General features: G+C 71.3%; 53 protein-coding genes (2 of these 53 only partly in view). 22 read left to right on the top strand and 31 right to left on the bottom strand.

Going from position 1 to position 56438, the window contains the following annotated elements:
- The 4 genes from mce to Acy02nite_RS29475 form a co-directional block, all read left to right on the top strand.
- On the top strand, window positions 1–107 hold the final stretch of the coding sequence (gene mce, locus Acy02nite_RS29490) for a methylmalonyl-CoA epimerase (protein ID WP_203746666.1). Its footprint begins 391 nt before the window's first position; only the last 107 of its 498 coding nucleotides appear in the window; the start codon falls outside the window, past its left edge; its stop codon occupies window positions 105–107.
- Between the two features lie 249 nt (window positions 108–356).
- A complete protein-coding gene (locus Acy02nite_RS29485; RefSeq protein WP_203746657.1) occupies window positions 357–1670 on the top strand; it encodes a coiled-coil domain-containing protein in 1314 nt (437 codons plus the stop codon).
- A 241-nt stretch (window positions 1671–1911) separates the two neighbouring features.
- The gene (locus tag Acy02nite_RS29480) at window positions 1912–3375 is read left to right on the top strand and encodes a Laminin subunit beta-1 (RefSeq protein WP_203746655.1); all 1464 of its coding nucleotides are present in this window, start codon (window positions 1912–1914) and stop codon (window positions 3373–3375) included.
- A 69-nt stretch (window positions 3376–3444) separates the two neighbouring features.
- Window positions 3445–4596 (top strand): AI-2E family transporter, encoded by a 1152-nt coding sequence (locus Acy02nite_RS29475; protein WP_203746653.1) that lies wholly within the window; start codon window positions 3445–3447, stop codon window positions 4594–4596.
- Between the two features lie 454 nt (window positions 4597–5050).
- Here the strand turns inward: Acy02nite_RS29475 and Acy02nite_RS29470 are convergent, their stop codons facing one another.
- Together Acy02nite_RS29470 and Acy02nite_RS29465 are read right to left on the bottom strand one after the other, a co-directional pair.
- Window positions 5051–5851: an alpha/beta hydrolase gene (locus Acy02nite_RS29470; RefSeq protein ID WP_203746651.1), complete on the bottom strand. Its 801-nt coding sequence runs from the start codon at window positions 5849–5851 to the stop codon at window positions 5051–5053.
- A 10-nt stretch (window positions 5852–5861) separates the two neighbouring features.
- Complete coding sequence (locus tag Acy02nite_RS29465) at window positions 5862–6188, bottom strand: Rv1322 family protein (protein WP_203746649.1); 327 nt, start codon at window positions 6186–6188, stop codon at window positions 5862–5864.
- Between the two features lie 53 nt (window positions 6189–6241).
- On the opposite strand from Acy02nite_RS29465, the gene Acy02nite_RS29460 reads away from it, so the two are divergent.
- From Acy02nite_RS29460 to Acy02nite_RS29445, 4 genes are read left to right on the top strand one after another with little or no spacing between them, the layout of a single operon-like run.
- Entirely contained in the window at window positions 6242–7735 is a 1494-nt protein-coding gene (locus Acy02nite_RS29460; protein WP_203746647.1) for an aldehyde dehydrogenase family protein, read from the top strand.
- Window positions 7736–7744: 9 nt separating this feature from the next.
- Window positions 7745–8383, top strand: coding sequence for an ABC transporter ATP-binding protein (locus Acy02nite_RS29455; protein WP_203746645.1), 639 nt, complete (start codon window positions 7745–7747; stop codon window positions 8381–8383).
- Complete coding sequence (locus tag Acy02nite_RS29450) at window positions 8380–9870, top strand: DUF6297 family protein (protein ID WP_203746637.1); 1491 nt, start codon at window positions 8380–8382, stop codon at window positions 9868–9870. The genes Acy02nite_RS29455 and Acy02nite_RS29450 overlap by 4 nt, the downstream gene beginning before the upstream one ends.
- A 24-nt stretch (window positions 9871–9894) precedes the next feature.
- Window positions 9895–10296, top strand: a complete 402-nt coding sequence (locus Acy02nite_RS29445) for a hypothetical protein (protein WP_203746635.1) — start codon at window positions 9895–9897, stop codon at window positions 10294–10296.
- Between the two features lie 28 nt (window positions 10297–10324).
- Here Acy02nite_RS29445 and nucS read toward each other — a convergent pair whose 3' ends face one another.
- Window positions 10325–10984 (bottom strand): endonuclease NucS, encoded by a 660-nt coding sequence (gene nucS, locus Acy02nite_RS29440; protein ID WP_203746633.1) that lies wholly within the window; start codon window positions 10982–10984, stop codon window positions 10325–10327.
- A 61-nt stretch (window positions 10985–11045) separates the two neighbouring features.
- Between nucS and Acy02nite_RS29435 the strand changes: the two genes are divergently transcribed.
- The 4 genes from Acy02nite_RS29435 to Acy02nite_RS29420 are packed head-to-tail and all read left to right on the top strand — an operon-like array spanning window position 11046 to window position 16393.
- On the top strand, window positions 11046–11666 hold the full coding sequence (locus Acy02nite_RS29435) for a DUF4126 domain-containing protein (protein WP_203746631.1): 621 nt from the start codon (window positions 11046–11048) through the stop codon (window positions 11664–11666).
- Window positions 11663–13000, top strand: coding sequence for a hypothetical protein (locus tag Acy02nite_RS29430; protein WP_203746629.1), 1338 nt, complete (start codon window positions 11663–11665; stop codon window positions 12998–13000). Before Acy02nite_RS29435 ends, Acy02nite_RS29430 begins: the two co-directional genes overlap by 4 nt.
- A 47-nt stretch (window positions 13001–13047) precedes the next feature.
- Window positions 13048–15651 carry an FtsK/SpoIIIE domain-containing protein gene (locus Acy02nite_RS29425; protein ID WP_203746627.1) on the top strand — a complete coding sequence of 868 codons (2604 nt, stop codon included), beginning with the start codon at window positions 13048–13050 and terminating at the stop codon, window positions 15649–15651.
- Window positions 15638–16393 (top strand): hypothetical protein, encoded by a 756-nt coding sequence (locus Acy02nite_RS29420; RefSeq protein WP_203746625.1) that lies wholly within the window; start codon window positions 15638–15640, stop codon window positions 16391–16393. The genes Acy02nite_RS29425 and Acy02nite_RS29420 overlap by 14 nt, the downstream gene beginning before the upstream one ends.
- Window positions 16394–16894: 501 nt before the next feature.
- On the opposite strand, the gene Acy02nite_RS29415 is transcribed toward Acy02nite_RS29420, so the two are convergent.
- A complete protein-coding gene (locus Acy02nite_RS29415; protein ID WP_203746623.1) occupies window positions 16895–17743 on the bottom strand; it encodes a 3-hydroxyacyl-CoA dehydrogenase family protein in 849 nt (282 codons plus the stop codon).
- 136 nt (window positions 17744–17879) lie between these two features.
- Here Acy02nite_RS29415 and Acy02nite_RS29410 point away from each other — a divergent pair, with 136 nt between their 5' ends.
- On the top strand, window positions 17880–18224 hold the full coding sequence (locus Acy02nite_RS29410) for a hypothetical protein (protein ID WP_203746621.1): 345 nt from the start codon (window positions 17880–17882) through the stop codon (window positions 18222–18224).
- A gap of 19 nt (window positions 18225–18243) precedes the next feature.
- Here the strand turns inward: Acy02nite_RS29410 and murA are convergent, their stop codons facing one another.
- Window positions 18244–19533: a UDP-N-acetylglucosamine 1-carboxyvinyltransferase gene (gene murA / locus Acy02nite_RS29405; RefSeq protein ID WP_203746619.1), complete on the bottom strand. Its 1290-nt coding sequence runs from the start codon at window positions 19531–19533 to the stop codon at window positions 18244–18246.
- A 41-nt stretch (window positions 19534–19574) separates the two neighbouring features.
- On the opposite strand from murA, the gene Acy02nite_RS29400 reads away from it, so the two are divergent.
- The gene (locus Acy02nite_RS29400) at window positions 19575–20147 is read left to right on the top strand and encodes a cob(I)yrinic acid a,c-diamide adenosyltransferase (protein ID WP_203746611.1); all 573 of its coding nucleotides are present in this window, start codon (window positions 19575–19577) and stop codon (window positions 20145–20147) included.
- A 9-nt stretch (window positions 20148–20156) separates the two neighbouring features.
- Here the strand turns inward: Acy02nite_RS29400 and Acy02nite_RS29395 are convergent, their stop codons facing one another.
- The 14 genes from Acy02nite_RS29395 to glyA form a co-directional block, all read right to left on the bottom strand.
- Window positions 20157–20984 carry a PhzF family phenazine biosynthesis protein gene (locus Acy02nite_RS29395; protein ID WP_203746604.1) on the bottom strand — a complete coding sequence of 276 codons (828 nt, stop codon included), beginning with the start codon at window positions 20982–20984 and terminating at the stop codon, window positions 20157–20159.
- Between the two features lie 149 nt (window positions 20985–21133).
- Window positions 21134–21601 carry a DUF2550 domain-containing protein gene (locus tag Acy02nite_RS29390; protein ID WP_203746603.1) on the bottom strand — a complete coding sequence of 156 codons (468 nt, stop codon included), beginning with the start codon at window positions 21599–21601 and terminating at the stop codon, window positions 21134–21136.
- A gap of 8 nt (window positions 21602–21609) precedes the next feature.
- Window positions 21610–21891, bottom strand: coding sequence for a F0F1 ATP synthase subunit epsilon (locus Acy02nite_RS29385; protein ID WP_203746602.1), 282 nt, complete (start codon window positions 21889–21891; stop codon window positions 21610–21612).
- A gap of 74 nt (window positions 21892–21965) precedes the next feature.
- Window positions 21966–23093 (bottom strand): LCP family protein, encoded by a 1128-nt coding sequence (locus tag Acy02nite_RS29380; protein WP_438820870.1) that lies wholly within the window; start codon window positions 23091–23093, stop codon window positions 21966–21968.
- A gap of 122 nt (window positions 23094–23215) precedes the next feature.
- The gene (atpD, locus tag Acy02nite_RS29375; RefSeq protein WP_239175335.1) at window positions 23216–24658 is read right to left on the bottom strand and encodes a F0F1 ATP synthase subunit beta; all 1443 of its coding nucleotides are present in this window, start codon (window positions 24656–24658) and stop codon (window positions 23216–23218) included.
- A complete protein-coding gene (locus Acy02nite_RS29370) occupies window positions 24658–25590 on the bottom strand; it encodes a F0F1 ATP synthase subunit gamma (RefSeq protein WP_203746600.1) in 933 nt (310 codons plus the stop codon). The genes atpD and Acy02nite_RS29370 overlap by 1 nt, the downstream gene beginning before the upstream one ends.
- A 2-nt stretch (window positions 25591–25592) precedes the next feature.
- Window positions 25593–27158, bottom strand: a complete 1566-nt coding sequence (gene atpA / locus Acy02nite_RS29365; protein ID WP_203746599.1) for a F0F1 ATP synthase subunit alpha — start codon at window positions 27156–27158, stop codon at window positions 25593–25595.
- A 76-nt stretch (window positions 27159–27234) separates the two neighbouring features.
- Window positions 27235–28056, bottom strand: coding sequence for a F0F1 ATP synthase subunit delta (locus Acy02nite_RS29360; RefSeq protein WP_203746597.1), 822 nt, complete (start codon window positions 28054–28056; stop codon window positions 27235–27237).
- Window positions 28056–28607, bottom strand: coding sequence for a F0F1 ATP synthase subunit B (locus Acy02nite_RS29355; protein ID WP_203746596.1), 552 nt, complete (start codon window positions 28605–28607; stop codon window positions 28056–28058). The genes Acy02nite_RS29360 and Acy02nite_RS29355 overlap by 1 nt, the downstream gene beginning before the upstream one ends.
- Window positions 28608–28638: 31 nt before the next feature.
- Window positions 28639–28863 carry an ATP synthase F0 subunit C gene (locus tag Acy02nite_RS29350; RefSeq protein WP_203676809.1) on the bottom strand — a complete coding sequence of 75 codons (225 nt, stop codon included), beginning with the start codon at window positions 28861–28863 and terminating at the stop codon, window positions 28639–28641.
- An 80-nt stretch (window positions 28864–28943) separates the two neighbouring features.
- Complete coding sequence (gene atpB, locus Acy02nite_RS29345) at window positions 28944–29735, bottom strand: F0F1 ATP synthase subunit A (protein ID WP_425548231.1); 792 nt, start codon at window positions 29733–29735, stop codon at window positions 28944–28946.
- Between the two features lie 12 nt (window positions 29736–29747).
- Window positions 29748–29909 (bottom strand): AtpZ/AtpI family protein, encoded by a 162-nt coding sequence (locus Acy02nite_RS29340; RefSeq protein WP_239175333.1) that lies wholly within the window; start codon window positions 29907–29909, stop codon window positions 29748–29750.
- Window positions 29910–30191: 282 nt separating this feature from the next.
- Complete coding sequence (locus Acy02nite_RS29335; protein WP_239175331.1) at window positions 30192–30692, bottom strand: hypothetical protein; 501 nt, start codon at window positions 30690–30692, stop codon at window positions 30192–30194.
- Window positions 30689–31978 (bottom strand): serine hydroxymethyltransferase, encoded by a 1290-nt coding sequence (gene glyA, locus Acy02nite_RS29330; RefSeq protein ID WP_203746593.1) that lies wholly within the window; start codon window positions 31976–31978, stop codon window positions 30689–30691. The genes Acy02nite_RS29335 and glyA overlap by 4 nt, the downstream gene beginning before the upstream one ends.
- Before the next feature lie 122 nt (window positions 31979–32100).
- On the opposite strand from glyA, the gene Acy02nite_RS29325 reads away from it, so the two are divergent.
- Window positions 32101–33549 (top strand): SDR family oxidoreductase, encoded by a 1449-nt coding sequence (locus Acy02nite_RS29325; RefSeq protein ID WP_203746592.1) that lies wholly within the window; start codon window positions 32101–32103, stop codon window positions 33547–33549.
- Between the two features lie 640 nt (window positions 33550–34189).
- Here Acy02nite_RS29325 and Acy02nite_RS29320 read toward each other — a convergent pair.
- From Acy02nite_RS29320 to prmC, 4 genes are read right to left on the bottom strand one after another with little or no spacing between them, the layout of a single operon-like run.
- Window positions 34190–35212, bottom strand: coding sequence for an L-threonylcarbamoyladenylate synthase (locus Acy02nite_RS29320; RefSeq protein WP_239175330.1), 1023 nt, complete (start codon window positions 35210–35212; stop codon window positions 34190–34192).
- Window positions 35209–35799, bottom strand: a complete 591-nt coding sequence (locus tag Acy02nite_RS29315) for an arsenate reductase/protein-tyrosine-phosphatase family protein (RefSeq protein ID WP_203746591.1) — start codon at window positions 35797–35799, stop codon at window positions 35209–35211. The genes Acy02nite_RS29320 and Acy02nite_RS29315 overlap by 4 nt, the downstream gene beginning before the upstream one ends.
- Before the next feature lies 1 nt (window position 35800).
- On the bottom strand, window positions 35801–36445 hold the full coding sequence (locus Acy02nite_RS29310) for an L-threonylcarbamoyladenylate synthase (protein WP_203746723.1): 645 nt from the start codon (window positions 36443–36445) through the stop codon (window positions 35801–35803).
- A gap of 24 nt (window positions 36446–36469) precedes the next feature.
- Window positions 36470–37333, bottom strand: coding sequence for a peptide chain release factor N(5)-glutamine methyltransferase (gene prmC, locus Acy02nite_RS29305; RefSeq protein WP_203746590.1), 864 nt, complete (start codon window positions 37331–37333; stop codon window positions 36470–36472).
- A gap of 79 nt (window positions 37334–37412) precedes the next feature.
- Here prmC and Acy02nite_RS29300 point away from each other — a divergent pair, with 79 nt between their 5' ends.
- From Acy02nite_RS29300 to Acy02nite_RS29290, 3 genes are all read left to right on the top strand, one after another.
- Window positions 37413–38909, top strand: a complete 1497-nt coding sequence (locus tag Acy02nite_RS29300; RefSeq protein WP_203746588.1) for a GGDEF domain-containing protein — start codon at window positions 37413–37415, stop codon at window positions 38907–38909.
- A gap of 1 nt (window position 38910) precedes the next feature.
- Window positions 38911–40194, top strand: coding sequence for an outer membrane protein assembly factor BamB family protein (locus Acy02nite_RS29295; RefSeq protein WP_203746586.1), 1284 nt, complete (start codon window positions 38911–38913; stop codon window positions 40192–40194).
- A gap of 80 nt (window positions 40195–40274) precedes the next feature.
- On the top strand, window positions 40275–41591 hold the full coding sequence (locus tag Acy02nite_RS29290) for a PQQ-binding-like beta-propeller repeat protein (protein WP_203746583.1): 1317 nt from the start codon (window positions 40275–40277) through the stop codon (window positions 41589–41591).
- A gap of 13 nt (window positions 41592–41604) precedes the next feature.
- Here the strand turns inward: Acy02nite_RS29290 and prfA are convergent, their stop codons facing one another.
- A complete protein-coding gene (gene prfA, locus Acy02nite_RS29285) occupies window positions 41605–42696 on the bottom strand; it encodes a peptide chain release factor 1 (protein WP_203746581.1) in 1092 nt (363 codons plus the stop codon).
- An 86-nt stretch (window positions 42697–42782) separates the two neighbouring features.
- On the bottom strand, window positions 42783–43007 hold the full coding sequence (gene rpmE / locus Acy02nite_RS29280; protein WP_014694406.1) for a 50S ribosomal protein L31: 225 nt from the start codon (window positions 43005–43007) through the stop codon (window positions 42783–42785).
- 197 nt (window positions 43008–43204) lie between these two features.
- Here rpmE and Acy02nite_RS29275 point away from each other — a divergent pair, with 197 nt between their 5' ends.
- From Acy02nite_RS29275 to Acy02nite_RS29265, 3 genes are read left to right on the top strand one after another with little or no spacing between them, the layout of a single operon-like run.
- Window positions 43205–44275: an RNA ligase gene (locus tag Acy02nite_RS29275; RefSeq protein ID WP_203746579.1), complete on the top strand. Its 1071-nt coding sequence runs from the start codon at window positions 43205–43207 to the stop codon at window positions 44273–44275.
- Window positions 44272–45168: a phosphatase domain-containing protein gene (locus tag Acy02nite_RS29270; protein WP_203746577.1), complete on the top strand. Its 897-nt coding sequence runs from the start codon at window positions 44272–44274 to the stop codon at window positions 45166–45168. Before Acy02nite_RS29275 ends, Acy02nite_RS29270 begins: the two co-directional genes overlap by 4 nt.
- 1 nt (window position 45169) lies before the next feature.
- Complete coding sequence (locus tag Acy02nite_RS29265; RefSeq protein WP_203746575.1) at window positions 45170–45790, top strand: RNA ligase family protein; 621 nt, start codon at window positions 45170–45172, stop codon at window positions 45788–45790.
- 396 nt (window positions 45791–46186) lie between these two features.
- On the opposite strand, the gene Acy02nite_RS29260 is transcribed toward Acy02nite_RS29265, so the two are convergent.
- From Acy02nite_RS29260 to Acy02nite_RS29240, 5 genes are all read right to left on the bottom strand, one after another.
- Entirely contained in the window at window positions 46187–47356 is a 1170-nt protein-coding gene (locus Acy02nite_RS29260) for a nitric oxide synthase oxygenase (protein WP_203746572.1), read from the bottom strand.
- A gap of 133 nt (window positions 47357–47489) precedes the next feature.
- On the bottom strand, window positions 47490–49649 hold the full coding sequence (rho, locus tag Acy02nite_RS29255; RefSeq protein WP_203746570.1) for a transcription termination factor Rho: 2160 nt from the start codon (window positions 49647–49649) through the stop codon (window positions 47490–47492).
- 296 nt (window positions 49650–49945) lie between these two features.
- Complete coding sequence (gene thrB, locus Acy02nite_RS29250) at window positions 49946–50890, bottom strand: homoserine kinase (RefSeq protein WP_203746568.1); 945 nt, start codon at window positions 50888–50890, stop codon at window positions 49946–49948.
- A gap of 9 nt (window positions 50891–50899) precedes the next feature.
- Window positions 50900–52144, bottom strand: a complete 1245-nt coding sequence (locus Acy02nite_RS29245; RefSeq protein WP_203746566.1) for an MFS transporter — start codon at window positions 52142–52144, stop codon at window positions 50900–50902.
- A gap of 77 nt (window positions 52145–52221) precedes the next feature.
- Window positions 52222–55485 carry an efflux RND transporter permease subunit gene (locus Acy02nite_RS29240; RefSeq protein WP_203746564.1) on the bottom strand — a complete coding sequence of 1088 codons (3264 nt, stop codon included), beginning with the start codon at window positions 55483–55485 and terminating at the stop codon, window positions 52222–52224.
- A gap of 174 nt (window positions 55486–55659) precedes the next feature.
- Here Acy02nite_RS29240 and Acy02nite_RS29235 point away from each other — a divergent pair, with 174 nt between their 5' ends.
- Window positions 55660–56094, top strand: coding sequence for a MarR family transcriptional regulator (locus Acy02nite_RS29235; RefSeq protein WP_203746562.1), 435 nt, complete (start codon window positions 55660–55662; stop codon window positions 56092–56094).
- A gap of 35 nt (window positions 56095–56129) precedes the next feature.
- On the opposite strand, the gene thrC is transcribed toward Acy02nite_RS29235, so the two are convergent.
- Window positions 56130–56438 carry the end of a threonine synthase gene (gene thrC, locus Acy02nite_RS29230; RefSeq protein ID WP_203746559.1) on the bottom strand. The gene runs 741 nt beyond the window's last position, so only the last 309 of its 1050 coding nucleotides appear in the window; its start codon lies off the right edge, out of view; the stop codon is at window positions 56130–56132.

Below are 56438 nucleotides of genomic sequence, written 5' to 3'. Positions count from 1 at the left end.
CGGCCGGGTCGAGGATCAACTTCGTCCACCCCAAGGACGCCGGCGGGGTGCTGGTCGAGCTCGTCGAGCCGGCCAGGGCCGTACCCCCGGCGGGTGAATCGGCCTGACGTGAGCCCGGCCGGCTGGCAGGATCGGTGCCATTGAGCAGGTCCGACGACCCCATCGGCCGGGTGCCGATCACCCGGAGCCCCGAGTCAGCAGCTAGCGACGGGGCGAGGCGGGACACCCCGGTGAGTGACGGTCGTCCCCCGAACGGCCCCGCACCCGCCCGCGCACCAGCTCAAAGCTGATCTACATTGGGGTTCCAGGGACAGTTCGCCCTTGCATGTCCGCCCCCTTCTCGCCAGGATGGCGCAATGCCCCAGCAGCAGGATCAGCACGTTGACTTCTTCGAAACCGCGAATACCCAGCACGACTTCACTGTCGTCCTGCGTGGTTACGACCGGCAGCAGGTCGACGGCCACATCGGCCGGCTGCTGGCCGCGCTGAACCAGGCCTATCAGGCCCGCGGCGAGGCCGAGCAGCGGATGAACGACGCCCAGCGCCGGCTCCGTCAGGCCGAGCAGCGACTGAACGTGCTGGAGCAGAAACTCGCCGACAGCAACAAGTTGCTGGAGGAGAACAACCGTCCGACGCTCTCCGGGCTGGGCACCCGGGTCGAGCAGATCCTCCGGCTCGCCGAGGAGCAGGCCAACGACCACCGCAGCGAGGCCAAGCGGGAGAGTGAGGGCATCCTCTCCGCCGCGCGCCTCGAGGCACGGGAGATCACCGACAAGGCCCGCGCCGAGGCCGCCGCCATGAAGGCGACCGCCGAGCGCGAGGCCGGCCAGGTGCGCACCCACGCCGAGCGGGAGGCCGCGGAGACCCGGGTCCAGGCCCGGCGCGAGGCCGACACCCTCCGGTCGGACGCGGACCGTGAGACCAAGCAGCTGCGCACGGTCACCGCGCACGAGGTCGCCGAGCTCAAGTCGACGGTCGAGCGCGAGGTCTCCTCGCTGCGCGCGACCGCCGAGCGGGAGATCACCCAGGCCCGGGCGAAGGCCGGCCGCGAGGCCGAGGAGAAGCGCGCCGAGGCCACCAAGATGCTCGCCGACGCCCGTGACAAGCGCGACAAGGACCTGCAGGCCCTCGCGCTGGAGATCGCCGAGCGCCGGGAGAAGGCCGAGACCGAGGAGTCGCAGCGGCACGCCGCCCAGCTCCAGGCCACCCAGAAGATGGTGTCCGAGGGTGAGGAGCGGGCCCGCGCCGCGGAGGATCGCGCGAAGGAGATCGAGCAGCGCGCCGAGAGCCGCCGCATCGAGTCCGAGCGCAGCGCCGCCGAGGCCGTGGAGAAGGCCCGCGCCCTCGCCGAGAAGACCGTCTCGGAGGCGCGCTCCGAGGCCAACCGTCTGCTGAGCGAGGCCCGCACCGAGGCCGAGCTGACCACCCAGGCCGCCCGCCGCGAGGTCGAGGACCTCACCCGCCAGAAGGACGCGGTGACCAACCAGTTGGGTCAGATGCTGTCCGGCCTCTCCGGGCTGGTGCCCGGTGTGGGTGGCGCTCCGGCCGCCGCCGCGGTGGCCGCCGCCGCCGCTCCGAAGCAGGCCGAGGCCCCTGAGCCCGCCCAGCCGGCCGCGCAGGCCGAGGCCGAGTCGGACGACGAGCCGGTGGCCGCGAAGACGAATTCGTAACGATTCCGTCCCGGTCTCCCCGCTTGCGTACTCCCCGGGAGTGCGCAACGGTGGGACCGGTCGGCGGCTTTTGTGACGCAGGCCGTACCGGAGTTTCTCCGGCACGGCCTGACTCGTTTTGGCGCGTAGCCTGGGTTCCGCACGGCACCCGGTCGGACAATTCGCAACTACCCGCATAGTCCCGCTCAAGCCGGTGTGTAACGACATGCCGCAGGACTAGGCGTATGTGAGGATGGAAAGCATGTCGCACGGCGGTGAAATCTTCGGCCTTGGCGGAGACTCGGCCACCGAGCCGAGCTTCGAGACCGCTCTGCGAGGTTACGAGCGGAAGCAGGTCGAGAGATACGTCGCCCGTGCCGAGAACGAGATCGCCGCGCTGGCCGCCGAGCGCGAGCAGGCGTATTCGCAGATCCAGGCGATGGCCGCGCAGATCGAGCGGCTCCAGCAAGAGATCACCGCGGCTCGGCGGAACAACGGCATGAGCGGCGAGGTCTCCTTCCGGCACCTCGGTCCCCGGGTCGAGCAGATCCTCGCGCTCGCCGAGGAGCAGGCCGAGGTGATCAAGGCCTCGGCCACCGACGACATCGCCGGCCGGCTCGCCGAGGCGGAACGCATCCGGGCCGAGGCCGAGGCGCACGCGCACGACGCGGTCCGCGACTTCGAGGTCGCGCTGGCCGCCCGCCGCGCCGAGGAGGAGAAGGCGGACGCCGCCAAGCGCGCGGCGGCCGAGAAGGCGGTCGCCACCGCCCGGCAGACCGCCGAGCAGATCCGCACCGAGAGCGAGGCGCTGCTGGCCCGCGCCCGCGCCGAGGCACAGCACCTGGGCGACAAGGCCGCGCAGGAGGCCCAGCGGGCCCGCGCCGAGGTGGACGGTTACGTGCAGTCCACCCGGTTGCAGGCCGAGCAGGAGCTCAAGGCGCTGCGCGAGAAGACGAACCAGGAGATCACCACCCGGCGGGCGGACGCGGAGCGCGAGCAGGCCGACCTGAAGGCGGCCGTCGAGCACGAGCTGGCGCTGCGCCGGCATGCGGTGATCGAGGAGCTCGGGCAGATGCGCGCCGGTGTCGAGAAGCAGTGCGCCGACCTGCGCAGCGAGGCCGACAAGTACGCGGAGGAGGTGCTGCGCCGCTCCGACGAGCAGGCCACCGCCACCCGCAAGGAGCTCACCGCCCAGCAGGAGAAGATCGCCCAGGCCGGCCGCGACCTGGAAACCGCCCAGGCCGAGATCGTCGCCGCCGGGCAGCGCCTGACCACCGCGCAGGAGCAGGCCCTGGCCGCGGAGAAGGAGACCGAGCGCGTCGAGCGGGAGCTGGCCGAGACGACCTCGCGGCTGGAGGCCGAGCTCAAGCGGGTGGAGGAGGCGAAGCGGGCCGGTGAGGCCGCCGAGCGGCACGCCGCCGAGGTGCGGGCCCAGGTGCAGCGGGAGGCCAAGCGGGTGGCCGAGCTGGCCGCCGCCGCGGTGCTGGCCGCCGCCGCCTCCCCGGAGGAGCCCGAGCCGGAGCCGGAACCCGAGCCGGCCAAGGCCACCGGTCATGCCGCGGTCGAACCGGCCAAGGCCACCGGTCATGCCGCGGTCGAGCCGGGCAAGGCCACCGGCCACGCCGCGGTCGAGTTGAACGAGAAGCCGGCCCAGCCCGCCAAGGTGACCGCCTCGGCCAAGGTGACGGTGCCGCAGGCGAGCCGGGTGCCTGCCGACGCGGAGTGACAGCGGCTGGCGGTCGTCGCGGCACAGCGATAACGTCCGGGTCTTCACGTTCCGCTGTGGAGGTCCCGCATGTCATCCGAGCCCGCGCAGGCATCGGCCGCCGAGCCTGAGCCGGCGCCACCCGAGCCGGACCGGAAGCCCGAGCCGGACGGGACGCCCGAGGTGCACAAGGGCCGGTTCGGCGCTCCCGGCCAGCCACTGAACCGGCGCAGCCCATTCCTGTTCGGCTTCATGTTCGGGCTGGGCGTCCTGGTGGCGTACGCGCTGTTCCTGGGTGTCCGGAACGCCGCCTCGATCCTGGTGCTGATCTTCATCGCGCTGTTCCTGGCGATCGGCCTGAACCCCGCGGTGGTCCGGCTGCACCGCTGGGGTCTGCCCCGCGGGGTGGCCGTCGCGATCGTGGCGCTGCTGGTGGTGGCGCTGCTGGCGGGCGGCATCGTCGCGCTGATCCCGCCGCTGGTGACGCAGACCACCGAGCTGGTCAACAACGCGCCCGGCACGATCGAGAACCTGCGCCGCAGCGAGACCGTCAACGAGCTGGTCCAGCGCTACGACATCGTGAACAAGGTGCAGAGCGCGGTGAACGCCGGCACGATCGGCAACGCGCTGGGCGGGGTGGTCGGCGGCGCCAAGCTGATCTTCGGGACGATCTTCAACGTCCTGACGGTCCTGGTGCTGACGATCTACTTCATGGCGTCCTTCGAGCGGATCAAGAAGGCCGGCTACTCGCTGGTCCCCTCCACTCGGCGCGATCGGGTGCGGCTGCTCACCGACGAGATCCTGACCAAGGTCGGCGCGTACATGGTCGGGGCCATCTCGATCGCGGTGCTGGCCGGCCTGAGCACGTTCGTGGCGGCGATGCTGCTCGGCCTGCCGTACCCGTTCGCGCTGGCGGTGGTCGTCGCCGTCTGCGACCTGATCCCGCAGATCGGCGCCACGATCGGCGCTGTCGTCGTCAGCCTCGTCGGGTTCGCCTCGTCCCCCACCGACGGCATCGTCTGCATCGTGTTCTTCATCGTCTACCAGCAGATCGAGAACTACCTGATCTACCCCGGCGTGATGCGCCGCTCGGTCAAGGTCAGCGACGTGGCGGCGGTCGTGGCGGCACTGCTCGGCGTGGCCCTCTTCGGCGTGGTGGGCGCCCTCGTCGCGATCCCGATGGTCGCCGCCATCCAGCTGCTCATGCGCGAGGTCATGGTCCCCAGCATGGATCAGAGATAGATCAACCCCATCTTCCCGTACGACGATGGGACTGCCCGTCCGCAGGCGACGCGCCAAGTCCCGCCCGTGCACACGCGAGGCCGTGGCCACCCCCGGCCTTGCCGCGACTCACGGTTCCGGCTGGTTCTCATGGGCGTTATTCGTGCCTCATAACGCCCATGAGAACCAGCCGGGACAGGGCGGCGCGCCACGGCCCGGTGTGGCCACGGCCTCGCGGCGCGGGGACGCAGTCCCTCGCGCGACGCCGGACTCCCGCGCGGCACGGCCTCGCGGCGCGGGGACGCAGTCCCTCGCGCAACCCCGACTCCCGCGCGGCGCGGCACCGTCCGCTGCTGCCGCCTAGTGGCTGGCTCTCAGGGGTGTTTCGCGCGCTTGAAGCACCCCTGAGAGCCAGCCGGGACCGTGGGTCGCGGCCGGGCCTGGTGTGGCTACGGGCTCGCGGGCGTACGGGCAATCAGTCCTTGAGGGGTTTGGGCACGTCGACGTCGGCGAAGGCGGCCACCGTGCGATCCGCGTAGGCGTTCATGTCGCCGGTCTCCATCGGGCCGTCCCACGTGCGCGGCAGCGGCGTCGGCACCGACGGCGCGACCCGCTTCACGATCTCATCGAGCACCTTCTCCGCGTCGCCGACCCAGAGGTGCTTGGCGCCGGGCATCGGGACGACCTCGGCCTGCGGGATCGCGGCGAACCGGGAGGCGGCCTCCTCGGGGCGCAGGTAGTCGTCGAACTCGGGGATGAGTGCGGTCAGCGGTTTCCCGTCGGCGGCCCACGCGGCCAGGTGCGACGGCTGGGAGAAGCGCAGCGGCGGGGAGATCAGGACCGCGCCGGCGACCGCGGGCTCCAGCCCGTACATCAGGGTGAGGTCGGTGCCGAAGGACCAGCCGACGAGCCAGAGGTGCGGCAGGTCGGCGAACTCCGCGTACTCGATGGCGGCGGCGACGTCGAACCGCTCGTCGACGCCGGAGGCGAACGTGCCGCCGCTGGTGCCGCGGACGCTGCTGGTGCCGCGGGTGTTGAAGCGCAGCACGGCGAGCCCGGCCAGGGCGGGGAGCCGCCAGGCTGCCTTGCGGAAGACGTGGCTGTCCATCATCCCGCCGTGGGTGGGCAGCGGGTGCAGGCAGACGAGGGTCGCCACCGGCGCGCGGTCCAGCGGCACGGCAAGCTCGCCGACGAGGGTGACGCCGTCGGCGGTGTGCAGCTCGATGTCCTCGCGCTTGGCGGGCAGGATCGAGTTGGCACGGATGTGGTTGCTCATAGGACGAGTTTCACCCATAGCGGGGGGCGTTGCGCGAGCGCTCCACTCCCGGGCCGCGGCGGTCCCGGGCTCGCCAGCAGCCGGTGTGCCAGTGCCGCCGGTCCGCGCCGTCGCCGAGGTCGTCGGCCGGCCACGCCACGACGTGCGCGACGCCGGGCCGGATGTCCTGCATGCAGCCCGGGCACAGGTACGTCTTCACGGCCGCGGCCCCGAAGATGTTGCGCACCATCCACTCGCCGTCCCGCCATTGCTGGACGCGCTGCTCGGTGATGCCGGGACGGTCCCGGTCCGGCTCTTCGGCCGGGGGCCGGCGGGGGCGGTTACGGCGGGGGCTCACAAGGTTAAGAGTACGTAGTGACTCATCGGTAACATTCGGCCTAGACTCCCGGCATGACGGCGACTCACGTTCCCGGCCTGCCCGTGATCGAGGACGGCCAGCTGATCTCCACGAATCCGGCGAGCGGCGCGGAGGCCGGTCGCGTGCCGGCCGCCGACGAGAAAGCGGTGGTCGCCGCCGTCGAGCGCGCCAAGGTGGCCGCCGCCTGGTGGCAGGGCCTGGGCTGGGAGGGCCGCAAGACGCGGCTGTTGCGCTGGCGCACCCTGCTCGTCGAGCGGATCGAGGAGCTGGCCGAGCTCACCAAGCTGGAGACCGGCAAGCCGATCAACGACGGGATCATCGAGGTGACCGCCGCCGTCGAGCACCTGGACTGGGCCGCCCGGCACGCCAAGCGGGTGCTCGGCCCGCGCCGGATGCGCACCCGCCTGCTGCTCGCCGAGCACGTCGGTCACCTGGAGTACCAGCCGTTCGGCGTGGTCGGCGTGATAGGCCCGTGGAACTATCCGATCGTCACCCCGATCGGCCCGATCTCGGGCGCGCTGGCGGCCGGCAACGCTGTCGTCTTCAAGCCCAGTGAGTACACGCCGGTCGTCGGTCAGTGGCTCGTCGACTCGTTCGCCCAGGTCGTCCCGGAGCAGCCGGTGCTGCAGGCGGTGCACGGGCTCGGTGACGTCGGCGGCGCGCTGTGCCGTTCCGGGGTGGGCAAGGTGAGCTTCACCGGCTCGACCGCGACCGGCAAGAAGGTGATGGCCGCCTGCGCGGAGAACCTGGTGCCCGTCGTGATCGAGGCCGGCGGCAAGGACGCGCTGATCGTGGACGCCGACGCGGACGTGCGCGCGGCGGCCGAGGCCGCGGTCTGGGGCGCGATGACCAATGCCGGTCAGACCTGCATCGGGATCGAGCGGGTCTACGCGGTCGAGCCGGTCTACGACCGGTTCGTCGAGGCCGTCGTGGAGAAGGCCGGCAAGCTGCGCACGGGCGAGGAGATCGGCCCGATCACCATGCCGAAGCAGCTCGACATCATCCGCGACCACATCGAGGACGCGCTGGCCAAGGGCGGTCGTGCGGTGCTGGGCGGCGCCGGGGCGGTGCAGGCTCCCTACGTCGCGCCGACGGTGCTGGTCGACGTCCCGGAGGACTCGTCGGAGATCCGTGAGGAGACGTTTGGGCCGACGCTGACGATCACCAGGGTCCGCGACGCCGACGAGGCCATCCAGAAGGCCAACGATTCGCCGTACGGCCTGGGTGGCTCGGTCTTCGGCAAGAAGAACGCGATCCGCATCGCGCGGCGGCTGCGCTCCGGCATGGTCGCCGTCAACGGGACCCTGACGTTCGTCGGGATGGGCAACCTGCCGTTCGGTGGGGTGGGCGAGTCCGGGTTCGGGCGCATCCACGGCGAGGACGGGCTGCGCGAGTTCGCCCGGGCCAAGGCGATCACGGTACGCCGGGCGAAGTCCCTGCTCCCCGCGATGACCTTCGAGCGCACGCCGGCCCAGGTGAAGCAGATCGTCAAGGCCCTGCGGTTGCTGTACGGCCGTAAACCGTAGGCTGTGCGGGTGGCTGACCACCCCGCGGTTGAGGTAAGCGATCTCTCGGTGAGCTACGGCTCCGTCCCGGTCCTGGCCGGGGTGGCGCTGACCGTCCCGGCCGGCACCGGCGTCTGTGTGACCGGGGAGAACGGCATCGGCAAGTCCACCCTGCTGCGCTGTGTCAGCGGCCTGCAGCGCCCGGACGACGGCCGGATCCGGGTCTTCGGCGCGAACCCCGGCTCGAGTCCCGAGTTCTGGGCCGCTGTCGTCACCACCGTCGAGCCGCCGACCTGGTACCCGGGGCTGACCACCCGCGAGCACGCCGAGCTGATCTGCCGCGCGCACGGGCAGGACCCGGACGAGGCCGGCGTCGACGAGGCGCTCGACCGGTTCGGGCTGACCGGGCACGCCGACGCGATCCCGCCGTCGCTCTCGTCGGGGCAGAAGCAGCGGCTCACGCTGGCGCTGGCCCTGATCCGGCCCAGTTCGCTGCTCATCCTCGACGAGCCGGAGCAGCGCCTCGACCCGGAGGGCCGGGCCTCGGTCGCCGCGATGCTGGTGGACTACCTGGCGGGCGGCGGGTCGCTGCTGATGGCCAGCCACGACGACAAGTTCTCGGTGGCCTCCGGCGCGGAGCTCACGACGATGGAGTCCCTGGTCCCGTGACCGTCATCGTGCCGCTGCGGCCGGTCCGCCGCTGGATCCACCAGCGCCAGGTGTCCCACCGGGAACGCGCCGCGACGCTGGGCAACCTCTACGTCGCGGCGCTGCTGATCGCGGTGGTCGGCGCGATGACGCACGAGCAGCTCGCCAAGATCTTCTGGCCGTCCAGGCCCGACCTCGGCGCGCTGCCGGCCCTCGCGCTGAGCCTGCTCGGCGCCGGTTTCCTGCTCCGGACGATGCGGGCGGTCGGGCCGGTCACGCTGGGGCGGCCCGCGGCGTACTTCCTGCTCACCGCCCCGGTCAGCCGTCGCCGTCTGCTGCTGCCGTCACTGCGGCTGGCCGCGCTGGCGGCCGCGTCCGTCGCCGCGCTGATCGCCACCGCGATCGCCGGGCACGCCGCCCCGCACGCTCTCGCCGGGCCGCTGATCGCCGCCGGGACGCTGCTCGGGGCCGGGCTGCTGCTGGTCGCCGTCGTCGCGCAGCGGGTGCGCGTCTGGGCCACGGTCACCGATCGGCTGGCGACCCTGGTCGCGGCCGCCGGCCTGATCCTGCTGGTCGTCGACAACCTTGCGATCGGCGACCCGCCCGCGATCGACGGGTGGCCGTCCCGGTCCGCTCTGCTCAGCGTGGTCCTGGCCCTCGCGGTCGCCGTCGGTGCCGGGACTGCTCTGGTCGTACGGGATCTGGCCCGCACCCCGGACGACCGCATCCTGGAGGCCGCGAAGACCACCGGCACCATCTTCGACACCGCGTTCGGGATGGAGCCCTCGTTCGTCACCGACATGGTGGCCCGGCGTTACTGGACCAGCCGGCGGCTGACCAGCGCCCGCCCGCCGGCCCGGCTCCCCGTCCTGACCGGCCAGGACTTCCTGATGGTGCGCCGCCGGCTCCCCCGGCTCCTGTGGCTGCTGGCGGCCACCCCGATCCCGCTGCTGCTCACCGCCGCGCCGCCGTGGGCCGCCGCGCTCGCGGTCCTGGCCGGCGCGATGATCGCCGGCGGCACCACGACCAGGACCGTCAACACCGACGCCGGGAACCCGGTCCTGCTGCGCCTGCTCGCGATCAGCTCCCGGCAGGCCCTCCTGCAGCGGCTGTGGATCCCCGGCGCGCTGGCCTTCGCCTGGTCCCTGATCGCGCTGCTCCTGATGCAGCTCGCCGGTGACCTGCCGGCCGGCCCGTGGCCGCTGCTCAGCGTCCCGGTCGGCGTGGTGGGCGGGCTGGCCGCGGTTCGCCGGGCCCGGGCCGGTTTCGTCCGCAACGACCTGCTGCCGCTGGACACCCCGATGGGGACCGTCTCGACCGGTCCGCTGGTCTACGCGTTCGCCGGCCCGGACGCCCTGATCCTGGGCATCCCGGCGCTGATCGCGATCAGTCAGGGCACCGCGCTGACGTGGACGTTGCTGCTCTTCCAGACGGCGCTGGCCCTGATCGGCGCCCGCGCCTACCTGGCCGGCACCACCGACCCCGAACGCGTCGAGCTTCAGTCCTGACCCGACCACCTCAGGGAGCCTGCCATGGCACCGGAACCGACTCCGGAGGAGAACGCGCTGCTCGTCCACGGCTTGGGCCAGGTCGGCGCGACGGCCGGCCACGGCAGCGGCTGGGGCGCCCGGCTGGCCGCCAAGCTGCTGCCGGCCGACGTCTTCGAGACCGAGGTGACCTTGCCGTTGTCCGCAGCCGAGGCCGAGGCGCTGGTGCGGGCGTTGCTCGGCGTTCCGGCCGGGCCGTTGCGCACCATGGTCGCCGCCGGCGCGATGGGCCTCAACCCGGCCGTCGTCACGGCGACGCTCGCCGCGGCCGGGCCGGCCTCGACCACCGTCCACCTTCGCGGGGTGGCCAAGGAGGGCCTGATCAAGCAGCGCGCCGGGCGGGAGGCCGCACAGCGTGTCGCCGACCAGCTCGCCGCCGTGATCTGAGCGGCTCGCGGCCGGCGCCGCGGAGGTCCTAGAAGAGGGTGAGCTCGTCGCGCTCCATGCCGCGGAGCTTGTCGTAGTCGACGACCACGCAGCGGATGCCGCGGTCGGTGGCGAGCACGCGCGCCTGCGGCTTGATCTCCTGGGCCGCGAACACGCCCTTGACCGGGGACAGCAGCGGGTCGCGATTCATCAGTTCGAGGTAGCGGGTGAGCTGCTCGACGCCGTCGATCTCGCCGCGGCGTTTGACCTCGACGGCGACCGAGGCGCCGGTCGCGTCCTTCAGGAGCAGGTCGACCGGGCCGATCGCGGTCATGAACTCGCGGCGGACCAGGGTGTACCCCTCGCCGAAGGTCTCCGGGTGCTCCGCGAGCAACTCCTGCAGATGTGCCTCGACACCGTCCTTGACCAGGCCGGGGTCCACTCCCAACTCGTACGAGTAATCCTGGAAGATCTCCTCGAGAGTGATCCGCAGCTCCTCGCCGGCCTTGTTCACCACCTTCCACACGCCCGGCGCCTCCTGCAGCTTGCAGGGCGGGCTCATCCAGTTCAGCGGCTTGTAGGCACGGTCGTCGGCGTGGATCGACACCGAGCCGTCGGCTTTCACCATGAGCAGCCGGGTGGCGAGCGGAAGATGAGCGGAGAGCCGTCCGACGTAGTCGACGGAGCATTTCGCGATGACCAGACGCACCGGACGACACTATCCGACGGCCCGGAACGAAAATGTCGCACGCCGGTGCCATGCTGACTTCGTGTTAGAAGCATTGACCGGCACCGGTCTCGCGGCATCCGCCGGACTGAATGCCTACATCCCCCTGCTGACCATGGCGCTGCTGGCCCGTTACACCGATGCCATCGACCTGCCGCAGAGCTGGTCCTGGGTCACCAACGGCTGGACCATCCTGATCCTGGCCGTCCTGCTGGCGATCGAGGTGGTGGCCGACAAGGTGCCGGTGGTCGACCATGTCAACGACGTGGTCCAGACCTTCGTCCGGCCGACCGCCGGTGGCCTGGTGTTCGGCGCCGGCTCCGCCTCGCAGACGGTGACCGTCTCCGACCCGGGCACGTTCTTCAGCTCGCACCAGTGGGTCCCGGTCGTGACCGGGACGCTGATCGCCCTCTGTGTCCACGGGGTGAAAGCCGCGTCCCGCCCGGTGGTCAATGTCACCACCGCCGGTTTCGGGGCCCCGGTGGCGAGCACGGTCGAGGACATCAGCAGTGTGCTCCTCTCCGTGCTGGCGATTCTTCTTCCGATTCTGGTTCTCGTCGGGCTGGTTCTGCTGGTCTGGGCCTCGGTCTGGGTCTTCCAGCGCCGCCGGCGCCGCAAGGAGGCGAAGCCGGCGGGTGTCGAAACGCGTCGACTGTTTGGTTGACTCTGCGGGTGCTCGCGATCGCCGTCCCCGCCTTCACCCTCACCTGGTGGCTCGCCGGGTATCTGATCGGCCGTGATCCGGGGCGGCCGGCGTTGCGCTGGGCGAGCGCAGGCCTGGTGGCGTACGCGTTCGCGGTGGCCGCCTGGACCACGGCGCCCGGCTCCCGGACAGCGGAGATCCTGATCTGCCTCCCGGCCCTGGCCTGGGCCGGGAGCGTGGTCGCGCTCCTGCCGCTGACGCCGCCGGAGCGCCGCCCGATCGACATCGGCGCCGTGGTGCTCGGGGTCAGCTTCCAGCTGATGGTGGTGGCGCTTCCCGGCGCCGGGAAGCTGGTCGTGCTCACCCCGTTGGTCGGCGCGCTGATCCTGCTCTGGAGAAGCCATGACCAGGTGGTTCCGCGGAGTCTGCCGCTCGCGCTGAGTCTCATCGCCGCGCTGTACGCCGCGAGCCTCGCCCTCGTCCTGGTCCCGCTCGACACCGGCGGCCCGGCTCCGGCGCTCGCCGCGAACGGGCTCGACCTGCTGGTCTTCGGCTATCTGATCGCGGTCGCGCACGCCATGGCCGCCGGCGAGCGGCTCCGGCCGGACCTGCGGCGCTCGCTGGTCGCCGCGCTCGGCGTGCTGGTGCTCCTCGGCGCCCCGGCCGTGCTCACCCTCTACGAGATCCGTGGCAACGACTTGGTGACCACGCTGCAGTTCGTCCCGCTGGCGGTGGTGGCGACCGCGGCCGGCCTGACCGGGCGGCTGAGCCGGCTGATCGACGGGATCGCGCTGGCCGGTGAGACCCGGCTGCGCCACGAGCGGGCCACCCTGTTCCTGAACGCGGACGCGCTGCTGCGCCTGCGGGAGCGCCGCCGGCTGGCCGAGGTGGGCGAGCCGGAGTTCCTGCGGCTGACGCGGCGGGCGCTGGACGACTTCAACGATCTGAACCGGCTGTCGCGCAGCCCGCTGACCGATCTGCCGATGGTGGCGCGCCGGGTCGCGGGCCGTGGCGACGACCAGCCGCGGGCCCGGGCCCGGGAGTTGCGGGCGGTGCTGCGCGAGGCGGTGTCGGGGTTGCGGCCGGCCGGCCCGTTCGGCACCACCGAGGACTGGCGGTACTACAGCACGCTGCAGTTCTGCGGGGTGCTCGGGCTCAATCCGTACTCGCGCCGGCAGCGGCTGGACGGGTTGAGCCGGGAGGCGCGGATGGCCGTCGACTGGTTCCGGCGCAACGTTCCGCGCGACACCATGCGGCAGTGGCATCGGGAGGCCGCGATGGTCGTGGCAGGCCGCCTGTGGGCAGAGGCCTTTTCGAGCGACAGATCCCGACACGCAACGTCTAATCCGTCATAATGGTGGAAAATCGCTAAAATCCCCCCACATGGATTCCGGGGGGTCGCGTGGTCAGTAACCGCAACGCGCTGGTCGCCGTGGTCCGGCAGGAACTTGCCGAGGCCCGCGGCTCCGCGCGGGCGTTGCTGGCCGCCGCCGAGTCGGCCCGGGGCGAGGCACAGAACCGGCGCCGCCTGGTCCGGGACGCGTACGCCACCTGCCTGAGCCAGCTCACCGCCGCCCGCGAGGCCGCCCGCAACGACGTGCAGCGGCGCTTCCAGAGCGAGGCCACCCGGCTCGCCGGGCACCTGCGCGGCCTGGCCACCTCCAGCGCCACCGGCGCGGCCGGCGCCCCCTGGCGGCTGTGGTCGCCGAGCGAGCCGGACCCGGGCACCCGCCCCGGCCTGCTGCGGATCGGTTCGATCACGTTCGAGGAGACCGCCGCGCTGCCGGCGCTGATCCCCCTGCTGGACGCCGTGCACCTGCACGTCTCCGGGCCGTCCCCGCAGGTCGACGACCTGATCACCGGGGTGCTGCTGCGGGCGCTGGGCAGCATCCGGGCCGCCGACGTGCACCTGACCGTCTACGACCCGGAGAACCTGGGCGGGACGCTCGCGCCGTTCGCGCCGCTGAACCCGACGTTCGTCGGGCCGGGCGGGCTCGGGTCGCTCCTCGACGACCTGGCCGACCACATCTGCCGGGTCAACGAGTCGCTGGGCGGGCAGTACCCGTCGATCGCCGAGCTGGCCGCCGCCCGCCCCGGCCCCCGGCCCGAGCCGTGGAAGCTGGTCGTGCTGCTCGCCGACCGGGCCACCTCGGTGGAGATGACGACCGCTCAGCGGGCGCAGCTGGACCGGATCGTGCGTACCGGGGTGGCCTGCGGGGTGCACCTGGTCGTGCGCGGGCTGGCGCTGGAGGACGACCCGACCGTCGAGCGGATCGTGGTCCGCGACCAGACCGCCACCTGTGACTCGCTCGGCACGCTGGAGATCAAGCTCGACCCGCCGCCCCCGCCGGAGCGGATCGCCGCGTTCTGCCGGACCACCGCCGAGCGGCTGCAGGCCGGCCCGGACCCGGCCCGGCTCGCCGACCTCGAGCCGGCCGAGTACTGGTCGGAGTCCTCGATCCACGGCCTGGTCGCGCCGATCGGCGACAGCACCGACGGCTCGCTGGTCGAGGTGCCGCTCGGCGACGACCCGCCGCACGCGCTGATCGGCGGGCCGTCCGGCTCCGGCAAGACCAACCTGATCTACACCTGGCTCGGCTCGCTGGCCACCCGGTACGGCCCCGAGGAGCTGGCGCTCTACCTGCTGGACTTCAAGGAGGGCGTGTCCTTCGCCCGCTACGTCCCCGGCCCGCGCGACCCCGGCTGGCTCCCGCAGGTGCGGCTGGCCGGCATCAACGTCAACGGCGACCGCGAGTTCGGCCTGGCCATGCTCCGGCACCTCGGCGAGGAGCTGCGGCTGCGGGCGCAGGCGGCGAAACGCTACGACGCCGGCAAGCTCGCCGAGCTGCGCGCCGAGGACCCGGGCGGGCACTGGCCGCGGATCGTCGCGGTGATCGACGAGTTCCAGGTGCTGCTGGACGGGCGGGACGCGGTCGCCGACGAGGCCGTCACGCTGCTCGAGGACCTCGCCCGGCGGGGCCGCTCCCAGGGCATCCACCTGATCCTGGCCTCCCAGGACGTGGCCGGCATCCAGGCCCTGTGGGGTCGCGCCGGGCTGATCGCGCAGTTCACCCTCCGGATCGCCCTCCCCAAGGCGCGCCGGATCCTCGCCGACGACAACCTGGCCGCCGCGGTCATCCCGCGCTTTCACGCGGTGGTCAACACCGAGTCCGGGATGTCCGGGGCGAACCGGATCGTGCGCCTGCCCGACGCCGGCGACCGGAACGTGTGGCGCGGGGTGCAGCGCCGGCTGTGGCGGGACCGGCCGGCCGGCTGCGAGCCACCCCGGCTCTTCGACGGCGACGCGGTGCCCCGGCTGCCGGAGTCGCTGCGCCCGTCCGGACGGCTGCCGTCCACCGTCGACGAGGTCGGGTCCTCCCCCGGCGCGGTCCTCGGCGAGCGCATCGACGTGGCCGCCCAGCCCGCCCGGCTGCGGCTCGGACGGATGCCGGGGCGCAATCTCGCGGTGCTCGGAACCCGTACCGGGGAAGCCTGTGATGTCCTCTCGGCCGCGGCGTTGAGCCTGGCCGCGCAGGGACCGGCGCACTTCAGCGTGCTGTGCCTGGACGCCGCGGCGGGACCGGCCGCCGCCCGGCTCTTCGCCGAGCTGCCGTCGGCGGACTGGTACGACGCCGGGGACGTCCGCTTCGACCTGGGTCCTCGCGACGTCCCGCACTACGTCATCGGCTTCGCCCTGGACGCCGCCCGGGATCCCGGCCTCAAGAAGCTGTTGTCCGACGGGCCGGAGCAGCGGACCCACGTGCTCGGCTGGTGGCGTTCCGTGCCGCGGCTGCGCGACGACCTGGGCGGCATCGGCGCCCGGTTCGACACCATCGGCGCGTGGGTGGCGCTCGACGTGCAGGGCGCCGACCTGGCCCCGCTCCACCCCCGGCCCGGGGGTCCGGTCTGGTATCCGCGGCCCCGGCGAGCGTTGTTCTTCGATCGCTCGGTGCACCGCACACCCGAGATCATCATCCCGTACGAGGTGAACAGTGACCACACGTGACCGGCAGCCACCCTCCCGCGACTACCAGTTGATGGTGAGCGCCCTGGCCGAGGTGACCCGGCGGCGCGACGCCGAGCTCGACGACGCGGAACAGGCCTACCAGGACAATGCCGCCCGGGCCGCCGGTGAGCTGGCCCGCGCGGAGAACGACGCGCTCGCCGCGGACCGCTGGGCCGGTGCCGCCGCCGCGCAGGTCCTCGACGTGGACCGGGAGGCCGCGCGGCTCTGGGACCAGCTGCGGCGCGCCCGCGGGCTGCGGATGCGGGCGCTGGGCGAGATGCCCGACCCCGCGCCGATCGAGGCGTTGCCACGGGTCGCGCTGCAACGCGGGCCCACCTCCGACGAGCTGGTCGTGACCGGACACGGCCGGCAGTCGCCGCGCGCGCTGCTGGCCCGCGCCGCCGATCGGATCGACGACCGGGTCCGGCCCGGTGGCCGTCGCCTCCTGCCACGCTGGGCCCTCGCGCTGCTCCCGCTGATCGGCGCGCTCGCGTCGACCCTGGCCGGCCTGGTCGCGGCGGGGCTGGTCACTTTCGGTCACACGGCCGTGTTCGGGGGCCTGCTGATCCGCGGCATCGGGTGGCTCACGTTCATCATCGCGCCGTCCGCCGGCGTTCCGGCCGCGGCGTACCTCGCCCACCGGCGCCTGCACGCCCGCCTCGACGTCGGCGGGATCGGTCTCACGCTGCTGGGCGGGATGGTCGCGGCCACCTTCCTCTCGCTCTCCTTCGCCACCCGGTGACCCTTCGCGCGTACGTCGTGAGCCCGGTCCCGTGACGCTCCCGCGCGACCTCCGCCGTGCCGGGGCCGGCGGCGCGCTCCCGCACCGGGCTGGTTCTGGTGGGCGTTATTCGTGCCTCATAACGCCCACCAGAACCAGCCGGACAGCCCGCGCCGCCCGCGCTCACGCCCGCAGCGCCCACGCCAGACCCGCACGCGCTCACGCCGGCAGGATCGCGCGCTCACACCGGTCGCGCCCACGCCAGCCCCGCTCGCTCACGCCAGCCCCGCGCGCGCTCACGCCCGCAGCGCGCGTCCAGGTGCCAGCTGGTCCTCATGGGCGTTATGAGGCACGAATAACGCCCATGACAACCAGCCGGGAAGCGGGAGGCGCGCGGCGGGCTCGAGCGGCGGCGAGCTGGCGTGGGGTGCCACGGGACCGGGCTCACGGCGTACCGGATCAGGGTCGTGAAAAACGAGAGCCCCGGCAGCGGGCCGGGGCACTCAAGATGATCGGGAGCGGTCAGTAGCTGTAGAAGCCCTTGCCGGTCTTGCGGCCGAGGTCGCCGGCGGTGACCATGCGCTGCAGCAGCTCCGGCGGGAAGAACTTCTCGTCCTGGGTGTCGCGGTAGATGTTCCCCGCGGCGTTGAGCATGACGTCGAGACCGGTCAGGTCGACAGTGGCGAGCGGGCCCATGGCGTGCCCGAAGCCCAGCTTCATGACCGTGTCCAGGTCGGCGGCGGAGACGACGCCGGACTCGACGAGCTTGATCGCCTCGACGAGCAGCGCCGAGAAGAGCCGGTTGGAGACGAAGCCGGCGACGTCGCGCTTGACCTCGACGCAGGTCTTGCCGACCTCCTCGGCGAAGTTGCGTGCCGCGGCGACGGTCTCGTCCGACGTCTGGTAGCCGCGGACGAGCTCGACCAGCTTCATCATCGGGACGGGCGAGAAGAAGTGGATGCCGACCACCGACTCGGGCCGCGAGGTGATCGCGGCGATCTGGGTGATCGGGATGGCCGACGTGTTCGTGCCGAGGATCGCGCCGGCCTTGCAGATCTTGTCGAGCTGCTTGAAGACGTCGTGCTTCGCCTCGACCTTCTCGAAGATCGCCTCGACGACGACGTCGGCCTCGGCCACCGCGTCCAGGTCGGTGGTCGGGGTGATCCGCTGCAGGGTCGCCTCGACGTCCCCCTCGGCGATCTTGCCCTTGGCGGCGAACCGGGCCAGCGAGTCGCGGATCGCGCCGAGACCGCGCTTGAGCGAGGCGTCGTCGACGTCCCGCATCGTGACCTGCCACCCGGCCTGCGCCGACACCTGTGCGATGCCGGAGCCCATCAGTCCGGACCCGATGACCGCGAGACGACCCGCCATGCTCACTCCTTTGTCAGATGGGGCCACAGTGTAGCGGGGTTACTTAACGGAAACTTAGGCCCCCGGTGCGGACTTCGATGTTCCCGTTCGGGGCAATTCGCCAAAAACCCGCTCAGTGCGGTGCCAGACTGTGCGCATGGCCACGAGCGACGGCTGGTACCTCATCGGACCATTGATCGCCGTCGGTCTGGTCGGCTTTCTGGGCGCCGTCTTCTGGCGCATGGGCCTGCAACCCACCGGCCCCGTCGACGGTTACGCGGACGGCCTCGCGATCTTCGGGGAGCGAGGCGAGCAGGAGGACTACGGGCTCCTGTCGCCGGCCGCGGTCACCGACGAGCCGGAGGTCGCCGACGAGATCCGGCGGTTGCTCTCGTCCGCCGGCATCCGTGCCACGAGCGCGATCCGCCGGGACGGGCGGGTCTGCGTGCTGGTCTTCGCCGAGGAGGTGGAGGAGGCGCGACGCCTGGTCGGCTCCTCCTAGACGGTGCCCTGCCGAGAACCTAGAAGTCGAAGGTCGGCTCCGGCACGTCGGTCCGCTCCACCTCGACACCCAGGCGCGCCAGGTCGGCGACGAAGTCCGGGTAGCCCCGATCGATGTGGTGCACCTCGCCGACCTCGGTCACCCCGTCCGCGCACAGCCCGGCGATGACCAGGCCCGCCCCGGCCCGGATGTCGGTGGCCCGCACCGGGGCGCCGGACAACCTGTCCCGCCCGTTGACGACAGCGTGGTGACCGTCGGTGCGGATGTCCGCGCCGAGCCGGACCATCTCGTTCACGAACATGAACCGGCCGTCGAAGATGTTCTCGGTGATCAGCGACGGGCCCTCGGCCACCGAGGCGAGACCGATCGCCATCGGCAGCAGGTCGGTGGCGAAACCCGGGTACGGCAGGGTGACGATGTCGACGTGCTTGGGCCGCTCGGTCATCCGCACCCGGAACCGGTTGTCGCCCGGCTCGATCGTCGCGCCCGCCGACACCAGCTTGTCCAGCGCGATGTCGAGGAACTCGGGACGTACGCCGTGGATCGTGACGTCACCACGGGTCATCGCGGCACCGTACGCCCAGGTGCCACCGACGATCCGGTCACCGATCGTGGTGTGCCGCACCGGCTTGAGCGGCCCGTCCACCCCCTCGATGATCAGCGTCGACGTGCCGGCGCCCTCGATCCGCGCGCCCATCGCCGTGAGCATCTCGCAGATGTCGACGATCTCCGGCTCGCGGGCGGCGTTGTCGATCTCCGTGATCCCCTTGGCCAGGACGGCCGCCATCAGCAGGTTCTCGGTGGCGCCGACGCTCGGGAAGTCCAGCCAGATCTTGGAGCCGCGCAGACCGGCCGGCGCCGAGGCGATCACGAAGCCGTGCTCGTTGGAGATCTCCGCGCCCATCCGGGCCAGGCCGGAGACGTGCATGTCCAGGCCCCGGGAGCCGATCATGTCGCCGCCGGGGAGCGCCACCCGCACGTAACCGCGGCGGGCCAGCAGCGGCCCGAGCACGCAGATCGACGCGCGCAGCCGCCGGACCAGGTCGTAATCCGCCTCGGCGCCCGGCTCCAGCGGCACGTCGATGATCGCCTCGGTGCCGTCCAGCACGACGTCGCAGCCCAGCCGGCGCAGCACCTCGGCCATGATCGCGATGTCGGTGATCCGCGGGACGTTGGAGACCACGCTGCGGCCCTCGCCGAGCAGCGCGACCGCCATCAGCTTGAGCGCCGAGTTCTTCGCGCCACCGACCGCGACGTCACCGGTGAGCGGAGCCCCGCCCTTGACCCTGATCACATCCACGCGGGCCATCGTATGGTCCGGATCCCACCGCGACTGCATAGGGTGGCTGCATGGCTGTTCATCTCACCCGTATCTACACCCGGACCGGCGACGCCGGGCAGACCCGCCTGGTCAACAACGAGGTGGCGGCGAAGACCGATCCCCGCATCGCGGCCTACGCCGACGCCGACGAATGCAACGCGGCTCTGGGCGTCGCTCTGGCTCTCGGTTCACTTCCCGATGACGTACGGGCGGTGCTGGGCCGCATCCAGAACGACCTCTTCGACCTCGGGGCGGATCTCGGGAACCCGCTCGACGAGAACCCGCCGTACCCGCCGCTGCGGATCACCGAGGAGTATGTGACCCGTCTCGAGGGCTGGTGCGACGAGTTCAACGAGCGCCTGGCCGCGCTGGACAGTTTCATCCTGCCGGGTGGCACCCCGGGGGCGGCGCTGCTGCACGTCGCGCGGACCGTCGCGCGGCGGGCCGAGCGGTCGGCGTGGGCGCTGATCGAGGCCGACCCGGAGCGCACGCCCGTGCTCCCGGCGAAGTACCTGAACCGGCTCTCCGACCTGCTCTTCATCCTGTCCCGGGTGGCGAACCCGGACGGCGACGTGAAGTGGGTGCCCGGCGGGTCCCGCTGACCGCCGCGCCTACCCGGGAGGGACCTGGAGCTCTCCGTCGATCGTGGTGACCGCGTAACCGCCGAGCAGGGTGCGGTCACCCCGGAGGGCGACCTTGACCAGGCCCCCGCGGGCCGACGCCTGATATCCCGTCAGTTCGTTCCGGCCCAGCCGCGCGGTCCAGAAGGGCGTCAGCGCGGTGTGGGCGGAACCGGTCACCGGATCCTCGGCCACCCCGACCGCCGGGGCGAAGAACCGGGAGACGAAGTCGTATCCGGCCGCCGGGTCACCGGCCGCGGCGGTGACGAGCACGCCGCGCCGGGTCAGCTCGGCGAGCGCGCCCAGGTCCGGGGTCAGCCCGCGGACCGTCTTCTCGTCCGCGGCCTCGACCAGCACGTCGTCGGTGATCGGCCCGGTCCAGTGGGTGGCCACCACGTCGGTGCCCAGGGCCACGACCAGCGCCGGGTCCACGTCGAGCGGGCTCAGCGGCGAGGCCGGGAAGTCGAGCGTGATCAGCCCGTCCTCGCCCACCTCCGCGGTGAGGATGCCACTGCGGACGGTCCGGAACCGGACGCGGCCGGAGATCAGGCCGGCCCGGTGCAGCACGTGCGCGCTGGCGAGAGTGGCGTGGCCGCAGAGGGCGACCTCGGCCGCCGGGGTGAACCAGCGCAGCGCCCAGTCCGCGTCGCCGCCGGCGGGCAGGCGGTGCAGGAAGGCGGTCTCGGAGTGGTTGACCTCGACGGCGATCCGCTGCATCCAGTCGTCGGCCGGGAACGTGTCCCCGTCGAGGATCAGGACGCCGGCCGGGTTCCCGGCGAAGGGGCGGTCGGTGAAGGCGTCGACGATTCGAATCCGCATGACCCCGACGCTAGGCGGCCGTGCGGTCACGTGCGACGGCCAATCCCGAACAGGTGGTGCGGCTCGCGCACGAGGGCGACGCGCACCGGCGGAGTGAGCCGCGGATCAGCTCACGACCTGACGCAGCTCAGCTCACGAACTGGTGCGGCTCAGCTCTCCAGCCGGCGCGGGCCGAAGATCGAACGACCCGGGACGCTGCCCGGATCCCGCGGCGGGCCGGCCTCGAGCCAGGAGAGGAAGCCGGTCACCGTGGTCTCGGCCATGGCGATCTCCAGCTCGGTGTCACCCGTCGCGCAGCGCAGCACCACCCAGTGACCGGGCATGGTCAGCCGCTCCGGCCCGGTCGGCAGCCGCCGCTCGGCAATCGTCAGGAGCCGCCGGTCGAGCACCCGCTTGGGACGGACCGCCAGGCTGAACATCTTGTGGAAGCGGAGCTCGTCACCGACGAACTGGCCCAGCCCGGGCGACCACCCGCGGCCCGGCACCATCGTGCTGGTGCGGACCTGCAATCGGATGGTGCCGCCGCCCAGCATGAGCAGGCGGCGGCGGAAGAAGATGGCGAAGAGAAGTGCGAGCAGCGCGACGACGCAGATTCCGAAGACTTCCAGAACCCGCATCGGCGGCGTCAGTGCTGCTCGGGAGTGGCCGGCGTGGCGCTCTCGGCGAGCACCGTGACACCGTTCGCGTCGATCGAGAGGAAGCCCCCCGCGACGTCGTAGGTCAGCTGCTCGCCACCGGCGAGTTTCACCCGGACCTGGGACGGCTCCTTGAGCAGGCCGAGCAGCGGAGAGTGGCCCGGCAGCACACCGATCTCACCCTCGGTGGTGCGCGCGACGAGCATCTCGGCCTCACCGACCCAGACCTTCTCCTCGACGGCGACGACCTCGACGTGAAGCTGGTTGGCCACGCTGTCTCCCTCTGACGCTGCGAACCGAATGGGTGAAAGTCTAATCGGCGCCCGCCCCGGCCGTTCGCCCGGGGTTAGGCGTTCTTGTTCACGAATTCCGGGTGGGCCAGCAGAAACTCCTGGATCTTGTCCTGCCGGACCGCTGCGAAGAACTCCTCCGACCCCGGAGCCAGCTTCTCTCCCAGGTATCTCCCGCCCTCGTAGAGCCCGCCCCCGGACAACTTGATCGAGACCATGTTGTCGGTGTTCAGGCCCTTCAGCGCCAGGCCCCAGTCGAGCACGCTGTGCCCGTTGCCGTCGAAGGTGAGCGCGTCGCCGGCCGAGCCCAGGACCTTCGTCAGCCTGGCCGGATTGCTGATCACGCCCTTGCTCATCACCTTCGCGGCCATCGCCTTGATGAACTGCTGCTGGTGCCGCTGCCGGTCGTAGTCGCTGTTCGGCAGCCCGTAACGCTGCCGCACGTAGTCCAGCGCCTCCCAGGCCCGCAGGTGGTAGGTCCCCGGCTGGTACGTCTTCTGCGGCCCGATGTACGGGTGCGCGCAGGATTTGCCGGCGCACGACGCCCGCCGGTGGCGCGGGGTGCCGTCGGGCCGGAGGTGTTCGGACCTCACCCGCATGTCGATCCGCATGGTCACGCCGCCCACCGCCTCGACGATGTCCTTGAAGCCGCCGAAGTTGATGATCGCCCCGGCGTCGAAGGCCTCGATGCCGGTCAGTTGCGTGACCGTCCTGGCGAGCAACTGGAAGCCCTGCTTCACGTCGTGCCTGCCGTCACCGACCGGGCTCCCGTACGACATGGCGGCGTTGATCTTCGACCGGCCGCCGCCGAACCCGGTCGGTGCGAAGGCCGGGATGTCCACGTAGAGGTCCCGCGGGACGGAGAACAGGTAGACCTGATCCATGCCCGCCGGAAGGTGCGCCACGATGATCGAGTCGGAGCGCGGCGCGGTGCGATCGTCGCGTGGGTCGATCCCGGCCAGCAGGATGTCGAGCGGCCCGCGGATGTCGGCCGGGGTGTTCCGGGCCGCGCCCGACGCCGGCCCGCCGATCAGGCTGCCGTCCGCGTCGATCGACCCGGTGTACCGCGTGATCAGGCTCGAGCCGGTGACCAGCACCCCGCCGCTGGTCACCATCAGCACGGCGCCGAGGACCCCGGACAATCGCGCCCACAGCGGCGCACGGCGTTTCGCAGACTCAGCCACCCGATGATCCCCAACCCTCAGTCGAGCCGTTCCCCCCGCGATTCACCCCCGGAACAACGAGAAGCCGTGCCGGTGGACACCGGCACGGCTTCCTGTTCGTCGCAAGTGGCGAACGGCTGGGATCAGCCCTTCATCAGCTCGTGCGCGTTCTTCTCCAGGTCCTCGAGACCGCCGCACATGAAGAAGGCCTGCTCCGGGTAGTTGTCGTACTCACCCTCGGAGATCTTCTTGAATGCCTCGATGGTCTCCTTCAGCGGGACCGTCGAGCCGGGAACGCCGGTGAACTGCTCCGCCGCGTAGGTGTTCTGCGACAGGAACCGCTCGATGCGACGGGCCCGGGCGACCGTGACCTTGTCCTCCTCGGAGAGCTCGTCCATACCGAGGATGGCGATGATGTCCTGCAGGTCCTTGTACTTCTGGAGGATCCGCTGGACCTCACGGGCGACCGCGTAGTGCTCGGCGCCGACGAACTCCGGGGCCAGGATCCGCGAGCTGGAGGCCAGCGGGTCCACGGCGGGGTAGATGCCCTTGTCGGAGATCGACCGCTCGAGGTTGGTGGTCGCGTCCAGGTGGGCGAAGGTGGTGGCCGGCGCCGGGTCGGTGTAGTCGTCGGCGGGCACGTAGATCGCCTGCAGCGAGGTGATCGCCTTGCCACGGACCGACGTGATCCGCTCCTGCAGCTCACCCATCTCGTCCGCCAGGGTGGGCTGGTAACCCACGGCCGACGGCATACGCCCGAGCAGGGTGGAGACCTCAGAACCGGCCTGGGTGAACCGGAAGATGTTGTCGATGAAGAGCAGCACCTCCTGGTTCTGGACGTCCCGGAAGTACTCCGCCATGGTGAGCGCGGTCAGGGCGACCCGCAGACGGGTGCCCGGCGGCTCGTCCATCTGGCCGAAGACCAGCGCGGTCTTGTCCAGAACGCCACCCTCGTCCATCTCCAGGATGAGGTCGTTGCCCTCACGGGTGCGCTCGCCGACGCCGGCGAACACCGAGGTGCCACCGAAGTTACGGGCGACCCGGATGATCATCTCCTGGATCAGAACGGTCTTGCCGACGCCCGCGCCGCCGAACAGGCCGATCTTGCCACCGCGCACGTACGGCGCGAGCAGGTCGAGCACCTTGATGCCGGTCTCCAGCATCTCGGTCTTCGGCTCGAGGTCCGCGAACGCCGGGGGCTTGCGGTGGATCGACCAGCGCTCCTGGATGTCCAGCGTCGACGGGTCGACGTTGAGCACCTCGCCGAGGGCGTTGAACACGTGGCCCTTGGTCACGTCGCCGACCGGCACCGAGATGGGCGCGCCGGTGTTGACGACCTCCTTGCCGCGGACCAGACCGTCCGTCGGCTGCATCGAGATCGCGCGGAGCAGGTTGTCACCCAGGTGCTGGGCGACCTCCAGCGTCAGCGTCTTGGTGCCCTCGGAGAGGGTGACCTCGACGTGCAGCGCGTTGAAGATCGGGGGCATGGCGTCACGGGGAAACTCGACGTCGACGACCGGGCCGATGACCCGGACGACACGGCCGACAGCGGTCTCCGCCTTGGTGGGCTCAGCAACAGCAGTCATCACACATCACTTCCCGCCGCGGCCAGCGCGTTGGCGCCGCCGACGATCTCACTGATTTCCTGGGTGATCGCAGCCTGCCGCGCGGAGTTCATCTCGCGCGTGTACCGCTTGAGGAGGTCGTCGGCGTTGTCCGACGCACTCTTCATCGCCCGTCGCCGGGAGGCCGACTCGCTCGCCGCCGAGTCCAGCAACGCCGCGTAGATCCGCGTGTTGAGGTACTTCGGCAGCAACGCGTCGAGCAGCTCGTCGGCGTCCGGCTCGAACTCGTAAGCCGGGCGCAGCCCCTCGGGCTCCTCGTCCTGTCCCTCGACCTGGACCGGCGCGAGCGGCTTCGCCTGCGCGTGCTGGGTCATCAGGGACTTGAACTCGGTGCTCACCAGGTGCAGCTCGTCCACGCCCGGGATGCCGTCGGGACCGAAGGTGCCCTCGGTCTCCGAACCCGCCGCGAACGCCTCGATCAGGGCGTCGCCGACCTTCTTGGCGTCGGCGAACGACGGACGCTCGGAGAAACCCGTCCAGCTGGCGGCGATGTCCCGCCCGCGGAACCGGTAGTAGCCGACGCCCTTACGGCCCACCACGTACAGCGCCACTTCCTTGCCCTCCGACTTCAGCTGAGCGATCAGCTGCTCGGCGGTCCGGATGGCGTTGGCGTTGTAGGCGCCGGCCAGGCCCCGGTCACTGGTGATCAGCAGGACGCCCGCCCGCCGGACGCGCTCACGCGCGACCAGCAGCGGGTTGTCCACCGAGGCGTTCGACGCCAGCGCGCCGAGCACCTTGGTGATCGCCTCCGAGTACGGCCGGGAGGCGGCGACCCGTTCCTGGGCCTTCGCGATCCGGCTGGTGGCGACGAGTTCCTGCGCCTTGGTGATCTTCTTGGTCGACTTGACGGTGCGGATGCGCCGACGCAGCGCCTGTACCTGACCGGCAGCCATGCTTAGTTACCGCTTTCGCCGGTCGCGCTGCCCTGGAAGACCTTCTTGAACTCGACGACACCGGCCTTCAAGCTCTCGATGTTGTCGTCGCTCAGCAGGTTCGTCGACTCGATCGCGGTGTAGACGTCGCTGTTGTGCTGCTTGAACCACTGCAGGAATTCCTGCTCGAAGCGGCGCACGTCACCGACGGCGATGTCGTCGAGCTGCCCGGTGGTGCCGGACCAGATCGTGATGACCTGGTCGACCGTCGAGTACGGCGAGTACTGCGGCTGCTTGAGCAGCTCGACCAGGCGGATGCCCTTCTCCAGCTGCGCACGCGACGCCCGGTCCAGGTCGGAGGCGAAGGCCGAGAAGGCCTCCAGCTCACGGAACTGGGCCAGGTCGAGCCGGAGCCGGCCGGAGACCGAACGCATCGCCTTGACCTGCGCCGAGCCGCCTACCCGGGACACCGAGGTACCGACGTTGATCGCCGGGCGGACACCCGAGGCGAACAGGTCGGACTCCAGGAAGATCTGGCCGTCGGTGATCGAGATGACGTTGGTCGGGATGTAGGCCGAGATGTCGTTGGCCTTCGTCTCGATGATCGGCAGACCGGTCATCGAGCCGCCACCCAGCTCGTCGGAGAGCTTGGCGCAGCGCTCCAGCAGGCGGGAGTGCAAGTAGAAGACGTCACCCGGGTAGGCCTCACGGCCCGGCGGGCGGCGCAGCAGCAGCGAAACGGCACGGTACGCCTCGGCCTGCTTCGTCAGGTCGTCGAAGACGATCAGGACGTGCTTGCCGTTGTACATCCAGTGCTGTCCGATGGACGAGCCGGTGTACGGCGCGATGTACTTGAAGCCGGCCGGGTCGGACGCCGGAGCCGCGACGATCGTCGTGTACTCCAGGGCGCCCTGCGCCTCGAGGACGCCGCGGATGCTGGCGATCGTCGAGGCCTTCTGGCCGATGGCGACGTAGATGCAGCGAACCTGCTTGGCCGGGTCGCCGGACTCCCAGTTCGCCTTCTGGTTGATGATCGTGTCGAGCGCGACCGTGGTCTTACCGGTCTTGCGGTCGCCGATGATCAGCTGGCGCTGGCCACGGCCGATCGGCGTCATGGCGTCGATCGCCTTGATGCCGGTCTGCAGCGGCTGCTTCACCGGCTGACGCGCCATCACGTTCGGCGCCTGCAGCTCGAGCTCGCGGAAACCCTCGTTCGCGATCTCGCCACGGTCGTCGATCGGGTTGCCCAGGGCGTCGACGACGCGACCCAGGAAGGCGTCGCCCACCGGCACCGAGAGGACGCGGCCGGTGCGCTTGACCGGCTGGCCCTCCTCGATCTTCGCGTAGTCGCCCAGGATCACGGCGCCGATGTCGCGGACGTCGAGGTTCAGGGCGACGCCCAGCGTGCCGTCGGCGAACTCCAGCAGTTCGTTCGCCATCGTCGAGGGCAGGCCCTCGACGTGCGCGATACCGTCGCCCGCATCGGAGACGATGCCGACCTCCTCGCGGGAGACCTCGGGCGAATAGGACGAGACGTAGCGCTCTAGCGCCCCCCGGATCTCGTCCGAGGAGATGGTCAGCTCGGCCATCCTCTGCCTTCTCTGTCTAGCTCGGGACGTCGCCGCCACCGAGGGGCTTCTCGATCAGGAGATCGAGGGGAAAGGACTATTTAGCGAACGCCTGCTTCGCGGCGTTCAACCGGCGCAGGATCGTGCCGTCGTAGAGATCGGAGCCGACGCGGACGCTGACACCGCCGATGATCGCGGGATTCACGTCCACCTTCAGCGAGACCTGACGGCCGTAGATCGCGGCCAGCTTGGCGGCCAGCGCGGTCTCCTCGGCGTCGCCGAGCGGCTTCGCAACCGTCACATACGCCACCTCGCGGTCGCGCCGAGCGGCGGTCGCCTCGACCAGCCGGTTCAGCGAGGCCTCGAAACCACGGCCGCCGAAACCCACGAGCGCGACCTGGACGAGCCGGACCGTCACCGCCTGTGCCTTGCCGTCGAGAAGATCCCCGACAAGTTTAGCCCGGGGTGCGACCGGAGCGCCGATGTCACTGAGCGTGGCGGCGAGCTGCGGCGTACCGGAGACGATCTGCGAGAACCGGAAGAGTTCGTCCTCGACCTCCGCCAGCACGCCCTGCTTCTGCGCCGAGGCGAGCATGGTGTCGACACCCAGTCGCTCCGTCGCGTCCAGCAGGTCACTGGGCTTGGAGAACCGGCCGGCCACGAGTGTGGCCAGCGCGTCGACGGTCACCGCGGTGGCCTTGCCGGCCAGCAGCGAGCGGAACAGGTCCGAGCGGTCGTCGCCCGGCCGCGACGGGTCGGTCAGCGCCCGGCGCAGCCGGGGCTGGCCCCGCAGCAGGCCGGCCACCGACAGAATCTCGTCGGCGACCGTGACCAGCTGCGCGTCCGTCGACGCGGCGGTGCCGGCGTGAAGCCGCTCCGCCGCGTCGCCGTAGGCCTGATTGGTGACGCCGGACGCCATCAGCGCCCGCCCGCCGTGCCGGCGGTGTCGAGGTCAGCGATGAAACGCTCGACGGTGCCGCGGGTGCGGGCCTCGTCGGCCAGCGCCTCACCGACGATCTTGCCGGCCAGGTCGACCGCGAGCGTGCCGACCTCGGCACGGAGCTCCCGGACGATCGACTGACGCTGCGTCGCGAGCTGCTCGTTGCCGGCCGCGATGATGCGGTCCGACTCCTCGCGAGCCTTGGCGAGCACGTCCTGCCGGATGCCCTCGGCATCAGCCCGGGCCTCGTCGCGGATGCGAGCGGCCTCGGTCCGGGCCTCGGCGAGCTGCGCACGGTACTGCTCGAGCAGCTCGTTCGCCTCCGCCTGGGCGGCCTCGGCACGCTTGATACCGCCCTCGATCGCGTCCACGCGGGCGCGGAACGTCTTCTCCATCTGCGGGAAGACGAACTTCATCAGGACGAAGCAGAGCACCGCGAAGGCGACCGACCCGACCACGATCTCTTCCCAGGCGGGAATGATCGGGTTGTGGCCTTCTTCAGCGGCCTCAGCAGCCAGAAGTGTGAGCATTGAGACCTCCCAACGAGGCTGAGGGAGTTACTTACTTGGCCCAGACGAAGCCGAACGCGATGCCCAGCAGGGCAAGCGCCTCGACCACGGCGAAACCGATCCAGACGTACGGCAGGGTCAGGCGGGACGACTCCGGCTGACGAGCGGTGGACTGGATGTAAGCAGAGAAGACCAGACCAACACCGATGCCGGGGCCGATCGCGGCGAGGCCGTAACCGATGGCGGCGGTGCTACCAACAACTTCGGCGAGTGGCATTTCTCAGTTCCTCCTGGTATCTCGCGTGACTGCCACGCGGGACGACAAACGGGGTGTGACTCGAAACAGGTGGAGCAAAATCAGTGCTCGTCGGCGAGCGCGCCCTGGACGTAGCTCGCGGTCAGCACCGTGAAGACGTATGCCTGGAGACAGATCACCAGGAACTCGAGGAAGGTCAGCGCGATGCTCAGCGCCCAGGACAGGACCGACACCGGGGCGAGCAGCGGATTAGCGCTGATCATCGCGAATCCACCGAGCGTGAACACCAGCAGCAGGATGTGGCCGGCGAACATGTTGGCGAACAGACGAACGGCCAGCGAGAACGGCCGGACCAGGAAGTTCGAGAAGAACTCGATCGGGATCAGCAGCGGCAGGATGAACCCCGGCGCCGGCGGGATCAGAGCATTCTTGAAGTACTTGAAGAAGCCGTGCTTCCGGATGCCGACATAGATGAACATCACGTAACTGATGACCGCGAGCACTGCCGGGAATGCGATGTGCGAGTTCGGCGAGAGCTGCACGAACGGCACGATGCCCCAGAAGTTGTTCAGAATGACGAACATGAACAGCGTCGTCAGGTACGGCGCAAAGGCCACACCCTTCGGGCCGATCATCTCGACCGCGATGTTGTTGCGCACGAAGCCGTAGATGCTCTCGGCGATCCACTGCCTCTTGGTCGGGACGAGTTCCGGCTTCCGGTACGAGACCAGGAAGAAGATGATAATCGCCGCGACCGCCACCCACACCAGGAACGTGATCTTGGTGAACCAGTAATTGTCGTGGGCGCCCCACGGCAGGATGCTGGGCAGGTAGAAGTCCTCGACGCTGGGCGGGAACTCCGCCGCGAGGACCACCGACTGAGCGATCACCAGGGCCCTTTCCTGTCAGGCGCCGAGACGGCGCACGATGAGGTACACACCAAGGCCGATACCGAGCACCGAGCCGATGCCGGTGAAGATGCCCGGGGTGCCGACGTAGTGGTCGACCAGCCAGCCGATCCCGCCCCACACCAACATGCCCGCGATGAGGTAGGTGACCGCCGTCATGCCCGCACCTGTATCGGGCGGGGGAGGGCCTTCGTCACCGCGGTTGTCGTGGGGGGGTTCTTGGCCGGTCATGACGGCCCGAACGATATCAGCCGGAAATACAAGGATGAGCGGGACCCCCCGCACAACCGTAGTTGTCCAGGCGTCAGGGGTCTCGCAACTGGAAGGACACGGTACTCCTGTCACGCCAAAACGGAACACGGCACGGCGGGACACATCACCGGTTCGTGGCAGTCGAGCAGCCAAACCTCCACTGAGCAGGGACGTCGCCCAGGTGTCGGATCACTGCCGGAGCGTCCGGCGCGTCACCCACCAGGCCTGCACACCCGTCCAGACCACCACCCCCGCGACGACCCCGAGGCCGAGCGCCTTCTTTCCCGACCAATCGGACGAGACACCAACCGCCAGGATAATTCCCAGCAAAGAATATTTGACGACATACGTCAACATCCCCAGCGGCATCACCAGAGCCGGGCGCACGGTGTCGGCCCAGGCCACCACCAAGGTCGTCAACGTGTGGCTCACCAGGACGATCATCACGCCGGCGGCCGCGGCGAACGCGGCGGTCGGCCCGCTGACCAGGAAACCGACCGAGGCCGCGCAGAGCAGCAGCGCGAACGAGACCGCGGTGAGGAAGCCGAGGTGCTCGACCTTCCAGCGCGGGTCCTTCGGCAGGGGCGGCAGATCGGGCAGCGGAGGATCGAAGTCCTTCTCCGGTGCGCCCGGGATCTCCCCGAAGGCGCCCGGAGTCGCCGCCACGGGGGCCGCGTCCGATCCGCTCATGCCATGACCTCCTGGTCAACGTAGAACGGGAAGCGCCGCACCAGGCCGGTCACCTCCTCGCCGACTGCGGCCAGCCGGGACACCCCGTCGGCCGTCTCCGGATCGCACCGCACCGCCACGCCGATCAGCTCCGCTACCCGGCGCATCTCGGTCTCCCGCATACCCTGCGAGGTGACACTCGGCGCGCCGACCCGGATCCCGGACGCCACAGCGGGACGCTCGGGATCGTACGGAATGGCGTTCTTGTTCAGCGCGATCCCGGCGGCGGCACAGCGCGCCTCCGCCTCCCGGCCGCTGACGCCCAGCTCGCGCAGGTCGAGCACGGCGAGATGGGTGTCGGTGCCACCGGTCACCGGGCGCATCCCCTCAGCGGTCAGCCAGGAGGCGAGCGCGGATGCGTTGCGCACGGTCTGCGAAGCGTACCCCCGGAACTCCGGTGAGCCCGCCTCGCGCAGGGCCACCGCCTTGGCCGCGACCGCGTGCATCATCGGGCCGCCCTGCGCGAACGGGAAGACCGCCTTGTCGACGCGCTGCGCCAGCTCCGTACGGCAGAGGATCATGCCGCCCCGGGGCCCGCGCAACGCCTTGTGGGTGGTGCAGGTGACCACGTCGGCCCAGGGCACCGGGGACGGGATCGCCCGCCCGGCCACCAGCCCGATGAAGTGCGCCGCGTCGACCAGCAGGTAGGCGCCGACCTCGTCGGCGATCTCCCGGAACCGGGCAAAATCGATCAAGCGGGGGTACGACGTCGCCCCACAGATGATCAGTTTCGGCCGGTGCGCGAGCGCAAGATCACGTACCTCGTCGTAATCGATCAGCTCGGTGAGCGGGTCCACCCGGTACGAGATCGGATGGAACCACTTCCCGGAGAAGTTCGCCCGGCTCCCATGGGTCAGGTGCCCGCCGTGCGGCAGGCCCATGGCCAGCACCGGGTCGCCGGGCTCGGCCAGCGCCGCGTACGCCGCGAGGTTCGCCGACGCCCCGGAATGCGGCTGCACGTTGGCGTGCTCCGCGCCGAACAGCTCCTTCGCCCGCGCGACCGCCAGCTCCTCGGCCCGGTCCGCCTGGGCACACCCGCCGTAATAGCGGTTGCCCGGATAACCCTCGGCATACTTGTTCGCCAGCGTCGAGCCGAGCGCGGCCAGCACGGCCGGAGAGGTGAAGCTCTCCCCGGCGATCAGGTTCAGCGTGTCCCGCTGCCGGGTCAGCTCGTCGAGGAGCACGTCGGCGATCTCCGGGTCGTCGCGCTCGAGCGCGGCGAAGTCCGGTCCCCAGAAGGTGCTCACCTGGGCCTCCCCCGAGCTCGGTGAACGCGGCCTGGAACGAGCATATGGCTGAAGTGCCTCGATTATGGGCACAGTCTTCAGTAATCGGGTCAGTCGGATTTTCCGCCGCGGGGGAACAGAGCATGCGTTGTCTTGTCACAGGAGCAACCGGGTACATCGGCGGGCGACTGGCGCCGAGACTGGTCGAGTCCGGTCATCAGGTGCGCTGCCTCTCCCGCAGCGCGGCCCGGCTGCGCGACGTCCCCTGGGCCGACCAGGTGGAGATCGCCGAAGCCGACCTCGGCGACCCTGCCACGCTGCCGGCCGCCTTCGAGGGCATCGAGGTGGCGTACTTCCTGATGCACTCGCTCGGCCAGCACGACTTCGAACGCCGCGACCGGGAGGCGGCCGCCAACTTCGCCGCCGCGGCCCGGGCCGCCGGGGTCCGCCGGATCATCTACCTGGGCGGCCCCGAGCCGCCGCCCGGCGACCGGCCCTCACCGCACCTGCGGTCCCGCGCCGAGGTCGCCAGGATCCTGCTGGCCAGCGGCGTGCCCACCGCGGTACTGCGCGCCCCCGTGATCATCGGTTCCGGGTCGGCGTCGTTCGAGATGCTCCGCTACCTCACCGAACGGCTGCCGGCCATGGTCTGCCCCCGCTGGGTGGACAACCGGATCCAGCCGATCGCGGTCCGCGACGTGCTCCGCTACCTCATCGACGCCGCCGCGCTGCCACCGGAGGTGCACCGCGGCTTCGACATCGGCGGCGCGGACGTCCTGACGTACGCCGAGATGATGCGCCACTACGCCCGGGTCGCCGGACTCCCCCGCCGGATCATCGTGCCGACCCGGGTGCTCAGCCCGTGGCTCTCCGCGCACTGGGTCGGCCTGGTCACCCCGGTGCCGAACGCGATCGCCCGCCCGCTGGTCGCGAGCCTCGTCCACGAGGCCGTCGCCCGCGAGAACGACCTGGCCGAGCTGCTGCCCGGCCCCGCGCCCCTCGGCTTCGACGAGTCGGTGCGCCTCGCCCTCGGCCGGATCCGGGACGCGAACGTCGAAACCCGCTGGTCCAGCGCCTCCGGCCGGGACGCCTCCGCCGAACCGCTGCCCAGCGACCCGGCCTGGTCCGGCGGCAGCATCTACACCGACGAGCGCAAGCGCGAAGTGCACGCCCCCGCCGAGCGGCTGTGGCGGGTCATCGAAGGCGTCGGCGGCGAGAACGGCTGGTACTCGTTCCCGCTCGCCTGGTCCGTCCGCGGCTGGCTCGACCGCATGGTCGGCGGCGTCGGACTGCGCCGGGGCCGCCGCGACAAGGACCGGCTGCGGGTCGGCGAAGCGCTCGACTGGTGGCGGGTCGAAGAGATCGTGCCCGGCTCGCTGCTGCGGTTGCGCGCCGAGATGCGGGTGCCCGGCCGCGCCTGGCTGGAGATGTGCGCTGAGGCGGACGGGGACGGGCGCTCGGTCTACCGCCAGCGGGCCGTGTTTCTTCCGCGGGGATTGGCGGGGCACCTCTACTGGGCCTCCGTCTGGCCCTTCCACGGCATCGTCTTCAACGGGATGGCGCGCAACATCGCCCGCGGCGCCGAAGAATGATCACCTGACCACCTCGACCAACTCCCCAGCCGTCAGCCCACCCAGCCCCAGCCGTCAGCCCACCCTCCCCTTGGGGGGCCACCTCCTCGAGCCGAATTGTCGTTCGGAATCACAAGATCGTGCGGGTGGGCTGTGGACGGCTCGCTGGTGTGGATAAGTCTCGCGGCGGGTGGATGATGTGATAGCAGCCGTATTGGTGCTGGCCAGGCCCCTGCTTCATGATCATCCGGGGGGCGTCCGGGGTTGGAGGCTGCCGACCCCATGTGGGCGCCGGGTCACAATCCTCGACGCCGGTCATGGTCTCGGCGTGGTCGAGGTGGCTTGCCAGGCAACGTGGCCGCCGGGTCACGGTTGTTGACGCCGCTCGCGGTCCCGGCTTGGTCCAGGTGGCTCGCCAGGCCACGGGGGCGCCGGGTTCCGGTGGCTGCCGCCGGTCGCGGTCGCCGGCTGGCGCTCAGGGTCGTATCCGAGCGGGGAAACAACCCTCACCACCAGCCGAGCCCACGCGGCTGGCACTCACGGTCGTATCCCAGCGCGGACACAACCCTCACCACCAGCCGAGCCCACGCGGCTGGCACTCAGGGGTGTGATCAAGGTCGGGAAACAGCACTGAACGCCAGCCGGACGCCTGGAACCCCGATCAGGCGGCAGCGCGGAAGAGCCGGTCCCGAACAGCAAGCCAATCCTCCGACCGCGGCGGCTCCTGGATCAGGATGCTGCCGGCGCCGGCGTCGTCCAGGCGATGCAGCGCCGCATACAGGTCCGCCGCATACTCACGCGGGTCCCCGGAGAGGACTTCGACCATCTCGCCGTACGGCGGTGACGGCGCCCCCTCGTACGTAAGGATCGCCGCAGGCGCCGGCAGGCCGGACCGGTCCGCATCGCTCAGGTCCCGTAGGAGCAGGGTCTTGGCGCGCGGCGCGTAGTGCCGGCGACTCATTCCGGGTGACGGCCGGGCTGTTCCGTCGACGGTCTCGGCGTCGCGCAGCGCGATCGTGCCGGTCACGTCCCGCAGCGCGCGCAGTGGCAGCGCCCCGGGGCGCAGCAGGGTCGGCACCGGCGTGGTCAGGTCGAGAACCGTCGATTCGATGCCCCAGGAGCACGGGCCGCCGTCGAGCACCAGCGGCACGTCCGGCAGGCTGCGCACGACGTGCTCGGCGGTGGTCGGGGAGATCGACTCGGAGCGGTTGGCGCTGGGCGCGGCGAGGGGCAGGCCGGACGCTTCCAGCAGGCGCAACGCCACCGGGTGCGCGGGGATCCGGATCGCGATGGTGTCGTTGTCGGCGCCGGCCCCGGTCAGGTGCGGCGCACGCCGCACGACCAGTGTCAGCGGGCCGGGCCAGAAGGCTCCGGCGAGCCGGTCGGCGGTCTCGGGCCACTCGGCGGCCAGGTCGCGGGCGGCTTCGACGGTGGCGACGTGCACGATCAGCGGGTTCCAGCTGGGGCGGTTCTTCAGGCGGTAGATCTCGCTGATCGCCTGCTTGGAGAAGGCGTTGGCGCCGAGGCCGTAGACGGTCTCGGTGGGGAACGCGACGACCGAGTCGGCGCGCAGGATCTGGACCGCCCGGCGCAGGCCTTCGGCGTCCGGCGGGACGACAGCGCCCGGCAGGACGACAGCGTCGGGCGGGACGACAGCGTCGGGCGGGACGGCACGGTTGCTCACGGGAGTAACAACGTGGCGAACGGGACGGTGGTGTCCTCGATCTCGTCGCCGACCCGCTGGAACGTCTGGTCGCCGCGGCCCCACGGGTCGTCCAGGTCGTCGGTGAGCAGTGGCGTCTCGGCGCCGCGCAGCCGGTGCGCGGCCGCCACGATCGCCGCGCCGCGCTCGTGCACGGCGGCGGGTTTCGCCTCGGCCGGCGGGAGCGCCGCCTTGTCCACGCCGTGGAGCAGCCGGCCGAACTCGCCGAGGACGAAGGTGCGGGCGGCCGCGTCGGGGCGCAGGGCGACCACGTAGTCGTACTGATCGGCGGTCGCGGTGAGGATCAGGTCGGCCTCGTCGATGAAGTCGCCGCGCAGCTTGCGGGCCGCGAACCCGTCCGCCGAGCCGCGCCGGGCGCGGACCTGGCGGGCGGCCGGCGGGTTCATCTCCTCGCCCTCGTGCCAGCCGCCGGTGCCGGCGCTGACGCTGCGGACGAGCTGGTCGTCGCTGCCGGAACGGTCCCGGACCGCCCGGGCGAGCAGGCGCTCGGCCATCGGGGAACGGCAGATGTTGCCCATACAGACGTGCAGGACGGTGAACGGCGCCACCTCAGGCCTCGCCCTCGACGATGTCGGGCACCACGTCGCGCAGCTTCTCCGTGGGGATCGAGCCGACGCGCAGCACGCGGGGCACGTCGCCGGTCACGTCGACCACGGTGCTGGGCCACGGATCCACGGCGGGGCCGGCCTCCAGGTAGACCCGCACCGAGTACTCCAGCTGCTCGCGGGCCTCCTCGGCGGTCAGCGGCGACGGTGAGCCGACCTTGTTCGCCGTGGTCACCGCCATCGGGCCGACCTCGCGCAGCACCTCGAGGGCGACCGGGTGCAGTGGCATCCGCACCGCCACCACGCCGCCGGTGTCGCCCAGGTCCCACTGCAGACTCGGGGAGTGCTCCACGAGGATGGTGAGCGCGCCCGGCCAGAACGCGTCGGCCAGATCCCGCGCGGCCCGGGGCAGCGAGTAGACCAGCCCGTCCAGCGTGTGGCGGGAGCCGACCAGCACGGGTGGCGGCTGGCGCCGGTCCGACCCGCGGGCGTGGTGCAACTGGGTGATCGCGTGCGCGGTGAACGCGTCCGCGCCGATCCCGTAGACCGTGTCGGTGGGCATGACCACGAGCTCACCGCTCTTGGCCGCCTCGACGGCCGCGGCGATGCCGCGATCACGATCGGCGATGGCAGCGCAGTCGTAGAGCATCACGACGTGCAGTCTGCCATGCCCTCACACCCGGCGGGCGGTCGCGTATCGCGGGCGGCCGGTCAGATCGTCATGGGCTGTCACCTCGGTGAACCGGCCGTCCGCCCGGAGCAACGCGGGGACCGCCGTCCCGTGCACGTCGTCGTGCTCGATGCCGACCCATCCACCCTTGCCGAGAAGGACGGCGGCGAGCGCGATCACCGGCCGGATCACGCTCAGTCCGTCGGCCCCGCCGAACACCGCCATGGCAGGGTCGTGATCGGACACCTCGGGCGGGACCGGGGTGCCATCCGGGACGTAGGGCGGGTTGCAGAGCAGCACATCCACCTGACCGTGCAGTTCGGACAGCAGATCAGGATCGGTCACATCACCGTCGACAACCTCGATTTCGGCGTACCGGCGAGCGTTGCGCCGCAGCCACGGCAGAGCCCGCGGCGAGCGCTCCACCGCGATCACCCGGCCGGCCGGCGACTCGTCGGCGACCGCCACCGCGATCGCCCCGCTGCCGCTGCACAGGTCGACCACTGTCGCCCCGGGCACGACCCGTTCGATGCCCCAGCCGGCCAGCAGCTCGGTCTCCGGGCGCGGGACGAAGACGCCGTCGCCGACCGCGAGGTCCACATGGCGGAACGCGGCGGTGCCGAGCAGGTGCTGCAACGGGATGCGTCGCGCCCGATCGGCGACGAGCTCCCGCAGGCGTACGGCTTCCTCCTCGCGCACGGCGTCGATCAGCATCAGCCGCCCCCGTGACACCTGCAGGACGTGCGCGGCCAGCAACTCGGCGTCGACCCGTGGCGAGGACACCCCGGCCGCGGAGAGTTCGGCGGCCGCCGATGCGAGCTCGGGTGCCAGACGGATCCGGCGGGGGTGTTCGTCAGGCGGTGTCACGGCATAATCATGAGACGTCGCGCACGCCGGGGATCGGCCGGGTCGCCCAGCGCCGCGCCGATGCCCTGGGAGGCGCCTGGTGGGTTGGTTGGACCAGCTCGCGGAACATGTCGAAGACCTGCGCCGGGCCGGTGACCTGCAGCAGAACGGCCGCTCGGCACAGGCCCTGCCGATCCTGGACGCGGTGCTGGCCACCAGCGCCGATCCCACCACCCGGGCGTATGCCCTGATCCAGCGTTTCGGCGCCCTGATCAACCTGGGCCGGGTCGCCGAGCTGGCCGCCGCGATGTCCGCCGCCGCCGAGGCCGTGCGCGAGGTGCCGGATCCTTACCTGCGCGGTCAGATGCACGCGTTCGCCGCGCTCGGCGCCCACCTGCAGAGCAATCTGGACCGTGGGGTGACGCACCTGGTGCAGGCCTCCCGGGCGCTGGCCGCCGTGCCCGAGCACGACCAGGAGACCGCCTGGGGCTGGCACGACCTCGCGATGGCCTATTCCTACCTGGGCTTCCACGGGCAGGCGCTGACCGCGATCGAGCAGGCTCGGGAGGTGGGCGCGAGCGCCGGCCTGGCCCCGGAGGTGTTCGCCGCCCCCGGCATCCGGCTGCGCAACGCGGTCTCGCTCGACCACTGGGGCGACACCGATGGCTGCCTGCGCGTCCTTCGCGACATCGACGCCGAGCTCTCGCGGTACGTGGCCACCGATCAACTGCGGCCGGGGAGCCGCGCGGTCTACGGCTACGCGCTGGCCCGCCGCGCCGCGCTGGGCGAGCCCACCGAGGACGGCGCCGCTACCTGGCTGACCGGCGGCGGGGACAGCGCCCGCACCCGTGACCTGCGGCATCTCGGCTCGGTGTGCCTGACCATCGCGGCCGGCAAGCCGGAGCGGGCGCTCACCATGCTGGAGGCGATCCCGGTCTCCGCCGAGGTGCTCGGCGCCCCGGAGCCCGCCCGGTTACGCAGCATCTGTTACGCCAGCGCCGGTGATCACGCCGCCGCGCACGCCGCCGACCGGTACGCGTTCCGCCTCGCCGCCCAGCGCATCGACCAGCTCCGGGACGGGTATCTGGACGGCGTGGCAGCCCGGCTGGACGCTCAGGAGACGCAACGCGACCCGCACCGTTACGGCGACGAGACGCTCACCGACCCGCTGACCGGCCTGCCCAACCGCCGCCAGCTGGAGCACTACGTGGACGGGCTGCTGGCCCGTGGCGAGCGGGCCGCGGTCGGGGTCTGCGACATCGTCGGCTTCACCACCGTCAACATGCGGCACGGCCGGCACTGCGGTGACCTGGTCCTGCAGCGGATCGCCGGCGTGCTGGCCCGGGTGATGCGCCGTGGCGACTTCGCGGCCCGGTTCGCCGGCGACGAGTTCGTCCTGGTCCTGCCGGGCGCCGGCCCGCACCACGCAGCCGAGGTGTCCCGCCGGATCAGCGCCGCCGCCGCGGCGGAGAACTGGCAGGTCCTGGTCCCCGGCACACCGATCGGGCTGGCCGCCGGCTGGTCCGAGGTGGGCGCGAACGGCCGCGGGCTCAGCGCCGCCCTGGCCGCGGCGGCGGCGAGCCGGAAACCGACCTGAGATGTCCGTGATCGAGCTGGGTGACCTCAGCTCACCGGCCGCCGATCCACCGTCGTCCCGGCCACCGGCGCGGTTACGGCGCCGGCCCGTGCTCATCGCGTTGATCTGCCTGTTCGCGCTCGCCGCCTCGGGCGGTCCCCCGGTTCCGCAGGTGCGGCAGCTGTGGACGACCGGCCTGACCGAGCGGGACAGTTTCGCGCTGACGGCGGACACGGTCTATCTCGTACGGCGGAGCGGACTGACCGCTTACGACCTGGCCACCGGTGCCGTCCGGTGGCGCCGCGACCTGCCCCTGCCCTACAGCGACCTGACGTCGATGCGGGTCACCGACGGCATGGTGCTGCTCGGCGGCCCGCCCGAGTTCGTCACCGCGCCGGGCTTCCCGTCCGGGGCGATGGCGTACCCCACCGAGCTGATCGTGCTGGACGCGGCCACCGGCGCCGACCGGTGGCGCGCGCCCGGCGAGGTGTTCGACTCCACCGCCGGCGCCGTGCTGCTCGCCGACCGGGACGCGCACGGCGAGCTGCACGCGATGCGGCTGGTCGGCGCGAGCGACGGCGTGCTCCGCTGGACCCGGCCGCTGACCCGCGCGCTGGACGTGCAGACCAGCCCGGGGCGGATCGTCACCACCACGGCGGGCGAGGTCACGACGTACCGCCATGACGACGGGACGCCGCTGGCGAGCCGCCGGATCGAGGCGAGCCAGGACTGGGTGAACAGCACCACCATGGTCTCCGGTGAGCGGCTCCTCGTGACGCGGGCCGATCCGCGCGGGGCGACGATCACGGCGTACCGGCTGGATGACCTGGCCGAGCTCTGGAGCCGGCGGACGCTGCGCGGCGCGTACGTGACCGAGTGCGGCCCGGTCGTCTGCCTGTCCAGCGGCGCCGAGCTGTCCGGCCTCGACGCCGCGACCGGCGAGCCACGCTGGTCGTCGAGCGGCTGGGCCGGCGTCGACGTGGCCGGTCCCGGCCGCCTGCTCGCGTACAGCACCGCCGATGAGCCCGAGCACGCCCTGATGGACGCGGCGACCGGCCGGCTGCTCGGCCGGCCCAGCCCCGGATGGCCGACGCCGGCCGGCGGTCCCGACGGCCCGCGGACCCTGATCCGGGCCAGCGCCACCGACCCGGACCGCAGCGTGGTCAGCCGGATCGACCCGGCGGGCGGGCGCATCGTCCCGATCGGCACGGTCGTGTCACCGGCCGTCGGCCCGTGCTCCGGCGGCGGCCGTTTCCTGCTCTGCCGCCGTCCCGGTGATCTCGTGGTGACCGCACTGACCTCGTGACGCGGGCGCCTGTGCGGCGTCGCGTGGTGCGGCCGGGGCTGCGGCCCCCACTACGAGCGCCGCATAGGATCGGCGTCACCATGGCCATCATCGATCTGGGCGACGTCAGCGCGCCGGATTTCCCGGAGGAGCCACTCGCGCCTCCGCGCCCGCTGCCCCGCCTCGGCGTCGTCCGGCTGCTCGCGGCCGCCCTGGCGGTGATCTGCGCGCTCGCCCTCAACGGCTCCGGGCGCCCGGCCCCGCCCGCGGTCACCGAGGCGTGGTCCGCCGAGATCGGGCTGGACACCTGGCCGTACGCCTTCGGCGACAGCGTCCTGGTCGCTCACGGCGATCCGGAAACCGTGCCGGAGTCGACCTCGTTCGACCTGGCCACCGGGCAGGTGCGCTGGGCCGTCAAGGACCCGTCGCTCACCTCGTGGCTCAACCCGGATCCGGACAGCAACCAGCTCTACACCCCGGCGAAGATCCGCACCGTCGAGGACGGCGGCGCGACGACCTACTTCGGGTCCGACACCCGGGCGCTGGACGCGCGTACCGGGGAGGTCCTGTGGGCTCGTCCGGGCGACGAGTTGGCCGCCACCGCGGGCGAGGTGCTGCTCGGCGACCGCGACGACCGGGGCCGGATCACCACGTTGCACCTGGTCCGGGCCGCCGACGCCGGCCGGTTGTGGGACCGTCCGATTCCCGCCAGCGACATCGTGGTCGTGCCCGACGAGCCGCGGGAGACCGCCCGGATCGTCGTCAAGAGCACGACCGGGGAGCTGACCACGCTGGGCTGGTCCGACGGCGTTCCGCTCGCCACCCGCCGGGGCACCCCGCGGCCCGGCGCGGAGGGCTGGGGGCCGCAGGTGCTGCGCGGGCAGTTCTACGACATCCTGACCGGGACGCCGGACGGCGCCGTGATCGCCTACGCGACCGACACCCTGGCCGAGCTGTGGCGCTTCCCGATCAGCGGCGAGGTCGCCGTGCAGGACTGCGGGCCGGTGCTGTGCGTCACCGACACCCACCTGACCAGCGGTGTCGACCCGGCCACCGGCGCGCGACGCTGGAAACTGCCCAGCGGCGACGCCGCCGAGCTGTCCGGCGGCCGGGTGCTGCTCTCCCGCAACCGCGAACTGAGCGCCCCGCAGTCGGTGGTCGACGCGACGACCGGCCGGGTGATCAGCGACACGCCGCGCGACGTCCGGGTGCTGTCCCTCGACGACGGGCGCCTGCTGGCGCTCGGCGACACGAAGACCGCGCCCTACCGCGTGACGATCTCCGTGTGGGACCCGGAGACCGGCCGGATCACCCTGATCGGCGCGGTCCCCGGCCGATCGGACACCTGCCAGGTCCACCGGCGGCATCTGCTGTGCACCGGCGCCGGCCGGCTGGGCGTCACCGACCTGGGCCGGTGACCCCGGCGCGTCCTCAGCGCTGGCGGCTCAGCTCCGTGTCCCCGGCCAGGCGCGCCTCGCGGTCCGCCGCGGCCAGCGCGTCGAGCACGCCGTCCAGCTCACCGCCGAGGACCAGATCCAGGTTGTACGCCGTGTAGCCGATCCGGTGGTCGGTGATGCGGTTCTGCGGGAAGTTGTAGGTGCGTACGCGCTCGGACCGATCCACCGTGCGGACCTGCGCCTTCCGCGCGTCGCCGGCCGCCGCGTCCGCCGCCTCCTGGGCCTGCGCGAGCAGCCGGGAGCGCAGGATACGCATCGCCGACTCCTTGTTCTGCAGCTGGCTCTTCTCGTTCTGGCAGCTCACCACGGTCCCGGTGGGCAGGTGCGTGATCCGCACGGCCGAGTCGGTGGTGTTGACCGACTGGCCGCCCGGGCCGGACGAGCGGTACACGTCGATGCGCAGGTCACCGGGCTCGATCTGGACGTCGACGTCCTCCGCCTCGGGCAGCACCAGCACGCCGGCCGCCGAGGTGTGGATCCGGCCCTGCGACTCGGTGACCGGGACGCGCTGCACCCGGTGCACGCCGCCCTCCCACTTCATCCGGGACCAGACGCCGTGCCCGCCCTGCGGCAGGCCCTTCGTCTTCACCGCCACCGAGATGTCCTTGACGCCGCCGAGGTCCGACTCCTGCGAGTCGATCACCTCGACCACCCAGCCGTGGCGCTCCGCGTACCGGGTGTACATGCGCAGCAGATCGCCGGCGAACAGCGCCGACTCCTGGCCGCCCTCGCCCGCCTTGATCTCGATGATCACGTCCTTGGCGTCGCTGGGGTCACGCGGCATGAGCATCTCGCCGAGCTTCTCCTCCAGCCCCGGGATCGTCGCGGCGACCGCCTCGGCCTCGGCCGCGAACGCCGGGTCCTCGGCCGCCAGCTCCCTGGCCGCGGTCAGGTCCTCGCGGGCCGCCTCCAGCTCCGCGTTGGCCGTGTAGATCGGCGCCAGCTCGGCGAAGCGCCGGCCGACCCGGCGGACCAGCGCCTGGTCGGCGTGGATGGACGGGTCCTCCATCCGCTTCTCGAGGTCCGCGTACTCGGCGAGAAGCATGTTCAAACGGTCGTTGCTCATCGAATCTCTTCCCACGCGTTGCCGGCCGGCGGACCACATACGAACGGCGCCCGCCCCGGAATCCGGGACGGGCGCCGTTGAAGCAGTTACTTCTTCTTCGCGGCGTTGACCTTGGCGTACTTCGCCTGGAACTTCGCGACCCGGCCCGCGGTGTCGAGGACGCGCTGCTTGCCGGTGTAGAACGGGTGGCAGGCGCTGCAGGTCTCGACGCGGATCTCGCCGCCCTTGGCGGTGCTGCGGGTGCTGAAGGTGCTGCCGCAGGAGCAGATGACCTCGGTGGTCGTGTACTCCGGGTGAATGCCGCTCTTCATGTCTTCTCGGTCCCTCTCGATGATGCGGGTCGCCGGGTCGTCCTGTGATGAATGAGGACGGGAACCGGAACCCTTACTGGCCGATGTACCAGTCTGCCAGATCCCCGGTAGCTGCCGGAAATCAGGAGGTGCAACTGGTTTCGGTCTTCGTAACGTGGGCGCCCCTCCGGTAATTCCCGCTCACGAAGGAACCTGTCATGACGCTGCTCCACGACGTCCTCGATCCGGTCAAGTTGGCCGAGGCGGTCGACAACGGGCTGGTTCGGACGCAGCGTCATCCGACCTTGCCGTTCACCATCTACAACTACACCGAAGCCTGCCAGTACTCGGGCGCTTGGAACCAGGTGACGCTCACCTGCCGCGGCCTCATCGTGGACGCATCGGGACGGATAACGGCTCGCGCGTACGAGAAGTTCTTCAACCATTCCGAGTCGCAGGCGCCGGCGCTCGATCCCGGCGCGGCGGTCACCGTGACCGACAAGGTCGACGGGAGCCTCGGCATCGTCTACCACGACGGGACCGGCTGGGCTGTCGCCACGCGTGGGTCGTTCGCCTCCGACCAGGCGATTCACGCCACGGAGCTGCTGCGCACGCGGTACGCGTCGTTCGTGCCGCCGGCCGGTCTGACCGTGCTGGTGGAGATCGTCTACCCGGAGAACCGCATCGTCGTGGACTACCGGGGGCTGGACGACCTGGTACTGCTCGGTGCGGTGGAGATCGCTACCGGCCGCTCGCACGGGCCGGAGGCGGTGCCTGACTGGCCGGGGCCGGTGGTCGAGACGTTCGGGTACGCGACGCTGGCCGAGGCGCTCGCCGCTCCCCCGCGCGACGGGCGGGAGGGGCTGGTCGTGCACTTCACCAGGACCGACGAGCGGGTGAAGATCAAGTACGCGGACTACGTACGCCTCCACCGGCTGGTGACCGGACTCACCCCGCGTACCGTCTGGGAGATCCTGGCCACCGGCGGCACCCTGGACGTGCTGCTGGAGCCGCTCCCGGACGAGTTCCACGTCTGGGCGCGCGGCATCGCCGCGGAGTTGACCGCCGAGGTCGAGGCGCGCGCCGCCGAGGTCGAAGCGGCCTACACCGCACTGGTCGGCGGCCTGCCCGCGGGCTGGGGCCGCAAGGAGTTCGCGCTCGCCGCGGTGCGCAGCTCGCACCGGGGTGAGTTGTTCCAGCGCCTGGACGGTCACGACTACCGTCCTGGCCTGTGGCAGCGGGTCCGTCCGTCAGCGGACCGGCCGCCCGCGCAAGGAGCCGAGGAATGACACGACTGCTGATCACCCGGGGCCTGCCCGCCTCCGGGAAGACCACGTTCGCCCGCAAGCTGCAGCCCGGGGTGGTCCGGGTGAACCGGGACGACCTGCGGCGGATGCTGCACGGGCAGCGCCTGTTCACGCAGTGGGCCGAAGCGCAGGTCACGCACGCGCAGCGGGCCGCCGTGGAGGCGCTGCTGCGCGCCCGGGCGAGCGTGATCGTCGACGACACCAACCTGCGGTCCCGGACCGTACGGGAATGGGCCGAGATGGCCGTCCGGTACGGCGCGTCCTTCGAGGTGCACGACTTCACCGACGTCCCGCTGGCGGAATGCCTCCGGCGGGACGCCGGGCGGCCGGAGGACGAGCGGGTCGGCGAGGGCCCGATCCGCAGGATGCACGAGCGGTTCCTGGCCGGGCGCAACCTGCCGCTGCCGGTGCCGTTCGCCGACGCGGGCGGCCCCGGGGTGATCTACGACCCGGATCCGGAACTGCCGCCGGTCGTGCTCGTGGACATCGACGGGACGGTCGCGCTGATGGCCGGCCGCAGCCCGTACGACTGGAGCCGCGTCGGCGAGGACGAGCCGAACCCGTCGGTGATCGCCGCGGTCCGGGCGATGCACGCGGCCGGTCACGCGATCGTCTTCTGCACCGGGCGCGACGAGGTGTGCCGGGCGGAGACCGAGGCGTGGCTGGACCTGTTCGTCGACGTGCCGTACACCGGGCTGTTCATGCGGCCCGAGGGCGACAGCCGTAAGGACTCGGTGGTCAAACGCGAGATCTTCGATCGTGAGATTCGCCACCGCTGGCGGGTCGTCGGGGTGTTCGACGACCGTCAGCAGGTGGTACGTATGTGGCGTGCACTCGGCCTGACCGTGTTCCAGGTCGCGGAGGGAGACTTCTGAGGTGCGGAAGTATCCGCGTACGTTCCATCTGCCCGATTCCCCGGGCGCTTCCGGCGACGACCGGATCCAGACGGATCTGTCCTGGCTGGACGGTGAGCTCGTGGTGACCGAGAAGATGGACGGCGGGAACCTCACCTTCACCCGCGACGCCATGTACGCCCGCTCGGTCGACTCCGGCACCCACCCGTGGGACCGGCCGGCGAAGGCGCTGTGGGCGATGACGGCGTACAAGATCCCGGACGACTGGCGGGTCTGCGGCGAGTCCATGTGGGCCCGCCGCAGCGTCGCCTACACCGACCTGCCGGGCGTCTTCCTGGTCTTCGGCATCTGGGACGAGACGGACACGCTGCTCGGCTGGGACGACACCGTCGACTGGGCGCGCCGGCTGGAGCTGCCGGTCGTCCCGGTCCTCTACCGCGGCGGCAGCCTCTCCGAGGCCCGTGCCGCCTGGGCCGCGCAGCGCGACGACGAGACGTCCGAGGGTTTCGTGGTCCGCGCGGCCGGTCGCATCCCGGCCGCCGAGTTCCCGCTCAAGGTGCTCAAGTGGGTCCGCCCCGACCACGTCCGCACCGAGGCCGCCTGGCGTCACCGCGACGATTTCCCCGTCAACGAGTTCGCCTGACCCACAGATCAACTTCACTTTCCCGTACGTCGTGAGCACCGCGCTGTGGCAGCCCGTTCGCCACCGGCCCCCGCACGTCGCGGGCATCGCACCGTGGCAGCCCCGCGCGACGCCCGCCGCCGGTCCCGGCAGGCCCGCGAGTCCCGCTTTCCGGCTGGTGCTCATGGGCGTTATTCGTCCCTCATAACGCCCATGAGCACCAGCCGGGACCGTGGGCGCGGCCGCAGCCCGGACCCCGGACCGGCTCGCGGGGTTCTTGTGACCGTGCCCACCCGCGGAGGCCGCCCTTGCGGTCTGAGTGTTCTGGGCCGGCCACGGCCCTGCTCGGATCGGAAGGGTCCCCGCGGGAGCGACGGTCTGTACCCCGGCGGAGGCAGGCAATGAAGAATTAGATCTTCAGTTGCGGTGGGGGCAGCGGCGCATACCTTCGCTGGCCAGTGTCGCGGCGTCGGCGTCGAGGTAGAAGGCCGGGCGCAGGTCCAACTCGTCGTAGTAGCGGTGGAAGACCGGGGTGATGCCGCCGGACATCGGGGGGACGATCCAGGTCCAGTCGGCCGGGACCCGGCGGCCGGCTTTCGTCTCGTTGTCGAGGTGGGTGAGGAAGCGCCGTGACTCGGTGTGATGGTCGCTCATCTTGACGCCGGCCTGTTCGAAGCTGTGCAGGACGGCGAGGTTGAGTTCGAGCAGGGCGCGGTCGCGCCAGAGGGACGACTCGCGGGTGGTGTCGAGGCCGAGGCGCGCGGCGATGACGGGCAGCAGATCGTAACGGTCGGTGTCGGCGAGGTTGCGCGCGCCGATCTCGGTGCCGAGGTACCAGCCGTTGAACGGGGCGAGTGGGTAGTGCACGCCGCCGACGGTGAGCCGCATGTTGGAGATCGCCGGGACAGCGTGCCAGCGCAGGCCGAGCTCGGTGAACCACTGGTGCTCGGGGTGGGTGATCGGAACCTCGCGGATGGCGCGCTCGGGCAGCTCGTAGAGGCGGATCCCGTCCGCCGGCGTCTCGATGACCAGCGGCAACACGTCGAAGGCCTCGCCCTTGCCTCGCCAGCCGAACGCGCTCATGGCTGTGGTGAACTCCCGCAGCCTCGGGTCGCCGACGGTCGCGCCGTCCTCGGCACGGTAACCGGCGTAGCGGATCAACTGCTCATTCCAGACCCGCGCGTACGGCTGGCCGGGCACAGCCGGCGCGAAGACGCTGATCACCGGCCGGATCTGTCCGTTCCCCGCGGTCAGCAGGTGCTGCACGAGCAGGGAGTAGATCTCGTCGGCGGTCCGGGCCCGGCGGCGGTCGAGCACGAGCAGGCTGCGCCAGTAGAGCCGGCCGATGCAGCGGCTCGCGTTGCGCCACGCCATCCGGGCGCCGTGGGTCAGCTCGTCGGGCGTGTGCACGTACGTGCCGGTGGCCGCGATCTGCGCGCGCACGATCGCCAGCCGTGGCTCGACCGGCCCGAGTCGCGGGTTCTCGGTGTAGCACCGCCGCAGGAAGTCCTCCGCCTCGGCGGGGTCGGCGGGCGCGTCCGGATCCCAGGGCTCGGTCGGATTGTCCCGGTAGCCGGGCACGAGCATCGAAGGCCTCCGGAGAATCGAGGGATGGGGATACCGGAGGTTCGCACGACCCCGTACGGGGCGAATCAGACAAGCTGTGCGATAAACGCGACGAGCCCCACCCGATCGGGTGGGGCTCGTCGTTTTTGGGCTTTTACTCGCCAGGCGTGGATTTGGCGATTTGCATCAGGAACTCGATGTTGGTCCGGGTCTGCTTGAGCCGGTCCATCAACAGGTCCAGAGCGGCGCCGGACTCCAGCGAGCTGAGCACCTTGCGGAGCTTATGGATGATCGCCAGCTCCTCCTTGCCCAGCAGGATCTCTTCCTTACGGGTGCTGGAGGCGGAGACGTCCACGGCCGGGAAGACGCGCTTGTCGGCGATCTTCCGGTCGAGCTTGAGCTCGGCGTTACCGGTGCCCTTGAACTCCTCGAAGATGACCGTGTCCATCATCGACCCGGTCTCGACCAGCGCGGTCGCGAGGATGGTGAGCGAGCCACCGTTCTCGATGTTGCGCGCGGCGCCGAGGAAGCGCTTCGGCGGGTAGAGGGCCGTCGAGTCGATACCACCCGACATGATGCGACCGGAGGCCGGCGCGGCCAGGTTGTACGACCGGCCCAGCCGCGTCACCGAGTCGAGCAGCACGACGACGTCGTGGCCCAGCTCGACCAGCCGCTTCGCCCGCTCGATGGCGAGTTCGGCGACCGTGGTGTGGTCCTGCGGCGGACGGTCGAACGTGGCCGCGATGACCTCGCCCTTGACCGTGCGCTGCATGTCGGTGACCTCTTCGGGCCGCTCGTCCACGAGCACGACCATCAGGTGGCACTCGGGGTTGTTGCGGGTGATCGCGTTGGCCAGGGCCTGCAGGACCATCGTCTTACCGGCCTTCGGCGGGGAGACGATGAGCGCGCGCTGGCCCTTACCGATCGGCATCACCAGGTCGATGATGCGGGTGGTGAGGATGTGCGGCTCGGTCTCCAGCCGCAGGCGCTCCTGCGGGTAGAGCGGCGTCAGCTTGTAGAACTCGGGACGCCGGCGGGCCTCGTCGGGCTCCATCCCGTTGATGGTGTCCAGGCGGACCAGCGGGTTGTACTTGTCCCGCCGCTGCCCGTCGCTGTCGCGCGGGGCGGAGCGGACCGCGCCGGTGACCGCGTCACCGCGGCGCAGCCCGTACTTCTTGACCTGTGACATCGAGACGTAGACGTCGTTCGGCCCGGACAGGTAGCCCGTGGTGCGGACGAACGCGTAGTTGTCCAGCACGTCGAGGATGCCGGCGACCGGGACGAGCACCTCGTCGTCGGCGACGTGCGGCTCACGGCCACCGCCGTCACGACGGTTGTCCTCGCGGGGGTTGTCGTCGCGGTCACGGCCACGGCGACGGTCCCGGAAGCGGCTGCGACGGCTCCGGCGGCCACCCTCACCGTCGTTGTCGTCGTCGTCGTTCCCCTGGTCGGCGCGGGGACCCCGGTCACCGGACCGGTCGTTGTCGCGCTGCCCGCGGTCGTTGCGGTCGTTGCGGTCGTTGCGCTCGGAACGCTCGCCGCGCTCCGGCCGGTCACTCCGCTCGGCACGCTCGCCCCGCTCGGGACGCTCGCCACGGTCGGTGCGCTCGCCACGGTCGGTGCGCTCGCCCCGCTCGGGACGGTCGGTCCGCTCGGTGCGCTCACCCCGCTCGGCGCGGTCGGTCCGCTCGCCGTCGCGCTGGTTGCGCTGACGGTCACGGTTGCGCTCGCCACGCTCCGGGCGCTCGACGCGCTCGGTCGTGTCGGCGGCCGGCGCGGACGCGGTCTCGGTCACGGCGGGGGTGGCCTCGGCCTGCGCCGGGGCGGTCTCACGCGGTGCCGGCTCGCGCGGCGCGGTTTCCCGGGGCGCCGACTCGCGGGGAGTCGTCTCCCGGGCGGCCCGCTCGCGGGTGCGCCGGGACGGGCGCTCCGCGGCCGGGGCGGCCTCGGGGGCCGGGGTGGTCTCGACCGGGGCGGCTGCGGTCTGCGGCGTCTCGGCCGGAGCCTGCTGGGCCGGCGCGGTCTGAACCGGGGCCGGCTGGGCCGGGGCGACGGCCTCGCTCCGCGGGCGCGGCGCCGGCTCGGCGGCGGGCGAGCCGCCGCTCTGCCGCTCGGAGATCGCGGTGATCAGCTCGCCCTTGCGCATCCGGGCGGTGCCGGAGATGCCCAGGGAGGCTGCGAGGCTCTGCAACTCGGGCAGCAGCATCGCGGACAGCCCGGTGCCGCCTCGGCGGCGCTTCGTGGCGGTCGCGGTGGTGCCGGCGCCGTCAGCGACGTCAGAAACACCCGACGTCACGTCGGTGGTGTCGCTCAATGGATTCCTTCCGTCGGAAAAACCCGGGGTAACCCGGAACTGCAGCCTGGGCCGGGTGCCCTCGGAACCCGCTTCGCAGCAGCGGCGCGGGGTTTTCGTACTGCACGGCAGCTCGACGGTTTCCCTGCCCGTCATACCTTGACGGGTAGGTCTCGGCGAGTGCAGCGATCTATGGCTTGCTGCCCGGCGTATGCCTTGATGAGAAGTGAGACGAGCCTGGACGGCCCAGAAATCTCGGGGGTGCGCCGAACCGCAGAGATCGCTTGCTTCGCGGCTGTGCTAGGTCTAGAGCGTAATCAACTCTTGCGACCTGCGGCAACAGGACCCCGCTCGGCGTGTTCCACCATACCCCCTTTCACAACAGCACCGGCGCCGTCCACGCCCAGCACTTCGCCGTGCCAGGCCGCGCCCGGGTGGAAATCGCCCGGGACCTCGGTCAATGCCAGAACTGTCGGACCCGCGCCACTGACCACGGCGGCCACGCCGACCGAGCGCAGGGCCGCCACCAGCGACGTGGTGCCCGGCATGCCCGCGGCCCGGTAACCCTGGTGCAGCCGGTCCTCGGTGGCCGGGAACAGCAGCGACGGATCACTCGTGAGAGCGTGCGTGAGCAGGGCGGACCGGCCCGCGTTGAACGCGGCGTCCCGGTGCGGCACCTCGGACGGCAGGGCGGCGCGCGCGGTCGCCGTGTACCCACGCTCGGCCGGGACGAACACCGTCGGACGCACGCCCTCGGCCGGGTCCAACCGCACGGCACGCGCGCCTGTTCCCTCCGTCCACGCCACGGTGAAGCCGCCGAGCAGGCACGGGGCCACGTTGTCCGGGTGCCCCTCGATCTTCGCGGCGATCCGCAACGCGGCCTCGTCGTCGATCAGGTCGAGCCCGCCCCGCACCAGCCCGCGAGCCAGCTGCACGCCGCCCACGATCGCGGCCGAGGAGCTGCCCAGGCCGCGGGCCTGCGGGATCCGGTTGACGCAGCGCACCGCCAGGCCGGGCGGGCGCTCACCGAGCTCGTCGAAGGTGCGCAGCATGGCTCGCACGACCAGGTGCTCCTCGCCGGTCGGCAGCTCACCGGCGCCCTGCCCGCTCACCTCGACGGAGAAGCCGGCGTCGGTCACCCACGCGGTCAGATCGTCGTGCAGGGTCAGCGCGAGACCCAGCGCGTCGAAGCCCGGGCCCAGATTCGCGCTGGTCGCCGGGGTGCTGACGGAAACCGGATCGGTGACGAAGGTCAGGCCCATCGCCACATGCTAGGGCTTGATCATCTCAGGGTGACCGTCGCGCCCTGACGATCCCGCCATCCGGCGCGTGACCAGCCACCACCCGATCGCGTAGAGCACCGTGATCAGGCCACACCCGGCCAGCACGACGGACATGTCGACGTGGTCGACGACAGCGCTGGCGCCGAGCTGGCTGACCGCGATCGACAGCGTCGCCAGCATCATGTCGGTCGCGAACACCCGCCCGCGCAACTGGTCGGGCACCTCGGCCTGCAGAGCGAAGTTGGAGAGCACCCAGTTGGTCCCGCCCGCGAAGTGCGCGACGAAGACCAGCAGCAGCACCAGCGGGAACCACGGGGCGAAGGCGACACCGAGGTAGCCGAGGCCGTACAGGCTCATCGAGAGGGCCAAGCCGGTGAAGAGCCAGGCCGGGCGGGCCAGCACCGGCCGCATGACGAACGGGCCGACCAGGGCGCCCAGGCCGCGGACCGCGAAGAGCAGACCTGCGCCGAGGCCACCGGCGCCGTGTGCGACGGCGATCAGCGGGAACACGGTCAGCACGCCGTTGCCGAGGCCGACCGCGGACTTGACGGTGACCAGCGCGGTGATCCGCGGCCGGTGCAGGATGTAGCGCAGCGCCTCGACGAGGGCGTGCCCGGGGCGCGGACGCTCGCCTCCGGCGGCGCGCTCCGCCTGCAGCGGGCGGCGGACCAGGAAGGTGATCACGGTGGCGGCCAGCAGGCAGGCCGCTGTCACCGAGAAACTGGCGTACGGCCCGAACGCGCTGCTCACCACGCCGCCGAGGGACGCGCCGAGCACTGTCATGGTGCCCCACGCCGAGCCGGCGATCGCGTTCGCGGCGGGCAGGTCGGCCGGATCCACCACGTTCGGCAGCGCGGCCGAGCTGGCCGGCTGGTAGAACGCCTTGGCGACGGCCATCGCCCCGATCGCGACCAGGGCGAGCGGCGCGGTGGCCGCCGACCGGACCGCGAAGAGCACCAGCACCGCGGCGAACGAGGCGAGGTTAGCGCCGATCAGGATCTTCCGGCGGTCCAGGCGGTCGGCGAGCGTCCCGGTGTACGGCAGCAGCAGCGCGTTGATCCCGGTGTCCACGGCCAGCACCAGACCGCCCCAGAAGCCGTGCCCGGTCAGCTCCGGCAACAGCACCAGCAGCGGCACCATGACGAACCAGTCCGCTCCGAAGACCACCAGCTCAGCGGCGAACAGCCGGCGGAAGTCGCGATTACGGGTAAGGACCGTGAGCGTTTCTGGCACGTACCGGAATCTAGTGGTACCGGAGAAAAGGCCGATGCCCGGCCGTGGGGCCGGGCATCGGATTCCTTGTTTCTCGCTTACTTCTCGGAGGGCTTCTCCGGCCCCTTCGGCATCTTCAGGACCTCGAACTGGTCGGTGTAGCCCCGCAGCGCGCCGTTGCCGCCGGGCTGCGCCGGCGCGTCGTCCGGCACGGTGACCGGCTCGGCCGCCTCGGGCCCTGGGGTGTGCGCCGCCGGGGTCTGCGCGGCCGGGGTCTCCGGCAGGCCGGCCTTGCGGGCCCGCTTCGCCTCCCGCTTGGCCCGGCGCTTCTCCTTGCGCGTCTCCACCATGGTGTAGAGCGTCGGAACCAGCACCAGGGTCAGCAGCGTCGAGCTGACCAGGCCACCGATCACCACGATGGCCAGCGGCTGGGAGATGAAGCCACCCTCGCCGGTCAGGCCCAGCGCCATCGGGATGAGCGCGAAGATGGTCGCGATGGCGGTCATCAGGATCGGCCGCAGCCGGTGCCGGCCGCCCTCGATCACCGCCTGCTGCACGCCCATGCCGTCGGCCCGGTAGTGGTTGATCAGGTCCATCAGCACGATCGCGTTGGTGACCACGATGCCGACCAGCATCAGCACGCCGATCAGGGCGGGCACCCCGAGCGGGGTGCCGGTGGCCAGCAGCAGGCCGATCGCGCCGGTCGCCGCGAACGGGATGGAGACCAGCAGGATGATCGGCTGCACGATGCTGCGGAACGTCGCCACCATGATGATGAAGACGATCGCGATGGCGGCCAGCACGGCGAGGCCGAGCTGCTTGAACGCGTCCGCCTGGTCGGCGCTGACGCCACCCACCTTGTACGACGCGCCGGCCGGCAGGTCGAGCGCGTCCAGCTTCTTCGTCAGGTCCGTGTTGACCTGGCTGAGGTTGGAGCCGGTGACCGAGCCGGTGACCGTCGCGGTGCGGTTGCCGTCCGTCCGGGTCACCTGCTCCGGGCCGTTGACCTGCTTGACCTCGGCGACCGAGCTGAGCGGCACGACGCCCTTGGGGGTGGTCAGCGGCAGCGCCTTGAGCGCGGTGGTGTCGGCCGGCGCCGCGCCGAACGAGATCACCACGTCCTCGCTGGCCCCGTCGATGCTGATCTGACCGGCCGGCGCCGAGCGGAACATGCCGGCCACGGTCTGGCCGATCTGCGCCTCGGTGAGCCCGGCGGCCGCGGCGGCCTTGCGGTCCACGATCACGTCGAGCCGCGGCACGCTGGCGGCCAGCGTGGTGTCCACGTCGGCGACCCCGCCGATCCCGGCCATCGCGGTGCGGACCTGGTCGGTCGCGCTCGCCAGCACGTCGTTGTCGGCGGCGGTGACCTCGACCGAGAGCTGGCTGCTGCCCAGCCCGGAGCTCTCCTGACCGATCTTGATCTCACCGGCGTCGGTCAGCTTGCCGAACTCGGCGCGCAGCTCGTCGGAGATCTTCTCCGCGTCGGCGTCCTCGTCCAGCGCCACGTTGAAGGTCGCGGTGCCAGCGCCGCCGCCCCCGGCGAACGGGTTCGCCGAGTTGCCGCCGACGGTGACCTGGTACGTCGTCACGTCGTCGCGGCCCGCGATGATCGCCTCGACCTTCTTGGCCGCCTCGTCGGTGGCCGCCAGGCTGGTGCCGACCGGCAGCTCCTGCGTGACGGTGATGCTGTCCTGGCCGGACTCGTCCAGGAAGTTCGTCTCCAGGCGGGTGGAGAGCGCGAACGTGCCGATCAGCACCGCGATGCCGATCAGCACCGTGGCCCAGCGGCGGGTGGTGGCGAACCGGATCACCGGCAGGTAGCCGCGCTGCAGCGGGCTGCGCAGTTCCTTCTCCTCGGCGGCCTTACGGATCGCCTCGGCCTCGGCGGCGCTGCCCTTCGGCGGGCGCAGGAACCAGTAGGCCAGCACCGGCACCACGGTCAGCGCCACGAACAGCGACGCCAGCAGGGCCACCGTCACGGTGATCGCGAAGGACGAGAAGATCTGCCCGATCAGGCCACCGACCAGGGCGATCGGGGCGAACACGGCGACCGTGGTGAGCGTGGAGGCGGTGACCGCGCCGGACACCTCGCGAACGGCGGCGAGGATGGCGTGCATCTTCTCCTCGCCGTACTCCAGATGTCGTTTGATGTTCTCGAGGACGACGATCGAGTCGTCCACCACCCGGCCCACCGCGATCGTCAGCGCGCCCAGGGTGAGCAGGTTCAGCGTGTAGTCGCCGACCCAGAGGGCGATCAGCGCGACCAGCACGGAGAGTGGGATGGAGACCGCGGTGACCAGCGTCGAGCGGACGCTCATCAGGAAGATCAGGATGACCACGACCGCCATCACCAGGCCGAGCAGGCCCTCGGTGGTCAGGCTCTTGATCGAGCGCTCGACGAACGGCGCCTGGTCGGTGATCACGGTCAGCTTGGCGCCGGAGTCCTTCTCCAGGTCGGCGAGCATGTCGCGGACCTGGTGCGAGATCTCCACGGGGTTGCCGTCCGGCCGCGCGGTGACCGCGATGCCGAGGCTGTCCTTGCCGTCGGTGCGGGTGTACGCCTCCGCGGCCGGCAGCTTGCTCTCCACCGTGGCGACGTCACCGAGGCGCACCGGGCTCCTGGTGCCGGTCAGGTACACGTCGCGCAACTGCTCGACCGTGGTGATCGGGGTGCCCACCTGCACGGTCAGCGACTTGCTGCCGTCGGTGACCGCGCCGGCCGGGATCGACACGCCGTTGGCCTGCAGAACCGTGGTCAGCGACGTCGGGGCGATCCCGGCCGCGCCCATCTTCGCCAGGTTCGGCGTGATCACGACCTGCTTGCCGCGGGCGCCGGTGACCTGGGTGTCGCGCACCCCGGTGATCCCGTTCAGCTCCGGGACGACGGTCTCGTTGAGCTTGTTGAGCAGGTCACTCTCGTCCGACCCGCCGGAGGCGGCCAGCACGATCGCCGGGATGTCGTCGGTGCCGCCGGCGAAGACCTGCGGGTCGACATCCTCCGGCAGCTGCGACTGGATCCGGTTGATCGAGGTGGTGACCTGGTTGACGGCGGACTCGATGTCAGTCCCGTACTCGAACAGGACCACGACGCTCGTCGCGTTCTCCCGCGAGGTCGAGGTGACCGAGTCGATGCCGTCGATGCCCTTGACCGCGTCCTCGATCGGCTTGGTGACCTGCTCCTCGACCGTCTCCGGCGAGGCGCCGGGCAGCACCGCGCTGACGAACGCCGCGGGCAGCTCGATCGACGGGAACAGTTGCTGTTTCAAGGACGGGATCGCAAAGAGGCCGAAGCCGCTGATCACTATCGCGATCAGGGCGACCAGACCTCGGTTGGCAAGGCTTAGCCGTGTCAGAGCTGACATGGGCGCTCCCCCGAGATAATTTCGTCCGACACTGATAGTTTGCCTGACGCGAACAAATGGTTTTCGATGGGGTGCCGCTGATAGGTTCCGTCATCAGGCGGACACATCACGGCCATCGACACGTCACAAAAGGAGCGGGCGCTGAGCGAGAAAGAGCAGCTCATCGCAGAGATCATGGGTGCACAGATCAAACTGCAGCACCTGTTCGCGGACGACAGGTCGGATCCGCTCTTCTCGTCACACCTGACGATGTCGCAGTTGAAAATACTCTTGTTGCTGGCCCGGCACGGCACGATGGCCGGTGGCGAGCTGGCCCGCGTGGTCGGCGTCGGCGCCGCCGCCCTGAGCGGCATGATCGACCGGCTGGTGGTGCAGGACCTGGTCACGCGCACGGAAGATGTGCACGACCGGCGGGTCCGCCGGATCGGGCTCACCAGAGCAGGCCACGAACTCATCGACGGCATCATCACCGCCGGAGTGACGAAACAGCGCGAGCTCCTCAGCCGTCTCACAGCCGAAGAGCTCGCGGTGGTGTCCCAGGCGTCGGCCCTGCTCGTGCGGGAGGCGACGCGCATCGCCGGGAAGCCGGACGCGGAGACGCCCGGCTAGGCGGCGTTCCCTGGTGCGACCGTAGCTGCGGCGTCTCAGGCCAGGTCCAGCGCCTTCGCGGCGACCAGTGCGTCGTTGGCGATGACGGTCGGCGAGGGCGCTGTCGAGATGGCCCACTCCGGGTCCTTCAGGCCGTGCCCGGTGACCGTGCAGACCACCCGCGCCCCGGCCGGGATCCCGCCGGCCGCCGCCTGCTGGAGCAGACCGGCGACGCTCGCCGCGCTGCCCAGTTCGACGAAGACGCCGACCTCACGGGCGAGGAGCCGGTACGCGTTGAGGATGTCCCGATCGGTCACCGCGTCGATCAGGCCGCCGGAGGAGTCCCGGGCGTCCAGTGCCTTGGT

Origin of the sequence: Actinoplanes cyaneus (genome assembly GCF_016862095.1) — a bacterium.
GTDB lineage: Bacteria > Actinomycetota > Actinomycetes > Mycobacteriales > Micromonosporaceae > Actinoplanes > Actinoplanes cyaneus.
This window is presented reverse-complemented; position numbering and strand designations above follow the sequence as displayed.

What these genes read in the sequence shown, in the direction of transcription:
- Acy02nite_RS29460 (WP_203746647.1), top strand. Translation starts at nt 6,242, where the DNA reads ATGACGGCGACTCACGTTCCCGGCCTGCCCGTGATCGAGGACGGCCAG.
- Acy02nite_RS29295 (WP_203746586.1), top strand. Translation starts at nt 38,911, where the DNA reads ATGTCCGTGATCGAGCTGGGTGACCTCAGCTCACCGGCCGCCGATCCA.
- Acy02nite_RS29485 (WP_203746657.1), top strand. Translation starts at nt 357, where the DNA reads ATGCCCCAGCAGCAGGATCAGCACGTTGACTTCTTCGAAACCGCGAAT.
- prfA (WP_203746581.1), bottom strand. Translation starts at nt 42,696, where the DNA reads ATGAGCAACGACCGTTTGAACATGCTTCTCGCCGAGTACGCGGACCTC.
- Acy02nite_RS29355 (WP_203746596.1), bottom strand. Translation starts at nt 28,607, where the DNA reads ATGCTCACACTTCTGGCTGCTGAGGCCGCTGAAGAAGGCCACAACCCG.
- Acy02nite_RS29270 (WP_203746577.1), top strand. Translation starts at nt 44,272, where the DNA reads ATGACACGACTGCTGATCACCCGGGGCCTGCCCGCCTCCGGGAAGACC.
- Acy02nite_RS29360 (WP_203746597.1), bottom strand. Translation starts at nt 28,056, where the DNA reads ATGGCGTCCGGCGTCACCAATCAGGCCTACGGCGACGCGGCGGAGCGG.
- Acy02nite_RS29370 (WP_203746600.1), bottom strand. Translation starts at nt 25,590, where the DNA reads ATGGCTGCCGGTCAGGTACAGGCGCTGCGTCGGCGCATCCGCACCGTC.
- Acy02nite_RS29350 (WP_203676809.1), bottom strand. Translation starts at nt 28,863, where the DNA reads ATGCCACTCGCCGAAGTTGTTGGTAGCACCGCCGCCATCGGTTACGGC.
- atpA (WP_203746599.1), bottom strand. Translation starts at nt 27,158, where the DNA reads ATGGCCGAGCTGACCATCTCCTCGGACGAGATCCGGGGGGCGCTAGAG.
- Acy02nite_RS29275 (WP_203746579.1), top strand. Translation starts at nt 43,205, where the DNA reads ATGACGCTGCTCCACGACGTCCTCGATCCGGTCAAGTTGGCCGAGGCG.
- Acy02nite_RS29290 (WP_203746583.1), top strand. Translation starts at nt 40,275, where the DNA reads ATGGCCATCATCGATCTGGGCGACGTCAGCGCGCCGGATTTCCCGGAG.
- Acy02nite_RS29340 (WP_239175333.1), bottom strand. Translation starts at nt 29,909, where the DNA reads ATGACGGCGGTCACCTACCTCATCGCGGGCATGTTGGTGTGGGGCGGG.
- Acy02nite_RS29240 (WP_203746564.1), bottom strand. Translation starts at nt 55,485, where the DNA reads ATGTCAGCTCTGACACGGCTAAGCCTTGCCAACCGAGGTCTGGTCGCC.
- Acy02nite_RS29260 (WP_203746572.1), bottom strand. Translation starts at nt 47,356, where the DNA reads ATGCTCGTGCCCGGCTACCGGGACAATCCGACCGAGCCCTGGGATCCG.
- Acy02nite_RS29335 (WP_239175331.1), bottom strand. Translation starts at nt 30,692, where the DNA reads ATGAGCGGATCGGACGCGGCCCCCGTGGCGGCGACTCCGGGCGCCTTC.
- atpD (WP_239175335.1), bottom strand. Translation starts at nt 24,658, where the DNA reads ATGACTGCTGTTGCTGAGCCCACCAAGGCGGAGACCGCTGTCGGCCGT.
- Acy02nite_RS29470 (WP_203746651.1), bottom strand. Translation starts at nt 5,851, where the DNA reads ATGAGCAACCACATCCGTGCCAACTCGATCCTGCCCGCCAAGCGCGAG.
- murA (WP_203746619.1), bottom strand. Translation starts at nt 19,533, where the DNA reads ATGGCCCGCGTGGATGTGATCAGGGTCAAGGGCGGGGCTCCGCTCACC.
- rpmE (WP_014694406.1), bottom strand. Translation starts at nt 43,007, where the DNA reads ATGAAGAGCGGCATTCACCCGGAGTACACGACCACCGAGGTCATCTGC.
- Acy02nite_RS29310 (WP_203746723.1), bottom strand. Translation starts at nt 36,445, where the DNA reads ATGCTCTACGACTGCGCTGCCATCGCCGATCGTGATCGCGGCATCGCC.
- Acy02nite_RS29480 (WP_203746655.1), top strand. Translation starts at nt 1,912, where the DNA reads ATGTCGCACGGCGGTGAAATCTTCGGCCTTGGCGGAGACTCGGCCACC.
- Acy02nite_RS29415 (WP_203746623.1), bottom strand. Translation starts at nt 17,743, where the DNA reads ATGGCGGGTCGTCTCGCGGTCATCGGGTCCGGACTGATGGGCTCCGGC.
- Acy02nite_RS29445 (WP_203746635.1), top strand. Translation starts at nt 9,895, where the DNA reads ATGGCACCGGAACCGACTCCGGAGGAGAACGCGCTGCTCGTCCACGGC.
- Acy02nite_RS29400 (WP_203746611.1), top strand. Translation starts at nt 19,575, where the DNA reads ATGGCTGTTCATCTCACCCGTATCTACACCCGGACCGGCGACGCCGGG.
- Acy02nite_RS29325 (WP_203746592.1), top strand. Translation starts at nt 32,101, where the DNA reads ATGCGTTGTCTTGTCACAGGAGCAACCGGGTACATCGGCGGGCGACTG.
- Acy02nite_RS29235 (WP_203746562.1), top strand. Translation starts at nt 55,660, where the DNA reads ATGGGTGCACAGATCAAACTGCAGCACCTGTTCGCGGACGACAGGTCG.
- Acy02nite_RS29395 (WP_203746604.1), bottom strand. Translation starts at nt 20,984, where the DNA reads ATGCGGATTCGAATCGTCGACGCCTTCACCGACCGCCCCTTCGCCGGG.
- thrB (WP_203746568.1), bottom strand. Translation starts at nt 50,890, where the DNA reads ATGGGCCTGACCTTCGTCACCGATCCGGTTTCCGTCAGCACCCCGGCG.
- Acy02nite_RS29475 (WP_203746653.1), top strand. Translation starts at nt 3,445, where the DNA reads ATGTCATCCGAGCCCGCGCAGGCATCGGCCGCCGAGCCTGAGCCGGCG.
- Acy02nite_RS29410 (WP_203746621.1), top strand. Translation starts at nt 17,880, where the DNA reads ATGGCCACGAGCGACGGCTGGTACCTCATCGGACCATTGATCGCCGTC.
- Acy02nite_RS29390 (WP_203746603.1), bottom strand. Translation starts at nt 21,601, where the DNA reads ATGCGGGTTCTGGAAGTCTTCGGAATCTGCGTCGTCGCGCTGCTCGCA.